The 40550-nt window shown below is 60.4% G+C and carries 40 protein-coding genes and 1 pseudogene; 24 read left to right on the top strand and 17 right to left on the bottom strand.

Features of this window, described 5'->3' with window-relative positions; translation table 11 throughout:
• A partial coding sequence (locus ABIE18_RS21685) for an IS30 family transposase (RefSeq protein WP_499724580.1) occupies positions 1-874 on the top strand: 874 nt, incomplete at its 5' end.
• A 347-nt stretch (positions 875-1221) separates the two neighbouring features.
• Here the strand turns inward: ABIE18_RS21685 and ABIE18_RS21680 are convergent.
• Positions 1222-1563: a GNAT family N-acetyltransferase gene (locus tag ABIE18_RS21680; RefSeq protein ID WP_499724579.1), complete on the bottom strand. Its 342-nt coding sequence runs from the start codon at positions 1561-1563 to the stop codon at positions 1222-1224.
• Between the two features lie 74 nt (positions 1564-1637).
• Here ABIE18_RS21680 and ABIE18_RS21675 point away from each other — a divergent pair.
• A pseudogene (locus ABIE18_RS21675) lies at positions 1638-1787 on the top strand (Gfo/Idh/MocA family protein); the annotation flags it as partial.
• Positions 1788-1791: 4 nt separating this feature from the next.
• Here the strand turns inward: ABIE18_RS21675 and mctP are convergent.
• Positions 1792-3462 carry a monocarboxylate uptake permease MctP gene (mctP, locus tag ABIE18_RS21670; protein ID WP_499724578.1) on the bottom strand — a complete coding sequence of 557 codons (1671 nt, stop codon included), beginning with the start codon at positions 3460-3462 and terminating at the stop codon, positions 1792-1794.
• Complete coding sequence (locus ABIE18_RS21665) at positions 3459-3806, bottom strand: DUF3311 domain-containing protein (RefSeq protein WP_499724577.1); 348 nt, start codon at positions 3804-3806, stop codon at positions 3459-3461. Before ABIE18_RS21665 ends, mctP begins: the two co-directional genes overlap by 4 nt.
• Before the next feature lie 203 nt (positions 3807-4009).
• Here ABIE18_RS21665 and ABIE18_RS21660 point away from each other — a divergent pair, with 203 nt between their 5' ends.
• The 3 genes from ABIE18_RS21660 to ABIE18_RS21650 are packed head-to-tail and all read left to right on the top strand — an operon-like array spanning position 4010 to position 6048.
• Positions 4010-4702 (top strand): MSMEG_4193 family putative phosphomutase, encoded by a 693-nt coding sequence (locus ABIE18_RS21660; RefSeq protein WP_499724576.1) that lies wholly within the window; start codon positions 4010-4012, stop codon positions 4700-4702.
• 24 nt (positions 4703-4726) lie between these two features.
• Entirely contained in the window at positions 4727-5281 is a 555-nt protein-coding gene (locus ABIE18_RS21655; RefSeq protein ID WP_499724575.1) for a DUF3090 domain-containing protein, read from the top strand.
• On the top strand, positions 5281-6048 hold the full coding sequence (locus ABIE18_RS21650) for an SCO1664 family protein (protein ID WP_499724574.1): 768 nt from the start codon (positions 5281-5283) through the stop codon (positions 6046-6048). Before ABIE18_RS21655 ends, ABIE18_RS21650 begins: the two co-directional genes overlap by 1 nt.
• Before the next feature lie 76 nt (positions 6049-6124).
• On the opposite strand, the gene ABIE18_RS21645 is transcribed toward ABIE18_RS21650, so the two are convergent.
• Positions 6125-6442, bottom strand: coding sequence for a DUF6457 domain-containing protein (locus ABIE18_RS21645; protein ID WP_499724573.1), 318 nt, complete (start codon positions 6440-6442; stop codon positions 6125-6127).
• A 251-nt stretch (positions 6443-6693) separates the two neighbouring features.
• Here ABIE18_RS21645 and ABIE18_RS21640 point away from each other — a divergent pair, with 251 nt between their 5' ends.
• The 4 genes from ABIE18_RS21640 (at position 6694) to ABIE18_RS21625 (ending at position 11689) form a co-directional block, all read left to right on the top strand.
• On the top strand, positions 6694-8283 hold the full coding sequence (locus tag ABIE18_RS21640; protein ID WP_499724572.1) for an ATP-dependent DNA ligase: 1590 nt from the start codon (positions 6694-6696) through the stop codon (positions 8281-8283).
• A gap of 301 nt (positions 8284-8584) precedes the next feature.
• Complete coding sequence (locus ABIE18_RS21635) at positions 8585-9841, top strand: ABC transporter substrate-binding protein (RefSeq protein ID WP_499724571.1); 1257 nt, start codon at positions 8585-8587, stop codon at positions 9839-9841.
• 58 nt (positions 9842-9899) lie between these two features.
• Positions 9900-10832: a carbohydrate ABC transporter permease gene (locus ABIE18_RS21630; RefSeq protein WP_499724570.1), complete on the top strand. Its 933-nt coding sequence runs from the start codon at positions 9900-9902 to the stop codon at positions 10830-10832.
• The gene (locus tag ABIE18_RS21625; protein WP_499724569.1) at positions 10829-11689 is read left to right on the top strand and encodes a carbohydrate ABC transporter permease; all 861 of its coding nucleotides are present in this window, start codon (positions 10829-10831) and stop codon (positions 11687-11689) included. Before ABIE18_RS21630 ends, ABIE18_RS21625 begins: the two co-directional genes overlap by 4 nt.
• Before the next feature lie 647 nt (positions 11690-12336).
• Here ABIE18_RS21625 and ABIE18_RS21620 read toward each other — a convergent pair.
• From ABIE18_RS21620 to ABIE18_RS21580, 9 genes are all read right to left on the bottom strand, one after another.
• On the bottom strand, positions 12337-12789 hold the full coding sequence (locus ABIE18_RS21620) for a VOC family protein (RefSeq protein ID WP_499724568.1): 453 nt from the start codon (positions 12787-12789) through the stop codon (positions 12337-12339).
• A gap of 147 nt (positions 12790-12936) precedes the next feature.
• On the bottom strand, positions 12937-13686 hold the full coding sequence (locus ABIE18_RS21615; protein ID WP_499724567.1) for an SDR family NAD(P)-dependent oxidoreductase: 750 nt from the start codon (positions 13684-13686) through the stop codon (positions 12937-12939).
• Positions 13683-14819 carry a Gfo/Idh/MocA family protein gene (locus tag ABIE18_RS21610; RefSeq protein ID WP_499724566.1) on the bottom strand — a complete coding sequence of 379 codons (1137 nt, stop codon included), beginning with the start codon at positions 14817-14819 and terminating at the stop codon, positions 13683-13685. The genes ABIE18_RS21615 and ABIE18_RS21610 overlap by 4 nt, the downstream gene beginning before the upstream one ends.
• Before the next feature lie 136 nt (positions 14820-14955).
• Positions 14956-16221, bottom strand: coding sequence for an MFS transporter (locus tag ABIE18_RS21605; RefSeq protein ID WP_499724565.1), 1266 nt, complete (start codon positions 16219-16221; stop codon positions 14956-14958).
• 190 nt (positions 16222-16411) lie between these two features.
• Positions 16412-17404, bottom strand: coding sequence for a Gfo/Idh/MocA family protein (locus tag ABIE18_RS21600; protein WP_499724564.1), 993 nt, complete (start codon positions 17402-17404; stop codon positions 16412-16414).
• Positions 17404-18303: a sugar phosphate isomerase/epimerase family protein gene (locus ABIE18_RS21595; RefSeq protein WP_499724563.1), complete on the bottom strand. Its 900-nt coding sequence runs from the start codon at positions 18301-18303 to the stop codon at positions 17404-17406. The genes ABIE18_RS21600 and ABIE18_RS21595 overlap by 1 nt, the downstream gene beginning before the upstream one ends.
• Before the next feature lie 3 nt (positions 18304-18306).
• Entirely contained in the window at positions 18307-18873 is a 567-nt protein-coding gene (locus tag ABIE18_RS21590; protein ID WP_499724562.1) for a VOC family protein, read from the bottom strand.
• Positions 18870-19865 (bottom strand): LacI family DNA-binding transcriptional regulator, encoded by a 996-nt coding sequence (locus ABIE18_RS21585; RefSeq protein ID WP_499724561.1) that lies wholly within the window; start codon positions 19863-19865, stop codon positions 18870-18872. Before ABIE18_RS21585 ends, ABIE18_RS21590 begins: the two co-directional genes overlap by 4 nt.
• Positions 19858-20760 carry a Gfo/Idh/MocA family protein gene (locus ABIE18_RS21580; protein ID WP_499724560.1) on the bottom strand — a complete coding sequence of 301 codons (903 nt, stop codon included), beginning with the start codon at positions 20758-20760 and terminating at the stop codon, positions 19858-19860. Before ABIE18_RS21580 ends, ABIE18_RS21585 begins: the two co-directional genes overlap by 8 nt.
• Before the next feature lie 224 nt (positions 20761-20984).
• Between ABIE18_RS21580 and ABIE18_RS21575 the strand changes: the two genes are divergently transcribed.
• The 5 genes from ABIE18_RS21575 (at position 20985) to ABIE18_RS21555 (ending at position 25889) form a co-directional block, all read left to right on the top strand.
• Entirely contained in the window at positions 20985-21632 is a 648-nt protein-coding gene (locus ABIE18_RS21575; RefSeq protein WP_499724559.1) for a bifunctional 4-hydroxy-2-oxoglutarate aldolase/2-dehydro-3-deoxy-phosphogluconate aldolase, read from the top strand.
• Entirely contained in the window at positions 21632-22174 is a 543-nt protein-coding gene (locus tag ABIE18_RS21570) for a P-loop nucleotide/nucleoside kinase family protein (RefSeq protein WP_499724558.1), read from the top strand. The genes ABIE18_RS21575 and ABIE18_RS21570 overlap by 1 nt, the downstream gene beginning before the upstream one ends.
• 368 nt (positions 22175-22542) lie before the next feature.
• Entirely contained in the window at positions 22543-23961 is a 1419-nt protein-coding gene (locus tag ABIE18_RS21565) for an MFS transporter (protein WP_499724557.1), read from the top strand.
• 174 nt (positions 23962-24135) lie between these two features.
• Positions 24136-24948: a sugar phosphate isomerase/epimerase family protein gene (locus ABIE18_RS21560; RefSeq protein WP_499724581.1), complete on the top strand. Its 813-nt coding sequence runs from the start codon at positions 24136-24138 to the stop codon at positions 24946-24948.
• A 149-nt stretch (positions 24949-25097) separates the two neighbouring features.
• Positions 25098-25889, top strand: a complete 792-nt coding sequence (locus ABIE18_RS21555; protein WP_499724556.1) for an SDR family NAD(P)-dependent oxidoreductase — start codon at positions 25098-25100, stop codon at positions 25887-25889.
• A 1079-nt stretch (positions 25890-26968) separates the two neighbouring features.
• On the opposite strand, the gene ABIE18_RS21550 is transcribed toward ABIE18_RS21555, so the two are convergent.
• On the bottom strand, positions 26969-28819 hold the full coding sequence (locus ABIE18_RS21550) for a helix-turn-helix domain-containing protein (RefSeq protein WP_499724555.1): 1851 nt from the start codon (positions 28817-28819) through the stop codon (positions 26969-26971).
• A gap of 151 nt (positions 28820-28970) precedes the next feature.
• Between ABIE18_RS21550 and ABIE18_RS21545 the strand changes: the two genes are divergently transcribed.
• The 9 genes from ABIE18_RS21545 to ABIE18_RS21505 are packed head-to-tail and all read left to right on the top strand — an operon-like array spanning position 28971 to position 38032.
• Positions 28971-30464, top strand: a complete 1494-nt coding sequence (locus ABIE18_RS21545; RefSeq protein ID WP_499724554.1) for an aldehyde dehydrogenase — start codon at positions 28971-28973, stop codon at positions 30462-30464.
• 31 nt (positions 30465-30495) lie between these two features.
• Positions 30496-31878, top strand: coding sequence for an MFS transporter (locus ABIE18_RS21540; protein ID WP_499724553.1), 1383 nt, complete (start codon positions 30496-30498; stop codon positions 31876-31878).
• Entirely contained in the window at positions 31875-33065 is a 1191-nt protein-coding gene (locus ABIE18_RS21535; protein ID WP_499724552.1) for an FAD binding domain-containing protein, read from the top strand. The genes ABIE18_RS21540 and ABIE18_RS21535 overlap by 4 nt, the downstream gene beginning before the upstream one ends.
• Before the next feature lie 26 nt (positions 33066-33091).
• Positions 33092-33532 (top strand): cupin domain-containing protein, encoded by a 441-nt coding sequence (locus ABIE18_RS21530; RefSeq protein ID WP_499724551.1) that lies wholly within the window; start codon positions 33092-33094, stop codon positions 33530-33532.
• Positions 33529-34506 carry an amidohydrolase family protein gene (locus ABIE18_RS21525; protein WP_499724550.1) on the top strand — a complete coding sequence of 326 codons (978 nt, stop codon included), beginning with the start codon at positions 33529-33531 and terminating at the stop codon, positions 34504-34506. The genes ABIE18_RS21530 and ABIE18_RS21525 overlap by 4 nt, the downstream gene beginning before the upstream one ends.
• Positions 34503-35621: an NADH:flavin oxidoreductase/NADH oxidase gene (locus ABIE18_RS21520; RefSeq protein WP_499724549.1), complete on the top strand. Its 1119-nt coding sequence runs from the start codon at positions 34503-34505 to the stop codon at positions 35619-35621. Before ABIE18_RS21525 ends, ABIE18_RS21520 begins: the two co-directional genes overlap by 4 nt.
• 52 nt (positions 35622-35673) lie before the next feature.
• Positions 35674-36369 (top strand): VOC family protein, encoded by a 696-nt coding sequence (locus tag ABIE18_RS21515; RefSeq protein ID WP_499724548.1) that lies wholly within the window; start codon positions 35674-35676, stop codon positions 36367-36369.
• Between the two features lie 32 nt (positions 36370-36401).
• Complete coding sequence (locus tag ABIE18_RS21510) at positions 36402-37709, top strand: MFS transporter (RefSeq protein ID WP_499724547.1); 1308 nt, start codon at positions 36402-36404, stop codon at positions 37707-37709.
• Between the two features lie 47 nt (positions 37710-37756).
• Positions 37757-38032, top strand: a complete 276-nt coding sequence (locus tag ABIE18_RS21505; protein WP_499724546.1) for a hypothetical protein — start codon at positions 37757-37759, stop codon at positions 38030-38032.
• Between the two features lie 637 nt (positions 38033-38669).
• Here ABIE18_RS21505 and ABIE18_RS21500 read toward each other — a convergent pair.
• A complete protein-coding gene (locus ABIE18_RS21500) occupies positions 38670-38870 on the bottom strand; it encodes a hypothetical protein (RefSeq protein WP_499724545.1) in 201 nt (66 codons plus the stop codon).
• Positions 38871-39237: 367 nt separating this feature from the next.
• Here ABIE18_RS21500 and ABIE18_RS21495 point away from each other — a divergent pair, with 367 nt between their 5' ends.
• Complete coding sequence (locus ABIE18_RS21495) at positions 39238-39387, top strand: hypothetical protein (protein ID WP_499724544.1); 150 nt, start codon at positions 39238-39240, stop codon at positions 39385-39387.
• Here ABIE18_RS21495 and ABIE18_RS21490 read toward each other — a convergent pair.
• Together ABIE18_RS21490 and ABIE18_RS21485 are read right to left on the bottom strand one after the other, a co-directional pair.
• Positions 39384-40286 carry a sugar phosphate isomerase/epimerase family protein gene (locus ABIE18_RS21490; protein ID WP_499724543.1) on the bottom strand — a complete coding sequence of 301 codons (903 nt, stop codon included), beginning with the start codon at positions 40284-40286 and terminating at the stop codon, positions 39384-39386. The genes ABIE18_RS21495 and ABIE18_RS21490 overlap by 4 nt on opposite strands.
• 45 nt (positions 40287-40331) lie before the next feature.
• A partial coding sequence (locus tag ABIE18_RS21485; RefSeq protein ID WP_499724542.1) for a sugar phosphate isomerase/epimerase family protein occupies positions 40332-40550 on the bottom strand: 219 nt, incomplete at its 5' end.

The raw sequence follows: 40550 nt of genomic DNA, 5'->3' as shown, positions 1-40550 counted from the left end.
TTCCCGGGAGTTGCGCCGCAACTCGGTGGCAGGATTGTCTTACCGGGCGACCTCAGCGCACGCACTGGCCTATGAGCGGGCCTCGCGGCCGAAACCGGCGAAACTGCACACGAACACCGTGCTGCGTGCGAAGGTGGAAGAGGACCTGACAAAGAAGTACTCACCCGAGCAGATCGCAGGACGACTCCGGGTTGAGTTCCCTGATGAGCCGGAGATGAGGGTGTCACCCGAGACGATCTACCAGTCCCTTTACGTGCAGTCCCGCGGGGCGCTGAAGCGTGATCTGACCGCGTGCCTGCGCACCGGGCGGGCTATCAGGCAGCCCTGCCGCAAGGCCGGCCAGCGCAAGAACCGGATCCCGGGAATGATCAACATTTCCGAGCGTCCTCCCGAGGTTCAGGACCGGGCCGTTCCGGGGCATTGGGAAGGGGATTTAATCATCGGGAAAGGGAATCAGTCCGCGATCGGGACGCTGGTCGAGCGGACCACTAATTACACGATGCTCGTGCACCTGCCGGACGGGTACAAGGCCGAGCAGATGCGGGATGCACTGGCCGCGAAGATCAAGACGCTCCCCGAGGCGCTGCGGCATTCCCTGACCTGGGATCAGGGCATCGAGATGCAGGACTGGAAAACCGTGAAGATCGACACCGGCATCGAAATCTACTTCTGCGACCCTCACTCGCCCTGGCAGCGCGGCATCAACGAAAACACCAACGGCCTGCTGCGCCAGTATTTCCCCAAGGGCACGGACCTGAGCATCCACAGCGCCGCAGACCTCGACTGGGTCGCCCAGGAACTCAACGACCGACCGCGCAAAAGACTAGAGTTCAGGAAACCGATCGAACTGATCGAAAACCTCCTGTTGCAATGACCGCCTGAATCCGCCGATCGTTAAACGGGACGCCGAGAATCACCGTGCTCAAACAAACAATTCCTACAGTGGAAATGGAGGCAAGATAACCGCCGCATGTGGCGGGTCAGCGAAGACGACCTTGCCAACTACCTCGAGCGCGCCTACAAAGAAGCCCAGGAACGCATCGCAGCCGAAACCCTCGAAGACGAGGACTAAAGCCATGGTCATCGGCCTTACCGTCGGTACCGGAAGGGTTGGACGGGCATGTACAGCGGTACGGGAGTCCGGCGGCTGCATGCCACGGCAGCCTCGTTTGTCAGGAATGCTTTAAGGGGCCCTGAGTCGGGGTTGGTCGGGCCGGCTGCTTAGAGCTCCCGGTAGTAGTACAGCATCGGGTCCACGCGGTTCGGTTCGGTGTTGGCGAATCCATGCGCTTCATAGAAACGACGCGCGTCGGTATCCTCGCCGTCGACGTTGATTTCCAAGAGAGCTCCGCTCCGGCTTCGTACCAGGTTGTAGGCAGCCTCCAACAGCGCGCTGCCCAGGCCCTGACCGCGTAGCCCCGGGCGGATCCGGATCCAGCCACTCCGCGAAGCGGTCTTGCCATCGTCACCAAGGCAACCGGGTCCGGCCGAATAACCACCATCGGCACCCTGCCAAATACCGAATTGGGCGCCGACATCATCCGCTGGCTTACGTCGGAACATACTGCAGTTTGGGAAGACTTACCGGAGGCAGTCACCGTTCACTCCGCAACGAATGCCGACCAGAGACGCCGGGGGGCAAGCCCGGCATGGTCCGGCATGTACTGGCCGCGTATCTGCAGGACTGGTTCAGCGATCCCGGATCGCCCACGACCTGGCCTCTGCGTAGGGAAACCGCCGGCTCCGGTGCGCTGGGAGACATCGCATCCCACGTCGTCGACCAGGTCTGTCTCACGCCACCGGCGGTGCATCTCCCGGCTCCACGAACCGATGCGTCCGCTCGATCTCGGTAATCTTCGGATCGGTTTCATCGGCGCCATAATCCGATGGCCGGGTCTTGTCCGCCCCTGCCGGCACCTTCAGCGCCCGCAGCACCAAGGTCAGGACAGCGGCGACGATGAGGTTGAGCGCGAAGGCCGTAACGGCGATATACACGGTGAAGTCGGTTCCCGGGATGGGGGCGACGGATCCACCAAAATGCGCGTGGGTCACCGGGTTGACGACGTTGTAGGCCGAGACGGTACCGAAGGCTATGCCTACCGCCCATCCGACAAGCAGCGCCCAGCGGTCAAACCATCGCGTGTATAGACCGGCGACGACGGCCGGGAACGTCTGGAGGATCCAGATGCCGCCCAGCAGCTGCAAGTTGATCGCCGTGGTCTGGTCCATGGCGACGACGAAGATGAGCGCGCCAACCTTGACCACCAGCGAGACGATCTTGGAGACGCTCGCCTCTGTCTTGGGGTCGACGTCGGGCCGGATGAAGTCCCGGTAGACGTTGCGCGTGAACAGGTTCGCCGCGGCAATGGACATGATGGCCGCCGGCACCAGGGCCCCGATGGCAATGGCCGCGAGGGCAACCCCGGCAAACCACGCAGGGAAGTGGTCCAGGAACAACTGCGGGACCACGAGTTGGGGATTGACCGATCCGTCGAGGTCGGTCGGCTTGGTGCCGGCTTTGATAGCCACGTAACCCAGCAGCGCGAGGAACCCGAGCATGAGCGAGTAAAGCGGAAGGATGGCTGCGTTGCGTCGGATCGTGTTGCGGCCTTTAGACGCGAGGACGCCAGTCACTGAGTGCGGGTACATGAAGAGCGCCAAGGCTGAGCCGAGCGCCAGCGTCCAATATGCGGAGTAGTTGGCCCCGCCGGGGATGAACACCCCGGCCGGCTTGCCCGTTGCCTGGTTCACTGTGCCCAGTTTGGTTTCCGCTGCACCGAAGATCGTGTCCCAGCCGCCGAACTTGATCGGAAAGTAGATGACCGCCACGATGACGGAGAGGTAGATGAGCAGGTCCTTGACGACGGCGATCATGGCCGGCGCCCGCAGACCTGAGGTGTAGGTGTAGGCGGCCAGCACGACGAATGCGAGGATGAGCGGCAGGTCCGTCAGCAGCACGTTCTCCGAGCTGCCGAGGCCGAGCACTGTGAGGACGGCCTTGATGCCCACAAGTTGGAGGGCGATGTAAGGCATCGTCGCCACAATGCCCGTAACGGCGACGGCGAGCGACAGCCACCGGCTCCCGTACCGACCGCCAACGAAATCCGCGGACGTGACGTAGCCGTGCCTGTGGGAGACGGACCACAGCCGGCTCATGATGATGAAGATGATCGGATAGAGGACGATCGTGTACGGCACGGCGAAGAAACCGGTCACCGCGCCCGTGGCCCACATCGCTGCAGGCACCGCCACGAAGGTATAGGCCGTGTAGAGGTCGCCGCCCAGCAGGAACCACGTGATCCACGTTCCGAAGCCGCGACCGCCCAGCCCCCATTCATCGAGGCTGTGGAGCCCCTGGTCCGGCTTGCGCCACCGAGCGGCCAGGAAGCCCATGACGGCGACAATGACGAACAGCACGATGACGATGATGAGGGCTATCCAATTGATCTCGCGTCCGTTCATGGCCGGTCCCCTCCGTTTCGGTTCCCTGCCCGCGCCGCTGTCCGCCGTCGTCGATCCTCCGTGCTGACTAGCCAGTACGCGATTCCGCTGAGCCCCGCGGAGATCGGCACCCAGAGCAATTGGTACCAGTAGAAGAAGGGCATACCGCCCAGGCGTGGAGCGTCGAACGAGTACAGCTGCGGCATGAGTGGGAGCACGATCGCGGTGGCCAACAGCAGGCCTGCCACCACGTAGGGTAGCGGCCTCGCAGGCCCTCGGGTTGGCGTCTCGCGGGTTGGCTGTCCGCCCGGCGGAACAGCGGGTAAGGGGCCCTGATCCGGACCCGCACCATTTTGATGGGACACCACGACCTCCTTGTCAACCATGCGCGGAGGGCGAATATGCCCTCCTCACCTCTTTTGTACCGCTGTGTGTCCCGCTGGGGGAAGGCTTCATCGGCCTATCCGAAGCCTGCTTATTCACCATCGGATTCTCTTCCTTACCGAACCCGGATGATGCGACCCGGTATGGTCCACACCACCAGCGAGACGGTGGCTAGGCTGGGTGGATGGCAACACTAATTCTCGTGCGGCATGGCCGCACCACAGCCAACGCCAGTGGACTGTTGGCGGGTAGGGCCGAGGGCATCAGCCTGGACCAACTGGGGTGCGACCAAGCGGCCCTGGCCGGTGACCGGCTCGCTGCTGTGCCCGTCGTCGGAGTGGTATCGAGCCCTCTTGAGCGTTGCCGGCAGACCGCCCGGCTCATCATCGATCGCCAGGCCGGCTCGCCGCAGGCAGTAGTCGATCCCGATCTCACTGAATGCGATTACGGTCAGTGGCAGGGCCGCAAGCTCGGTGATCTCGCCACCGAGGATTTGTGGCCCATGGTGCAGTCGCAACCGTCCGCCGTCGTCTTTCCCGGCGGTGAATCCATGGCCGCGATGCAGGCCCGGTCCGTGGCAGCGATTCGACGCCACGATGCTGCCTTCGAAGCCCGGAACGGGCCAGGGGCCGTGTGGGTGGCCGTGAGTCACGGTGACGTCATCAAGTCAATCCTTGCCGACGCGCTCGGCATGCACCTTGACCTGTTCCAGCGTATAAACGTCAGCCCCGGTTCCCTATCAGTCGTGCACTACAGCGCGAGTCGGCCCAGCGTACATGCGACCAATACCGAAGCGGGTGACCTGTCATGGCTGTCGAACGGCATCCGTTCGGGCGATGCACCGGTGGGCGGTGGTGCAGGACAGAAGACGACGTGAACGTCATGTGCCTAAACTACTGGCATGCCTACACGCGTTCACGAGTTTGCCTGGCCTGATCGGGTTGCCATTGGCACCATTGGCCTTCCCGGAGCGCGCACGTTCTACCTGCAAGTGCGGACCGGGGCGCAGATCGTGAGTATTGCCCTTGAGAAGCAACAGTCGGCCCTGCTCGCGGAGAAGATCGACGAACTGCTCGATCAGCTTCTCACCGTCGACGGCAACCCCTTCAGCGTTCCTACGGGTACACCCATTGAACTCGTCGACAATGATCCGATTGAACCCCCTGTGGAGCAGTTCCGCACCGGCGCCATGACCCTGGATTGGGACCCAACCACAGCCCAGATCGTCGTCGAGGCATACCCCCTCATCGACGTTGATGCTGATGACGAGGACGAACCGCTTGTTGAGGACGGCTCTAACGAAACCGAAATGATGCTGGTGCGAATGCCGGTCGGCACCGCCCGCGCGTTCGCGAAGCGCACCCGTGAGATTGTGGGGGCGGGACGGCCGATATGCCCCCGCTGCGGTTACCCCATGGATGCGGACGGGCACGACTGCACCTTGCCCGAGGTCTAATGCCGGTGCTGGACCTGATGACCGCCGAGCTGACGCTTTCAGGGCGCATCACGGCGGCCTCAAACGCCACATTCCTCGGCAGCATCGGCGACGTGCCGGTCGTCTATAAGCCAATAGCGGGCGAGAGCCCCCTATGGGACTTTCCCGACGGCACCCTCGCCCACCGGGAGGTGGCCGCGTACCTGGTCTCGCAGGTCCTCGGCTGGAACGTCGTGCCGCACACCTGGCTGCGTGACGGTCCTCTGGGCGAAGGGATGGTGCAGCTCTGGCAGGAGCAACAGCCCGCCCAAAGCGCGGTGGACCTGATTGCAGCGGACCACCTGCCAGAGTCAGGTTGGAAACACGTTCTCGAAGGACAAGATGAAAACGGTCGGATGGTGGCCCTCGTCCACGAGGACTCGCCGGCGCTGAGACGTATGGCGGTGTTCGACGTCGTGGTCAACAACGCTGACCGCAAAGGAAACCACATACTCGCCATGAGGGACGGACACCGGCACGGTGTGGACCACGGGCTCACCTTTCACAGCGAACCTAAACTGCGTACGGTGCTATGGGGATGGCTGGGAGAGGCCCTGACAGCGGAGGAACTCGACGGGATCGATCGCGTCACCGAAGGACTGAAGAGCGAGCTGGGCCGGAATCTGGCGGACCTGCTCACTTCCGAAGAAATCGCATCGCTCACCGCGCGCTGCGCTCGGCTCCGGCTGACGGGACGATTTCCGACCCCGGGCGGCGGAATGCCGGCGGTCCCCTGGCCGCTGTTCTAAAGTCGGCTACCGGCTTCGCGGGCTGAGTCGTGGCGTTCTCCCCTGTGCCAAGACTTACGGTCAGGGGTTCTCGGCCTTACGACTGGTTTGTGGGCTCCCAGCCCTTTCCTTCCGCCCGGTCAGAACAGAGCCTGAAGGCGATGTCTGCCGCCTTGTTAGTCGCCACAGTAGGTAAGACGTCCGATCCCCGGCTTCCTTTCCCGGCTTCAAGCCCGGCAGCGTAACCGACCATGAAAGCCGTCACCGGCGCTGCTGCATGGATCACGGAGTCTGCAGATTTCCTGGCCAGATCAAGGACAAGTTCCTGGTCAACCTCAAGATCCAGGATGTGCAGCGCCCTGGCCAGTTCCTGACTCCACTGGGACAGAACCTGTGCTTCGTCGTCGCTGGGCATGATTTCTCCTTGCCGAAAGTCTCGAGTAGTTCGGGGGTGGTGCCGTGGTTCGGTGTGGTGCCATGAGACTACAAGGCATTGCTCCACAAGTCAGTGGGTTGCCAGCAAATTTGCCGGGGTCGGGCGTTCGTCTGCTGGCTATCGTTGGCGCCTTAAGAAGTAGGTCCCACCAAGCCGCCGCGGCGGAGTTTACTCCGTCCGGACAGGGCTTAATCGCTGTTCATGGACGGCGGCCGTGACAGACTGGTGCTATGCTGCTCGATGAGCTCGTGAGGACCTCGGAAGCCGTCGCGGCCACCCGCTCCCGGGTCGCCAAGATCAACGAACTGGCAGGCCTGCTGCTCCGCCTCGACCCCGCGGACATCCCGACGGCGGTCGGCTTGCTCACGGCCAAGCCTCGCCAAGGCCGGGTCGGGATCGGCTGGAGCGGCATGAGGGCGGCCAAGGGCAAGCCCGCTGCTGAGCCGACTCTCACCATCGCCCACCTCGACGCTGCCTTGGACCGGCTGCAGGCAGCCGCCGGCGCTGGCTCGAGCGTAGAACGCGCCGCCATCCTTCGGACCCTGATGGCGGAAGGCACAGAACGAGAGCAGACCTTCATCGCCGGCGTGCTGCTCGGAGAACTTCGTACCGGTGCGCTCGAGGGCGTATTAACGGATGCCGTTGCCCGTGCCGCCAGCCGCCCGGTCGAGGCCGTACGCCGCGCAGCGATGCTCTCCGGCGATCTCGGCGGGACTGCCCTGCTGGCGATCACGGGCACCGCCGCCGAGCTTGACGCAGTCGGCCTCGTCGTCGGGCGTCCTGTCCAGCCCATGCTCGCCGCAACTGCGGCCAGTGCCAGCGAGGCCCTGGAGGCGACCGGGGAAGCGTCCGTGGAATACAAACTCGACGGCGCACGCATCCAGGTGCACCGTGCCGGCGACGACGTGCATATCTACACCCGCACCCTGGCCGAAGTGACCCATCGGTTGCCTGAGGTGGTGGAGGTGGTGCGCGGACTGCCCGTGCGCGATGTGATCCTCGACGGCGAGACGCTGGCACTCGACGAGGACGGCGGGCCCAGACCGTTCCAGGAGACCATGTCCCGGTTCGGGGCGAACGCGGCGCGCACCACACTGCTGCATCCGTGGTTTTTCGACGTGCTGCACGTAGACGGGCGCGACCTTCTCAACGAGCCGCTGGCCACACGAATCAGCGTGCTCGAGCGGATTGTCCCCGATCACCGCATCCCGGGGAAAATAACTGCGGATGCAGCTGTTGCCGAGAGCGTTTCGCGCGATGCGCTGGACGCCGGCCATGAGGGTGTGGTCGTGAAGGCGCTTGGCTCGTCCTACGCCGCCGGGCGGCGGGGTTCGAACTGGATCAAGGTAAAGCCGGTGCTCACCTACGACCTGGTGGTGCTCGCCTGCGAATGGGGGTCAGGAAGGCGCGCCGGACTGCTCTCGAACCTGCATCTCGGAGCCCTGGACCCTGTTGGGGAGTTCGCCGAACCCGGCGATTACGTGATGGTGGGCAAGACTTTCAAGGGCATCACCGACGCGCTGCTGAAGTGGCAGACTGAAAAGTTTCAGGAGTTGGAGGTGCGGCGTACTGCGGGCACCGTATGGATCGAGCCGGTCACCGTGGTCGAGATCGCCATCGACGGCGTCCAACACTCTCCCCGCTATCCGGGAGGAATCGCCCTTCGGTTCGCACGCGTCAAGCGCTACCGTGACGACAAGACCGCCGCCGAGGCCGACACGATCCAGACCTTGCGCGCTCTGCTCCGTACAACAGGGGGTAGAAAGGTATCGCCCGCGCCGGCGGAGCCGGATCTCCGGGCCCAGACTGAGGAGCCTTAATCTGGATGTTGGTTGAGTTCGACCAGTGTGGCGGTGGCCGTGCGGGCCGCCGATCGAGAGCCCAGCACTTCTAAAATCCGCATCAAAGGTTCCCTTGACAGAGCCCTCCATCAGCCCTAAGTTTATTGCAACCGATCTCAGCAACCGATCTCACTGCTAATTTCGTAAAAATGCAACCGATCTCAAAGGAGAGACTCGATGATCAACTGGCTCCTCCCGATCGTCGGTGGCCCACGTTTGGTAGGCATCGATTGAGCACGGCATGCTCCCGCATAAGCAACCCAGTTCACAGGAGAAATTCATGATCAAAAAGCGATGGGGCTTGGCGCTCGTCACAGCTGTCGTGGCCGGCCTCGCCCTCAGTGGCTGCTCCCCCTCGGCTTCGGAACCCAAAGGTCCCGTGACGCTCAATTACTGGGACTTCCTCGATCCCAGCCAGGCGAATCCGCGCTCGAAGGCACTCAAGGAAAACATTGCCAAGTTTGAGGCGGCAAACCCCGATATCAAGATCAACCTCTCTGTGGTTTCGCTTGGCGACATGTTGAACAGACTGCCGCAAGCCGCGGCAGCAGGTCAGGCTCCTGACGTCTTCAAGATGTTCACTCCCGTAGTGCCCCAGATGGCGTCTGCCGGCGTCTACGCACCGCTGCCTGAGGCTGCTTCCAAGGTGACTGACTGGCTGCGTCCGACCGACACTCTTGCCGGCCCTGACGGCAAGCCGGTTGCCGTGCCCTATGAATACCGAACCTGCGCCCTCTACTACAACCAAAAGATCCTTGACCAGATCGGCGCGACCGTTCCCACCACCTACGACCAGGTTGTCGACGTTGCCCGGAAAGCTGCTGCTGCAGGATTCACCGGCTTCGGGACCGGCTTCTCGGACACGGACAACTCGGCAATCATCAGCACCTTCTTCAACTGCTTCATGACACAGGTTGACCAGGAAATCTGGAACAAGGATGGGAAAGCGGATTTCGCAACAGCCGAAGGCAACGAGTTTGGCAACTTCCTTGCCAAGCTCAGGGACGCAAAGGCTTTGGGTAGCAACGTCGTTTCAGACACTTACGGCACAGTAGCTGACGGCATGGCGAGCGGCACGGTCGCCATGGCAGTTTTGGGCACTGAACGAGCAGTTTCCTTCGGCTCGCAGAACAAAGACCTTAAGTGGACGGCCTTGCCTAGAGCGAGTACTGGCGACACGACAGGTACCACCATTGGATGGACCTTGGGCATAGGCAATGGCAGCAAGAACACCGAGGCCGCCTGGAAATTTATCGAGTACATGACCGGGCCGGAAGCCGGTGCCCTCATGGCAACCGGCGGTGAGGTACCCACCCGGGCAGCCACGTACCAGCAACCGTTCTTCTCCACGCCTGAGGCAAAGACCGTCAATGACATCGCAGCCTACGTCAAGACCAACAGTGAGCCACGCACATATTCCAACACCTGGACCGCGCTTGCCACTGGTCTGTCCCAAGCCGGGCAGAAACTGACCCTCAACGGTACGTCAGGCAACGACTTTATCCGTTCCGCGCAGGACGCGGCCAACAAGAAGTAGCCGCCCGATATCAGGGGAGCCTGACCAAATCAGGCTCCCCTCGGAAGGAACACAGATAATGTCAACAAAAAGCCCAACCCGCACCTCACGCCAGACCGTGGCTTCCCCTTCAGGCGTCGATGCTATTCGCCGGGTCCGTAGGGATCGAATGGTATGGCTCTACGTCGTCCCCGTCAGCGCCGTCTTCCTCTTTGTTTTTGTGGGGCCGCTCATCTACACAGTGTGGACGGCCCTCCATGAGACGACTTATTACCAGATAGGCAAATTCTCGGGCCTGAATTCGTTTGTCCGACTGTTCTCAGACTCGGACCTGCCGAGCCGCATCTGGACAACCTTGGTGTTCTCGCTCGGTGCCTTGGTTATCGCTTTGCCGGCGGGGCTGCTTTCTGCAATCGTGCTCAACAACCTTCACCGCTTCAAGCGTTCCGTCCGGAGCCTCTTCCTCCTGCCCTGGCTGATGTCACAGGCCACTGCAGGAACAATCTGGCTCTGGTTCCTCAACCCCAACTACGGTCCAGCATCGGCGATCACCAAATCCCTCGGATTCGGTCCTACTGATGTGTTCTCATCACCTACCAGTGCGCTTGTTGCAGTAACTCTGATGACAGCCTGGTGGTCCTACCCGCAAGCCATGCTCCTCTTCCTGGGCGCCCTTCAAACGATTCCTGAAGAGCTCCGCGAAAGCCTCAAAGTCGACGGTGGCGGAGCCTGGCACGGATTTGTGAACATCACGCTCCCCTACTTGCGAAACACCATCGTCTCGGTCGTGGTAGTTCTTCTCATGCTCTATGTGCAGATGGTCACCATCATTTTGGTCACCACACGAGGAGGCCCAATCGGCTCTACAGAGACGTTGTCCATGCGCGTCTACAACCAGATGTTCGACAAGTTTGATCTCTCCGGAGCCTCAGCAACGGCAATCCTGCTTTTCGCCGTAAACATCGTTCTGACTCTCGTCGCCATTCGCTTTCGACGGAAGGAAAGCCTGTGAGCATCACAACCCCGCGCCGCCAGCGACGCTTGGGCAGTTTCGTTCGGGCACTCCCTGCTTGGGCATACATCATTCTCTCCGCCGCGGTCGTGCTTCCTCCAGTCGCATGGATTGTGTCCACGTCGCTGAAGACCGCTTCGGGCACCTTGGAATTCCCACCAAGGTGGATACCGGCCCCATTCTCCTCCGAGGGCTATGTCGGTCTCCTGACGTCGACCAACATGCGCTTTTTCGCAAACTCCCTGATCTACGCGGGCGGCTCTATCGTCCTTGCCCTGGCCATTTGCATCCCGGCAGCCTACGTGGCAACGCGGTACCGGAGCCGCCGCATGGAAACTCTGATGACCGGGATCCTGGTCCTGTCCATGGTCCCGGCGATCGTGGTTTTCATCGCGCTGTACTCCATGTTCGTCAAGACCGCCTTGATCAACACCTACCCAATGCTGATCATCGTCTACACGGCAATCATCTGTGGACAAACCATCCTGTTTCTGCGAAATTTCATCGAGAACATACCCGTCGAAATCGAGGAAGCAGCGGCAATCGACGGCTGCTCCCGTATGCAGATTTTGTGGCGCATCATCCTCCCACTCATCCGGCCCGGTATCGCTGCTGTGGCAATCTTCATCTTTGTCTTCGTTTGGAACGACTTCCTTGTGGGCACCGTCCTCGCCACCACCGAAGACATGAAGACCGTCCAGAACGGCATAGTGCGATACATAACCACCGGCTTCGGTAGCTTCTGGGGACTCTTCGCCGCATTCATCGTCGTTGCCTTCGTCCCTGTTCTCTCAATCTTCCTGGCATTCCAGCGCTGGTTTGTTGCCGGCATGACCTCCGGCGGTGTCAAGGGGTAGCTGAAGCAACCGTTCAGCCGCACTCTCCGACAACGCAGACAGAGCAGGCCCCGTGACCGCTTCCGACGGCTCACGGGGCCTGCCCTGTGGGCACCAGGGGCGTCCTACTCGCTGAGGGATGCCTCGAACTGGAGCGGAGGCCGCACTTCTGGGCTATGGGTTATCGCGCCGCTCTTGCTAGGCGCCTGACGGCCCGGCCAGTGCTGGGTTCCCATACCGCCGTCGGGCTCAAGCCAAAAACGTGGAGGATGTTGCCGATCTGGCTGATAACGAAATTTTCACGTCCATTTGTGCCCTACGCCCGGCGGGCAAGACCATTGGGCAACGGTGGTCGACTCGCCACCGCCCGGGGCAACGTGACCGCCGGTATGAAAGAAACGTCTAACAGACGCTCGCCACATTTTGCCGCAGACGGCCAGGCAGCGTCCGATCACTCGATTTTGTTAGAGCTGACCGGATCGAGTGTTGGAACACTGAATGCAGTGTGGGTGGGCAGGATGCAACCTGCCCACCCACAGCCCATCGAGAAGACTCAACCTGAACTCGTAGTTGACTGCCTTCGCAACTCAAGCCGGAGGCGCCCTGTACTCAGTGCCGAAACGAACCCTGCGGCATGGGCTGACCGAGTGCGTCGTTCAGCGAGCGACTTACGAGTCCTCGCTCGAGCGCCAGTCTGGCGACTGAATCAGCTCCACGCGATTTCCGTCAGGGTCGAGGAGGTAAACCAGCCACCCGCCTGCAATGGGGCCTGAGGTCGGGGCAACGGGTTCGGATACTGCGCTGTAACCAAGCGCCGTCATCCTGGCATAAACCTGTCGCACGTCAATATCTGTAAAGGCAAGGTGAGCCGTGCCCGGCTGGGCCCCTGATGGATTGACGGCGGGCAGTAGCGGCTCGGCATGGGCGAGTTCCAGCCGAAAGGATCCGTCACTGGTAGCGAGAAGCATGGCTCTGACCTTAACGTCGGGGCGGCCGTAGAGTTCGCCGATGTATGGTCCCGACGTCCACGCATCCAAACGCGTTAGTCCGAGGCCTTCCACATAAAAACGCTCGCTGCGCTCCATATCCGTAACGTGCAGGGCAGTGTGATGATGTCGCATTACGTGTCTCCTTGGTAGATAAAGGACTCGTCTCTGATTGCTGAATTGCCTTTCAGCATGAGAGCAGCATTGAAGCGTTAATGCTGGGGTTGAGTGAGGCAAGGGCACAGCGGCACGAGCGGCCAATGAGAAGCCCTGTCGGGTGCTTCAGGTTCCTATTCCCAAATGTGCTCCGCCTGCCACATCGAGAGACACTCCCGTGATGTAGCGGTTGTCGGGATCAGAAAGGAACAGGATGGCCCGAGCAACTTCATCGGGTTCGGCAAACCGACGCATCGGCAGCTGCGCTGCCCTCTTCGCTCGGTTGGCTGCTGCGTCCGGGCCGGAGTCCCGAGCAAATTGCGCCCACATGGGTGTGTTCACCGGTCCTGGTGCGATCGCGTTCACGGAGATGCCGTTGGGTCCGAGCAGTTCGGCAAAGGACCACATGATGTGGAGGACGGCGAGCTTGCTCGCGTTGTAGGGCAGGTAGTTGAGGCGTGCTTCTTTGGCCGCGACTGAGGACAGGACCACGATGGCGCCGGCGGTGCCGGTCGCAAGCATGGATTTTGCGGTCTCCCGGACCATGGTGAAGGTCGCGGTGGCGTTGATCCTCAGGATGGAGTCGAACTCTTCGGTGGTTGTTTCCATGATGTCAGGGGTGGGGCCAAGCACTCCGGCTGCGTGCACGAGGACATCGACGCGGCCGTATTTGGCTTCGATGTCCTGTATGACCGTTGCGCATTGTTTTTCCGAGGTGATGTCGAGGGGGTAAAACGCCTCCAGGGACTGGTCCTCTTTGGGGGAACGGTCGGCGCCGATGACCATAGCTCCAGCGGCTGTGAGTGCGCTGACTGCAGCGTCACCGATTCCTCCGCTTGATCCGGTTACCAGAACCACCTGGTCTTTGAGGCTCATCGATTCTCTCCGCTCTGGGCGCAGCTTGACTGCAGTGCTCCTGTGGTCGGAGCGTGAGGTGCTTGCTTCATGTTCATTTCCTTACTCGATATTGCTCGGTTCGGCCGGTCCCCATTGGTTCGCGTTCTGTTGATTTCGCGTTCTGTTGATGCTGCGTGATAACCCTCCCTGGCATCGGGGGCTGCCCCTGCCCGGATTGCATCGGCGATCTCTGTGGCGCGGAGTGCCTGGGCGAATGAAACGGCAGGCGTTTCACCCGCACAGAACCTCAGTGCCGCTTCTGCCTGGCGGAGGAAGAGGTCGGAAGGCTCAAGGTTTTTCTCGTGTTGTCCGCCGTCACGGTCCCACACGTGAAGGGAATCGTTTGACCACAACATCCGGCCGCCATTGGCAAGGACATCGATAGTCAGGCTCCAATCGCCCTGGTTGAGACCTTCGGGTTCTTGCCAAGGGGACCAGTAACTCTGCAGGGTGAACACCACTCCAGAGGGGAATTCGAGGGTGGAGACCACGTGTTCTGACACCGGAGATCCGTAAAGGCTGTTGCTGGCCCTGGTGGCCAGGACCTTCGGGTCACCCTTGACCCACGACGAAACCAGTTCTATAGCGTGAATGCCGTTCACTACCGCAACGCCGCCCTCCTTGGGATCGGCACGCCATGAGTCAACGTTCTGCTTATGGGCAACCGAACGAACAGTAATGGCAATAACGTCGTTATCGCTGACCCACTGCGATACGAATGGAACGCCTGGATGCTGGTGGAGTGTGTAACCCACCATGAGCCGTTCATTCACTCCGGAAGCGGCGGCCATGATGGCAGCACCTTCTGCATCTGCCGCCACCGGTTTCTCCGACAGCACCCGGAATCCCCTGTTCAACAGATCCGCACAGACGGCCGGTTGCAAAGTTGTTGGCAACGCCACGACGACCAGGTCAAGGTGATCAGGCAGCTCCAGGGCGCTGGGCACCAACTGCGCACCCAGCTCCTGTGCCAGCGCGAACCCCCGCTCGTCCTGCTCCACAAGGTGGGTGACATTTGCACCGGCTTTGGCGAATGCCCGGGCATGCCGGGATCCAGCCCAGCCGGCAGCTCCCACCACAGCGACGCACGGTGCCTGTGCCGCCGTCGTCATGATGCGGGTCCTGCGAAGGTCAAGCCTAGGGTGACAGCGTAAGTCATGAAATCTCTCCCTTGAGTTCATTCAAAATGTCGATGAGAGCGGTTGCATTAATGGGCGGCACCCAACATTTGGTGCCGCAGTAAGGGTGTCAAGGGCCTTTATTTTCGATTCTGGGGCGGGGAGTCTCCGCTGTCAGCGTCAACTTCCGTTCTGCATCGTTCTGCCGTTGCCTTTTGCCTGGTTTTTGATCCTTCGGACCCGGCGGGTGATCTTCAAGCATGCGTGGCTTGTTGACCATGATTGCCCCTGCCACAAGCACCACGAGCCAGGCACCGAGCATGCCAAATGAGGGCAGCCAGCCGTCCCCTGGACCGTGCAGGAGCGCGAAAAGGAAAGGGCCGACGCTTGCGAAGGCGTAGCCGGTCCCCTGGGCGAACGCGGATAAACTTCCCGAGCCGGATTGCGTTCGTGTTCGCTTGTTGATCATGGTGAACGCAAAGGAATAAGCGCCTTGGCCCAGGCCCGCAATGACGACCCAGACAGCTGCAGAGGCTGGTGGGGCGAAGATTATGCCTGCATAACCGACGGCAAATGCGAGGACAAAGAGGATTGCCACAGGTAGCGGGCGTGGCATTCTTACAACAATCACGGGCACAACCAGGGCGACCGGCAAGGCGAGGATTGAATAGAGTGCCAGCATGGATCCAGCAGCTTCCTGTCCCATCCCTCTGTCGACAAGAACAGCAGGAAGCCAAGCGAGCGCCGCAAAAGTATTGCTGGAGCAACCAGCAAAGATCAATGCAGTGCCCCAGCCGATTGATGATCTCCAAGTTTTGACCGGGTTCGCAGGGGGCGACGCCCTATCGTTGGCTGGTGAGGTCCGGGAGTGGGCAACGGTCCGGTTGGCCACTAGAAGAATCAGCCAAGGGATCGCAGCAAACGCACTGAGGGCAGCCCAGATACCTATGGAGAACCGCCAGCCATAAAGAGTCCCCAAGGGGATGGCAAATTGGGCGGCCACAGCCGTGCTGACACCCAGGAGCGTGACATGGAGCGCTGCGAGAATCCCGATTCTGTCGGGAAAGTACTTCATCAACAGAGGCGGAGCCACGACATTGACCAAGCCAATCCCGAGCATGGCGAAGCAGGTGAACACCAAGAACGCCAACACGTTCCATCCCACCGCGCGGCCGACCTGACCAAATGTTGTCAGCAGGATGGCAATCAGTAGCAGGTGTTCGAGCTGGATACGCCGCAGGAGCGGCAGCGCAAAGAAACCCATCACTGCGAAGGCGGCGGTCGGCAGCATCCCAAGGATCCCTGTGGTTACCGCGTCGAAGGGAAGGTCGGCGCCTATTTGTCCAAGGAGCGGGGACACTGCCGACACCGCTTCTCTGGCGCTGAAGGCAACCATCAGGATGCCTGCAAACGCAGCGAGTCGCCCCCGAAACGGCCGTCTCTCCGCACGCGTGTCTTGTGGTGCACCCTTACGCAGGCGAGGCAGAGCTATGTTGCACCTCCCTATATCCGATCGGTTTGCTCAGGCCACCGGTTCCAAAGAGGCCGCATCAGATGCCTGTGCAACTTTGGTAGAGGTGGAAGGTTCAGCTTGCGTTGACTGCGTGGCTAGCCCACTCGCGGCCGGTCTGCTCCTTTGTCGGTAACCCCGCGGCTGCGAGAATCTGGTCCAGCAGACGTTGGGTGTGAACGGCTTCGCGGCCCGAGGTAAGCGGCTGTGCCCTGTCAGCGACCCGATCAAGGAAGTGGTGAACGGCGGCAGAGAACCCGAGGGTGTCTGTCGCGGTTGCCCAGCCGTACGCTTCGGCGCTCAGCTCCCGCGACGTCGTGACGCCGTTGACAGTCGTCGAGACCGTCTCAGGTGCCCTGACTTCGACGGTCTTTCCGTCGCCGTAGGCGTCCAGCTTTTCATTCCAAGCGCCCGCCGTCCGGGCTGCCATCAGGAGGCCCGTGTTGCCTGTGCTGAAGCGGATGGTTGCTGCGACGCCGTCTTCTTCCCAGGGATCCTCACCTGCGGCGTGGGCCGCCACATGTTCCGGTTCGCCTCCGCAGTACCAGCGCAGGAGATCGACCATGTGGATGGCGTTCTCGAACGTCGCGCGGTATTCGGACCCTGGGCGGTTCTTTTGGGCAACGCAGAAGGTGGCACCCTTGTCGCCAAAAGCTTCCCGGCCGGCCGTGTAAACGGGCGCATAACGGCGGTTAAAGTCAACCATCAGTATCCGTCCCCGCTCGTCGGCTAGATCGGCCAGACGTTCTGCCTCCTCGGTCGCTGGGGCCAGAGGCTTCTCGCAGAACACGTCCACGTCACGGCTGAGGCAAAGCTGGACGGCGTGGGCGTGCTCGGAACGTGGGGTCAGCACGAAGACGGCATCCAGTTCCTGGCCGGCCAGCATGTCCTCCACCGATTTGTAGGCGGCGTTGAAGCCCCAGCGTCGGACCAGGCTGCTCGGATCTTCGCGCCGGGAAACCAGGGCAGCCAACTCAACGTCGTCGCGTTGGACGAGGGTAGGCAGTTGGGCGATGGTGGCGATGTTGCCTGCGCCGATAACTCCAACGCGGAGACGGGTGGTGTTCATCAGGCATTCCTCACTTCAGCCAGATCAGAGAGCATTGAGCGCAGGACGGAGACAGATTCCCGGAATCCATCTTCGGGCGCGGGGAGGTCTTGCGGGTGCCAACGGTACTCGAGCTCGATGCTCAGTACGTCGTCGTAGCCGTGCTGAAGCAGCGCGGCCAGGATCTGGGACCACGGAATAACGCCGCTTCCGACGACGCGGGAACGGACTGCCCGCTCTGAGGCGTTGACTCTGGCCGTTTCCGTGGCACGAAAGGCCGCGTTGGGGTCCGTGAAGACAAGGTCTTTCACATGGACGTGACCGATCAGGTCGCCTTGAACAGCGAAGGCTTCTTCGTAGTTTTCGTCGTGCGTGAAGGTCAGGTTCGCCTGGTCGTAGAGCACGCGGACAGACGGCAGCGCAATTTCCCGGACCAGGGCCGCTGTGTCCGCTGCGGTCTGGGTCATGGTGCCGAAGTGGTTTTCGACGCAAAGACGGACACCGGCCTGCTGGGCTTCGGGTGCAAGGGTCTCCAAGGCCTTTCGCAACTGTCCCCACCGCGCGGCGTGATCGGTGTCTCCGGGGTGCCAGGAACCAGCGTAGACACGGACCCGGTCAGCGCCGAGCAGTTGTGCGGTTTCTATGGCGCCACGGAATTCATCGACTGCTGCGCGCCATTCGGTGTCGTCCAGTGAGTTGATGGCGGTGGTGTAGGGCGTCAGACCGACGATTGGTACGCCTTCGCCTTCGGCCGCTTTCAGCGCCTCCATCGCCGAGCGCCGGTCCCCCAAGGGCAAACCGGACTTGTAGTCATCCTGGTAGATGACCTCGGCGGCATCGAGCCCTGCGGCCCGGAAGAGACTTAGTGCTTGGGGAACCGTGTGGTTCGGGGTACCTAGTGTGTGACCCGCTAGCCGCATTGTTCATGTCCTTTCTGAAGTGTTTGGAGCTGCCGTCCAGTCCGCGGGACCGACCAGCCGGGGCGGGGCTGCGACGCGGGATCGGTCCACGATTTCCATCAGCAGTCCCCAGGGGGTGACGAAGTAGGTCCAGCGGTTGCCAGCTACGCGCGGGCTGTCGCCGGCGACTTCCTTGCGCTCACCGAGCACCCGCACCCCAGGTGTTTCCTGCAGTACAGCGATGGCCTCGTCGACGTCGTCCACGACGAAGCACAGGTGGTGCCCGCCCGCATCGCAATGCCTCGGTGGCGTCTCCCGCCGCTCAGCACTGCTCCATTCGAAAAGCTCGATGTTGAGGTTCGGTGGCAGGCGGAGCATGGCAAGCGTGAGCCTGGCGTCTGATGGGACTTCGAAGTTTGTAGGCATGAATTCTTCGTCGGGCCCGCGTTCGGAGCGGTATAGCTCTTCGGCTCCGAGGACCTCGACGAAGAACCGGATGCCTTCTTCAAGGTTTGGAACCGTCAGGCCGACGTGGTCCGTGTGTTGGACCCCCGGCAGGCGTCGGAACGCCGGCTCCCCTCCCCCGCTCATTTTCGGAGCTCCGAGGTGGAGCCACGGACCAGGAGCTCGGGTTCCAGGACAATATGGTCCACGGAACCGTCACCATTCTGCTTCTCCGCCAGTTCGATCGCGATATGTCCCATGTCAGCGATCGGCTGCCGCACTGTTGTGAGGGGAGGGTTGAAGCGGGCACCGAGAGCGAGCCCATCGAACCCGATGACCGACACATCGTCCGGTACCCGCAGGCCACTCCGGCCGAGCGCCGAGATCACTGCAAAGGCCACCATGTCATTGGCCGCAATGATCGCTGTGGGCGGATTGTCCATTTCCAGGAAATGCTCTGCCCCGCGGGTGCCCGCATCAAGATCTGAGCCGCTGTCCAGTACAACTGGCAGGCTGCCGCTTTGTGCGGTGAGTTCCAGATAGGCGTCCATCCGGTCCTGGGCGGTATGTGTCCCGGCGATACCGGATACGTAGCCGATTGAGGTGTGCCCCAGGGAATGCAGATGATCCAGCGCCAGCATGATCCCTTTGCGGCTGTCGACGGTGACTGTAGGAACGGACTCGTCACCTTCCACGCGGTCAATCACCACCACCTTGTGGCCGAAGGCAAAACGCTTCAGCGCCTCGGTATCCACCTTCGTGGAGGGCGCCACAATCCCGAACGGCGCATACATCGCCTGCATGGCCGTGAAGTATCCATCGGATTTGGCCGGGTCACCGTTGGTGACGCATAGCATGAGCTGATAGCCACGCTCGTCAGCTGCCTGTGTCATCGTCTTGGCAAGTTCCGCGAAGAACGGGTTCGTAATGTCAGGGACGATCAGAGGGATGATGGTGCTGGTCTTTCGACGGAGCGCCTGTGCCAGCGGACTCATGGTGTAGCCGAGTCCCTCGGCAACCCGGAGGATGTGCTCGCGCGTTTCACTCTTCACCGCTTCAGGGCGTGAGAACGCCCGGGAGACCGTTGACCGGTGGACACCGGCAGCTTTTGCAACGACGTCGATACTCAAGTCAGACATGTTCGTTTCCTCCGTGCTGGTCGTCATAGGCCAGCCAAATGGGGCGCATGACATCTTCGAGCTGGGCCAGCGTGGGCAGGCCCCGGAATCCATCTTCCAGCGTCCGGGCGACGTTCCGCACAAACGGATCGTAGAGCGGGTCGCTGTCCACATTGATTTCGTCGGTCTCCGTAGTTCCGTCCAGTGCGGTAAAAGTTGCTGTGCCATCGGAATTAACGGAGGCGAATCCGGCCTCACCCACTGAGGTAAAGCTGCAATACCGCTTCAACGGGGACCCAGGGAATGCGTAGCCAACTTCCACAATGGCTTCCCGCCCCTCCGGCGTCGTGATGATGAGACTGGCATGATCCTCAACGGCTTGGCGGTGAAGCGTTGAAGAGAGGCGCGAATCCACCTGCGCTGCCGGCTCATCGCAACCTCGGAGAAACAGATCAACGAAATGTGGACCAAGGTTCGCCAGGCAGCCTCCCCCGGCTTTGACCGGATCGAGCATCCAAGGATTGGCATTGTCAAGATACCGCGACGGTGGACCAGCAATGAATGAGGCCCTCTGATAGCTGGGGCGGCCTGCCTTTGCAAGCCATTTCTCTGTGGGTCCACCGCGCTGAACCAGGGGCACAGTGGCTGGTACACCGGCTGATTCGGCGGCTTGGCGGACCCTGGAAAGCTCGTCAAGGGAAGTGCCCAAGGGCTTTTCCACGACGAACGGAATTCCCCGCTCAATCAAGGCCATGCACTTTTCTGCCATACCCTCGTGGGGACCAAAGACATATGCGAGGCCGACGTCGGGAAGATCAACCAGCTTCCGCCAATCGACTTCAGCCGTTGCGTCCCAGCGAGCGGCCAGTTCCTTTACCTGCACACGGGATACATCCTCGTCGCCTACTCCAATCACTTCGTGTTCTTCAGCGATAGCTTGCGCGCAGAGTGGAACATGCCAGTGGGAAGCGCCAAGAACAATTGTTCGTACATGAGTCAACCGCAATACCCCCTTGTATGAGATCGGTTGCTGAGATCGGTTGCAATAACACTATGGATGGTGGGAGAGTTTGTCAACGAAACATCAATAGAGCCGGGCCGCTCGATAGAAAAGATGCCCCCGGCCAGAGAGAGGCCGCCATGAACAAGAAACTTCGCACCCTGCAAACAATCCACGAATCCGGAGCCGTCCTGATCGTCCGACTGGATAACGCCGAAGTCGCCGAAAAGGTCGCGGAGGCCGCCATCGAGGGAGGCTTCCGGGCCCTGGAGATCACCCTTTCGATTCCCGGTGCCGTCGACGTGATCCGCAGGCTGGCCGCCAAGCACGGACCCAGCGGCGTCGCGGTCGGCGCAGGGACTGTGCTCGATGAGCACGCCGCTTACGAGTGCATTCGCGCCGGCGCCGAGTTCCTGGTCAGCCCCCAGCTGAACCCCGCGATGATCCGCACAGCAAACCGGTATCAGGTACCAACGATCAGCGGAGCCTACACACCGACGGAATTCGTTGAGTCCGCCGAGGCAGGCGCTGACATCCTCAAGCTCTTCCCCACCGAGGCCGGCGGGGTGGCCTATGCGAAAGCAGTGCTGGCACCACTGGCACATCTGCCCATCATGCCTGCAGGCGGTGTAACTCTGGAAAATGTGCACGAATGGTTCGCCGCAGGCGTGGCAGGTGTCGGTGTGGGCAGCTACGTGACAAAAGCATGGCAGCCGGACGGCGACTTTACCCGCGTCACCGAAGCAGCCCGTTCTTTCCTCGCTGCCGTAGCAGAGGCCCGCCGATAATGTCCCCGGAAGTCTTCATCGTCATTGGACCGGCTGGCTCAGGAAAAACGACCATTGCCCAACAAACGGCTGAGAAGCATCAAGCGGCGTACCTTGACAAGGACCGCGTGAGCGGCCGCTTTGTCGAGTTCGCACTGACGGCCACGGGCCATGACCCAACCGACCGCGAGTCCAATGACTACTATCGCGACAACCTGCTGCCCCTTGAGTACGAAACCCTCATGGATGTGGCAGGAGTCAACCTGCGCCTCGGCCGGTCCGTGGTCCTCGACGCCCCTTTTGGGGCCTATTTCAGTGACCCCGACTACTTGACCCGCGCGGCAGAAAGCTTCCAATGGCCGCCGTCCACGATCACCGTAGTCCGGGTCCGCGTGCCTAAAGACGTTCTGCGTACTCGGCTTATCCACCGCGGACTGGAACGAGACCAGTGGAAACTTGCCCACTGGGATGACTACTGGTCCCTCTATGGCCGACTGGAGTGCACTTGGTCTGGAGTGCAATACCTGGACTTCAACAACGAGGCACCTCTTCACACATCGTGAACCGACGCGACCTCGTTACAACCTGAGATTGATCAGCACCTGCAGCACTGGGGCCTTGTTTTGCCCACGCCCCAAGTCCCAGCCTGAAATTCCGCCACGCGACCGCGTTTAGACGTTGACAAGGTTTACATCTCATCCGTATCGTTGCTTGCAACCGATCTCAGCAACCGATCTCATTCATAGTTTGGGAGGCTGAATAAGCTCCTTTCAACTTGAAGTCAGGCACAGCCCGAAGCGCTGAACCGACCGCCGGTCCTGGCAGGCGGTTGTCCCATGAGCGGACTTATGGCCGGGCGTAACCGGCACGCCGACGTGTCCGGGACTTCTCAAATACCCCTCTGCAACAATCGTGAAATATGGAGAGTTCAATGAAGACCTCAAAAGAAGCTGACGGCGGACTGGCCGCTTCAGAGCTTCCCGAAGTGACGAAGCACCCCCGCCGCACCCTCAACATGGTGGCAGGTACAATCGGACATTTCGTTGAATGGTACGACTGGTACATTTACGGGCTACTGGCTGCGGTGTTCTCGTCACAGATATTTCCCAGCGATTCTCAGTTTGCCTCGCTCATTGCAGCACTACTCACCTACGCGGTCGGGTTTATTGTACGTCCGCTCAGTGGCATAATCGTCTCGCCGCTGGCCGACCGCTTCGGCCGGCGCGTCATTCTCACCATGTCCATTTCCGGGATGGCCCTCGGCTCGCTCATCATCGGCCTTACGCCGTCATTTGCGACCATCGGCTACGCGGCGCCGGTTCTCTTTTTGTTTGCCCGCATCCTTCAAGGCATCTCGGCCGGCAGTGAAGGGCAGAGCGCCATCGCCTTCATGGTTGAACACGCTCCGGCGCACCGGAGAGGGCTGTTTGGTTCCTTCACGAACATGGCGAGCGGCCTCGCGACCCTTGCAGCAACCGGCGCAGCAGCGATGGTGACGTCCTCCTTTACTCCGGCAGACCTCGCCGCCTGGGGCTGGCGCATCCCCTTCGTCGTAGGCGGTATCCTCGGGATCGTCGGCCTCATCATGCGCGCCCGCGCTGAAGAAACACCCGAATTTGAGGCGGGCGCCCTCGTGGATCAAAAAACTGCCGCTGCCCGCCTCATGGACCTGCTTCGCGAACACCCAAAGGCGCTGCTGCAGGCAGCAGCACTCTCGGCCCCGGCCGTGGCCTACTACACGTGGGCGACGTTCCTCCCCACCTACGCCAAGCTGACTTCTGGCCGGGATCTGCCCTCCACACTGGCCGGCAGCGTTATCGGGCTAGCACTACTGGTGGTCATCGTTCCCGTCTGCGGTGCGCTCTCAGATCGGCTCGGGCGCCGCAAAATCTTCCCGATTATCGGCGCCATCGGCATGATTGTGCTCTTCTACCCCTTGCTTCTGCTCCTGAACCAGCCGGGTTTCGGTGTGTACGTGCTGGTATCCGCGTCCGGGTGGGTGGTTCTTGGTATCTGGCAGTCGGTTTATCCAACCATTCAAGCGGAGCTGTTCCCAGCATCCGTCCGAGTATCGGGCATCGGCTTCGCGCACCAGATTGTGATTGCTGTCTTTGGCGGAACCGCTCCGTTGATCGCAGCTGCATTCGTTGGCGCTGGACAGCCAATGCTTGTCGCTGTTTATATGATCGTCGTCGTCGCCCTGAGCCTCGTGGTCTACTTCACTCTGCCGGAGACCGGAAACCGCGGTGACCGTGTCACCGTCGCACTTGCTGACCCTGAGGTACTCGAGGGCGAACATTTGGCGGCAAGCACCCCGCGGGCTGCCAACGAGGTCAAGAGTTCCCGCTAGCCATGCTCTCCCTTGAGAGGCGGCCATACGACGCTAAAGGCGGGGATCACCCGTCCGAGCCATCGGGCCGCCTCGCTACTGGCAACGACGCCCTGCATGGGATCGGAATTTACAGTTGCTGATGGACGCTTTCTACATTGACGCCGAATTGAGAGGACCCTCCGAGTGAACCAAATGATTATTAACACTTTTTCCTACCTATGGTCATCCACGGCAATAGATGCGATTGCGGAGTTGGTCGGAAACGGGTATAAAACCTTTGAGGTTCCAGTTAGCTCTCCACATTGTTGGCCGGATGAAATCTCCAAAGCCGAGCGCTCCGAAATTTACAGCCGCCTCAATGAATACGGCGCCACAATCAGGTCGCTTAATGCCGGTGGATACGACATCAATCTCGCCAGCCCTGCAGCAAATATGCGCCAAAAGAGCGTCGAGCACATCAAGTCAGTGATGGAGCTTGCCGAAGGTTGGGGCGTCTCGGAAGTCGTGATATCGCCCGGGACGCGCCGTCCTATGATTTCACCCTCTCTTGAGAAGACCCACGGGTGGTTGCACGAGAGCCTGGAGAGCCTCATTCCGCTGGCCAAACAGGCCGGCACGCGACTCCTCTTCGAAAACACCCCCTATTGTTTCACCCCTACCATCGAGGATCTGGCTGGCGTCGTCAGCACGATCAACGATGACTCGGTCAAGATCGTTTATGACGTCGCCAACGCAGCGTACATAGGTGAGGACCCAGTAAAGAGCCTGCTCTCCCATCACAAATCCATTGGATTGGTGCATATTTCCGATACAGGCACGGAAACCTGGGGTCACGATCCGATCGGAACGGGAGTGATCGACTGGAACGGGCTGGGCAAGGCCGTCAAGGAAACGTGCGGGGTGAGCAACGTTGTTCTTGAGATTATTCGCGAAGAGAACCCTCTGCAGGAATTCAAGACGGCGATGCAGGACCTCAAGGATCAAGGCTGGGAACTCGGGAGCTGACCCGACGCCTGAGATCATGGCGCTTCTGCCGATGATCTACGAGAGAAAATAGTCAATAGGTCACATTGCTCATCGTTCCGCAACGCCAATAGACGTTGGAGGGCACGTAGAAGCTTTGCGATGTGGCCGCTAATAAAGGAGTGAATCCAATGAGAGCTTTGGTTAGTGGCGGAAGCAGCGGTATAGGGGCAGCCGCCTGCCTGAGGATCGCAGAGGCGGCACTTGCCCGTGGCGAACACCCCAGGATAGCTGTAGCGGGCCACGAACTGAACGGCAACCAAGAGCAAGTCGTTCGCTCAATCGAATTAATGGGCGGCACCGCTATTTCTTTGGCGGGAGACCTCGGTGATCCAGAGGTGCCCGGCAAATTGGTAGACGCCGCGGTGGCTGAGTTCGGGGGGCTGGACGCACTGGTTGCGAATGCGGGGATTGCCAATCCTGGCCCGATCTGCGATGTGTCCATCGAGGACTGGGACGACATGTTCTCCGTAAACCTTCGCGGCGCGTGGCTCCTTGCCAAAGCCAGCCACCCGCACTTGCAGCAGAGTCGCGGTTCCGCCTGCTTCACCTCGTCAATGTCAGGTCAGATCCCACACGCTGGATCAGGCGCCTACAGCCCCAGCAAGGCTGCGTTAACTATGCTTGCCCAAACACTCGCTCTGGAATGGGCACCTGAAGGAATCCGCGTCAACGTAGTCTCTCCCGGCATGACTCACACCCGGATGACCGAAAAGATGTATGCCGACCCCCATATCAAGAAGGCCAGGGAAAACATTATTCCCCTGGCTAGAATTGGAGATCCACTGGACATTGCGAATGTGATTGAGTTCCTCATAAGCCCGCTGGCGGGCTACGTCACCGGACAAGACATCTGTGTCGACGGCGGCTTCTCAAAGTCCATTCTGAGCCATATTCCAGGACGACCAAGCTCCAAGTCCTGAAGGCCGAGTTGCACGAGCACACCGTAACATGAGGCCGGCCCCGCCACCGTCACGCTCACCACAGGCTACGCCAGCACGGCGAGTGCCCGGTTCGAAATGCTGGAAAGCAACGTCGAGTTGGCGGGGTCCGATTCGCCGCCGCCGGTGTCAGGCCAAGAAGTGGAACCAGCGACAAACTTCGGCTCCCTCGCTACCAGCACCTCGGGAAAGATCCACACAGAATCCGCGGCCAAACCACTCGTCCCCAAATAACGGCATTAGAGGAGGCGCCGTGTTCATGGCAATAAACATCTTGGATGGCACGGAATGGACCGCCACAGAGTTCGCAGTTCTACTTCCCCAGGAACAAAAATTGGCACGGCAGGAACTGGCATGTCTCTCTTGTGGCGGCCCCGCCGTATTTCGAGCAGGACCGAAGCGCAGGCCGTCTTTCGCCGCTCACCATCAGCAGGACTGCCTGTTGATTGCGCCAGCGTGGAGTGCTTTCAAATACCTGGCGGGCCAGGGATGCGCTCCAGGCCTGAAAGCCGAACATCAATAGAATGAACCCCACGATCGCCAATGTCGTCAGATACTGGTCCAGCTGCGCACGTCCGCCGGGCACTCGGGTTGGTCCACGCCCCGGCCCGACGGCGAACTGCCTCCCAAGCGAGGGATACGCCAAACTCATTCCAAGACGGGACGGAAACGCAAACGCCGACCAAGATCAGTCGCGAGCCACGGCTACATACTATGATGCGAGTCGTGTTCCTGCACTGGACCGAATGGCTTTCGGACCCCACTCGTACCTCCCCAAGTGACCACTTGTCTGGACGGCCAGGTCGGCGATTTCTCAGGGAGATCATTATCTCCACCCAAACAGGCCTATGTTCGAGACGACCTGCTGCGCGGAGAGAATCGCAAACTTCGCTAACGGGCTTGCAATCTGGAGGCCCGCCGTCCGGGATTCGCGCTTCCATTAGGTCGTCGACCGCCTTAACAGGGGCAAGACGGACTTGAAATCATAGGCATCGTAATGGGTGCCGTCGCGGGTTGGGCGGGACAGCTCAGCGGCGGGCTCTCCCTTGAAGTGGGGTTGATTACCTAGTGGGGCGCGGCGCAGCGGTGGTAGTGGTGTCGGCAACGTCACCAATGGCCAATGCTGCCGCGAGGTCCATTGCATGGTCCGGTCGTGAGAGGTCCTTGTGGGTCAGGGTTTGTATGCGACGAAGCCGTTGCGCGACGGTGTTGGGGTGAACCTGTAGAAGGCGCGCTGTGTCAATGCCAATTTGGCCCGCGGAGAAGTAGGTTCTCAGGGTCTTGAGGAGCTCAGTTCCACGGGACTCATCGTGGCTACGGACGGGACCAAGGGATTGTTCCGCGTACCGGAGTAGCTGGCCGGAGTCATCCAGTTGCAACAGCAGACCTACAAGGCCAAGATCGTCGAAAGTAACTGACACGTCAGTCCGCCCAGCCAGAGCGAGCATGTTCAAGGCCCCGGCAGTGGACCGGTAAGCCTTGGGGTACATGCTGAGGCCCCTGATAGGACCACGCGATACGGCGGTCGCACTGGCGCGAGGCCGGCGTGAAGCGGCCATTTTGCGGATTTTCTCGGTTGTCGTTGTTTCCGTCGCAGAATTCTGCAAGGACATGGGCAGCAGCACGACGATCCTGTCGTGGTGGATGGCACAGAGGGGGCGCGGCTTCAAAGTTGAGGCCCAGGCGTTAAGCCTGCGGAGTCCCTGCTGCAGGCACGCGTTAATGTCGTCTTGCGCCACCTCGGACAAAGAAACGCCGACCATCGTATGGTCAACGTTCAAGTCGTGACCCAATCGTTCAGCGCGGGCATGGATAGTATCCAACGCGGAAGGCTCTCCGCTGAGAAGGTCATTCAGGACCTCTCCCTGAAGTCTCCATTGCGCTTCTTCAGCGGTTCGCACCCTAAGGAGTTCAAGAGAAGTAACCACCGTGGCGTGTTCAACGGCGCGCCGCTCGATGGGTGTCAAAGGTCCCGAGTCGGTCACCGTCCAAATACGGGCAACTTCGCTTTCGTTGAGCAGTACCGGAAATACCTCGAAGGAGGGTGAGCGCTCATCCCTCATGCCGGACCTGGTTCCGTCGTCCGGGAATCCGGCGTCGAGATCGGATCGTCCGATCACTGCTCCCTGCAGGTCTTCGATCAATACCGGACGGGATATCAGAATCGAGAGCGCGGCGGCTATGCCTGGAACGCCACCGCCCCTCAATGCAATGTCGGTCAGTTTCTGGTGGATCTCCTCGGACTTTTCCAACAAGTCCCGCTGCTCATGAAGCTCTCGGTTGAGCAGTACCAGTTCTTCTATCCGACTGGCTTCGACGGATCGCAGGCGGGAAGTAGTAAGCGCTATGGCCGCATGGTCGGCAAGCACGGCGAGCAGCGAGATCTCTTGCTGACCAAAATCGTGGGTGCCCCTGCGGTAGCAGTTCAATGTGCCAATAACCCCCTGACTTGACTCCATCAGGGGCACGGAAATCATCGATCGATACCCCTGCTCCCGCGCAACCCCACCCCACGGCGCAAATTGTGGCTCCGCTTGGATGTCTGCAATCGCTACGGGCAAACCCGTTCGAAATGCCTTGCTGGAAGGGGCCTCCTGTTCCACGCCCTGGTCCAAAAGAACCGGGTGATCCGCATTGACCTGTTCTATGTACTCCCTGGACAGGCCACTGGAACCCTCAATAGTGAGCCTTCGACTGGAAGAGTCAGGCAAGAGCACTCCACAGAACTCGTAACCCATAAGCCCAGCAGCGGTTTCAGCTATGAGATTTAGCACCCGATGAAGCGGCTGAGCTGTCACAACCGTCTGAGTGATTGCCCGAACACTCTCCGACCAACGGGGAACTTCGAACGAACGTTGACCTTTCTCCTGCTGGGTATCAGCGCTTGATTGCTCCAGATGGGTGTGGCTCATGTCCTGATTCTATCCCTATGTGTCTGTTCCAACACAGAACGCCAAAAACTATGTTTGCGAATACATATTCTCGATGTGATTTGAATCCCATACTGATAGAGATCCCTATCGAGAACGTCAATGCCGACGTAGGACAAGAAACGAGGCAACCATGATCGAGCACCTTATGTTTATCGACGGGAAGGATGTTCCTGCCGAGAGCAGAGCATCCCTGACCATCTCAAATCCGGCGACGGGACTTCCGATAGCCACTGTGCCGGACGGTGTACGTGTCGACGTCGACAAAGCCGTCGCTGCCGCGCGGGTGGCTTTTGAATCGGGGCCATGGCCTCGCATGAGCCGGACCGACCGGGCCAAGGTCCTGCTGAAGGCAGCAGATGCTCTGGAAGCGGCCAGCGAGTCATTGTTCACGCTCGAAACACAGAACAATGGCCGTCCCATTACTGAGACGCGCGCCCAGTTGTCGCGTGTTCCGGAGTGGTTCCGCTATAACGCAGCCCTTCTCGCCGCGCAACGGGACGCTGTGTTGCCCAGCGATGGTCCGTATTTGACCTACCAAAAGCGCACTCCACTCGGGGTCTGTGGAATTATCACGCCTTTCAACCACCCGGCACTGATCCTCGCTCGAAGCCTTTCCGCTGCTTTGGCCACCGGTAACACAGTCGTGGTGAAGCCGTCGGAGCTGACTCCGCTGACAACCCTTGCCATTGCCAGGATCGTCACGGAGGCAGGCGTTCCGGACGGCGTAATCAACGTTGTCACCGGCGGCCGCGAAGCCGGGATCGGTTTGAGCGAACACGCTTACGTCGCGAAAGTGACACTGACCGGCGGGACCGAGGCCGGACGTTCCGCAGCGGTCGCTACAGCGTCACGGTTTGCACGTATGACCGCCGAACTTGGCGGCAAGACTCCGGTTATAGTCTTCGGCGATTACGATCCGGTGGCTGCTGCCGAGGGCGCCGCCTTCGCTGCCTTCGTTGCCTCCGGGCAATCGTGCGTGGCAGGTGCGCGTTTTCTCGTGCAGCGGGAACGGTATGACGAGTTCGTTGCTGCCTTGGTCGCCAGGGCGAACGCCATCAAGATTGGTGACCCGGCACGGCCGGAGACTCAAATCGGACCGATGATCAGCGACACACAGCGCCGTAAGGTCTTGGATTACATTTCCATCGGTCAAGAAGAAGGCGCACGTCTGGCTGCCGGCGGCAACGTTCCTGAACTGCCGGATGACCTCCGTAACGGGTACTTCCTGCAGCCTACGGTTTTCGCCGATGCGAAGAACAACATGCGCGTAGCCCAAGAAGAGATCTTCGGTCCCGTCGCCGTGGTCGTTCCCTTCGACACGGAAGCAGAAGCCATAGAGATGGCCAACGACAACCGGTTCGGCCTCGGCGCAGCCGTCTGGACCCACAACCTCGCCCGCGGTCACCGGGTGGCGGCAGCCATTGAGTCAGGCATGGTCTGGGTCAATGACCACCATCGACTTGAACCGTCGTTGCCGTGGGGCGGCATCAAGGAATCCGGTGCCGGAAAGGATGCAGGAGCAGAATCCTTCGACGATTTCACTTGGATCAAGACCATCGTCGTACGTACAGCCGACACCGACGTCGACTGGTACGGGTCAGACACCCCCGGGCGTTTGAACTGAGTCACCCGGCATCCTCAGAAGGGAATACAAAGTGATACAGAACAAACAAACTTCGGTGACGCTTGGCTGGCGACAGCAAATCACCCGGGTTCAGTGGTTGGTACTTTTCGGCACCACCATGGGATGGGCCCTCGATGGCTTCGCCGGCAGCCTCTACGCGCTAGTCCTGGGACCGGCCATGACGGACCTTTTGCCGCACTCCGGCATTGTCGTCAATTCAGCGCAAATTGGCGTTTACGGAGGACTGACCGTTGCTCTCTTCCTCGCGGGGTGGGCTACCGGCGGAATCCTGTTCGGTGTGTTGGCAGATTACTTCGGCCGCGTCCGCGTCCTGTCTATCGGCATCCTCACCTATGCAGTCTTCACCGCGGCTGCCGCCTTCGCAGATACATGGTGGCAGCTTGGCATACTCCGTTTCATAGCCGGCCTCGGGTCCGGCGTTGAGGCTCCAGTCGGGGCCGCACTGGTCGCAGAAGTATGGCGCAACAGATACCGTGCCAGGGCCTGCGGCGTCATGATGTCAGGATACGCAGCCGGTTTCTTCATGGCAGCGCTTGCTTACGGCCTGCTCAGTGAACACGGCTGGCGCTTCATGCTGGTCCTTGCTGTTGTTCCCGCGTTTCTGGTGTGGTTTCTGCGACGCTACGTCCCGGAACCGGAAGAGATCAAAGATGTCATCGCCAGGCGTAAGGAACGCAAGGACAAAGCCATGCGCCGACCTGAGGACCAATTTGTTCTCCGCAGGCTGCTGTCGTCACCACATCTGCGGTCGACACTTATCTGTACAGCACTGGCTACTGGGGCCCTTCTCGCCTTTTGGAGCGTTTCTACCTGGTATCCCCAAATCATCCGCGACATGACCGTCGCTGAATCACTGCCAACGCAAGAGGCAAACCACCGCGTTGCCATCTCGTCCATGCTGTTCAACGCCGGCGGAATACTCGGGTACGCGTCTTGGGGCTTCATCGCCGATGCCATAGGACGCAAGAAGGCCTTCCTGGTCAGCTTCCTCATTTCCGGGGCCAGCGTTGCTTATCTATTCCCCTTCGAACACTCCTACACCACGTACCTCATCGTCATTCCCATCGTAGGCTTCGGCCTGTTCGGCGCCCTTTCCGGAAACTTCGTCTACGGACCCGAAATGTTCTCACCGAGCATGCGGGCAAGTGGCATTGCCCTGGCCAACAGCATCGGCCGTTACATCACCGCGGCGGGCCCGCTCGTCGCGGGGGTCATCGCAACCTCATGGTTTGGCGGCAACCTCGGAGTAGCAACGGCAGTGTTGGCCTCCACAGGAATCATCGCCCTCATTGGCCTTTACTTCGCCCCCGAAACCCGCGACGCGGAACTACCCACGGATGCCCAAGCGGGCACCTCCGAAAACCAAACCATATTGAAAGGAATTTCGTCATGAGCGCCTACGAAGGATCGCGCGCACTTGTCATCGGAGGATCGATCGGCGGATTAACAGCTGCCTTGCTGCTCCGCGACCTCGGATTCGAGGTCGACGTCTACGAACGGACACCGACAGACCTGGACGGACGTGGAGGCGGCATCGTTCTTCAACCGGACACCTTGCGATGGTTCCAGGAACGCAGTACCCAGCGGCCCGAGGACGTCAGCACGACAACGAGCTGGGTTCAATATCTCGATGGCGAAAACCGCATCATTGACAGGGAAGCCCGGTCCTGGTCTCACACATCGTGGGGCACCTTCTACCGTGCCTTGCTCTCCGATTTCGGACGGGACCACTACCACCTGGGCGAGTTCGCCTGCGGCTTTGATCAGAACGAGGACTCAGTCACCGTACGGTTCGTCAGTGGCCGGGAAGAAAAGGCCGCACTTGTTGTCATCGCCGACGGCATCACCTCCGCTAACCGGGCTCGAATCGATCCGGATGTCACCCTTGAATACTCCGGCTACATCGGATGGCGCGGAACCGTCGACGAGGCGGATCTCTCGGCAGAAACGGCAAACCTGCTCAATGACGCCGTCACGTACAACGTCGTTCCCCATTCCCAAATCACCATGTATCCCATTCCCAGTGAGAGGGGACTTGGGAGAGGGCAGCGGCTAATGAATTACGTCTGGTACCGCAACGTTCCAGAAGGTCCCGAACTCGATGAAATGCTCCTTAGCAAGCAGGGATTCCCGGGCAAAGTCTCCGTGCATCCCAATCACGTCCAGGACCGCTATGTGAACGAAATGAGGGAGACCGCCTCCCGGATGTTGGCACCTGCCGCCGCTGAACTGGTCACCTCCACAGAATCGCCCTTCATCCAAGTTGTCTGGGATTCCCGGGCATCGAAGATGGCCAGCGGCCGTGTCGCACTCATTGGCGACGCCGCGTGCGCCGCCCGTCCACACGCGGCCGCCGGCACAGCCAAGGCTGCAGCCGACGCATGGGCCCTCAGCGATGCTTTGACGGCCGCGGCAGGCAATATTGCCGAAGCGCTGGAGAAATGGGAGCCGAGCCAGCTCGAACTGAGCAGCAACCTGCTGACCCGTGTGAAAGCCATGGGCGAACGGTCGCAGTTCACGAACACCTGGACCCCTGGCGACCAGGACCTTCGATTCGGCCTTTACGGACCCGGACGTTAAGCACACCCCACAAGAAAGGCTTCACCATGACTACCAACAGCTTTCTGAGCGATCTTCCCCTGGCCGGAACCCTTGTAGGAGAGAATTTCGAAGGATGGTCCGAGGAACTCCACCGGGAGTTCGAAACCCGCGCCTTCGACGGTCAGGTCGGTTCCAAACTGCTGAGCCAGAACGACCGCGTCAGGGTCTGGGAAATCCGTCTCGCCCCGGGTGATCGCTGGCACGCACACCGTCATGTTCTCGATTACTTTTGGACCGCCGTCAACCCTGGCAACAGTCGACAGCACACCCACGACGGCACCACCCGTGATGTCTCCTATTCTGCAGGAGAGACACGGCACTTCCATTTCGGTGCCGGAGAATATCTGCTTCATGACATTGAGAACATAGGCCAGACCGACCTTGTCTTTACCACCATTGAGCACCTTGACTCCGAAAACGAACCGTTGCCGCTGGATGCGGAATGAGCGCCGATTTGATCGACGTTCACGCCCACTGGTTGCCGACGGAGTTGTTCGGGCTTCCCTCTGGCTCTCCTTATGGTGCCATGCGGGACAAGGATGGAGAGTTGTTCCTCGGCGACCTGCCCTTGTCGATCCGGACAGAGGCCATGAGCGATGTAAACGCCATTATCTCGGACATGGACGCGCACGAGATCTCGCTGAGGGCCCTGTCGCCACCACCGTTCGCTTTCGCAGTAAGCTCATCGTCCGAGGACTACATCCATGAGTACAACGCGAGCCTATCCAAAGTGGTCACCGAGTCCACCGGGCGTCTTGCCGGTCTTGGACTGACCCGGCTCGATGATGCGACGGCCGCAGCACGACAGGTCGCCGATATTGCCAACGCCGGTGTTCTGGCAGGGGTAGCCATCCCCCCGATACTGCGGGGAGATTCCCTGGACGTTGGCGTGCTTCGGGCTGTGCTGCAGTCGGCGGCTCAGCATGGGCTGGCAGTGCTTGTTCACCCTATGCAGCTGCCACGTCCTGAATGGTCCTCCTACTACCTCGCGAACCTCATCGGGAATCCCGTGGAGACGGCCACCGCGGTGGCGTCCGGGATCCTCGGAGGCGTCTTGGAACAGTTGCCTGATCTACGGATTTGCTTCGTCCACGGCGGCGGCTGTGCTCCCGCCATTCTGGGACGATGGTCCCACGCGTGGCAGGCCCGGGCGGATGTCCGGGCAGGTAGTTCCATCGATCCGCGGGACCTGTTCCGCTCCGCCTACTTCGACACCGTCACCCACGACCGGAACACACTCGACCTGCTGGCATCGCATGCCGGCGAAGACCGGATCCTCTGCGGAACGGACTACCCGTTCGACATGGCAGAACAAGACCTGCCCGCATTCGTGGACAGAAGCGGTCTGGACCGAGCCACGCTGCAGCGAAGCGGTCAGACCTTCCTGGGCTTAAGAGTACAAGCGACGGAGCCGAGATGACTGAGCTGTTCGACCCCATCACTCTTCGCGGGCTGACAATAGCCAACCGCATTTGGATGTCTCCGATGATGCAGTTCTCTTCCAACCCATCAGGGCCCGAAACGGGAGCAGCAACCGATTGGCATTTCCAGCACTTCGCCGCCCGCGCACTGGGCGGCGTGGGTCTGGCCATGGTCGAAGCAACATCCATCAACCCGGAGGGGAGAAGCAGCGAATACGATTTGGGTCTCTGGAACAGCCGGCAGGCAAGCTCCCACCGCAGAATCATCGATTTCCTCCACGACCACGGGACTGCTGTTGGCATCCAGCTTGTCCATGCCGGCCGGAAGGCATCGACCGGTCGTCCCTGGGCCAGCGGCAGCCATGCAGAGAACCGATGGGACTCCGTGGGACCCAGCACTGAGCCGTTCGGCGCCCTCCCTGCACCGAAGGAACTGACGCGTCCCGCAATAAAGGCTTTGGTGGACGACTTCGCACGGAGCGCTGACCTTGCCCATAAGACCGGCTTTGATGTGCTGGAACTGCACGGTGCCCACGGTTACCTGATACACCAGTTCCTTTCGCCGGCATCCAACTTCCGCACCGACGAATATGGTGGATCCCTCGCTAACCGGATGAGGTTCGCGGTGGAAGTCGTCGACGCCGTAAGGCAGCAATGGCCCGCCGAGAAGCCACTGTTCTTCCGGGTGTCCGCGACCGATTGGCTGGCCGGGGACACCGACGATGAACGCGTTGGTTGGACTAAGGACGAAGCGGTCCTGCTCGCGAAGACCCTCAAAGAGCATGGAGTCGACCTGTTTGATGTCTCCACGGGAGGCATAGTGCCCGACGCGCGGATTCCTGTACGGCCAAGCTACCAAGTGGAATTCGCAGAACAGATCCGCAGGGAAGCGTCCATTCCGACAGCAGCCGTAGGGCTCATTACTGAACCTGACCAAGCCTCCCGGATCATTGGATCGGGCCAGGCCGACGCCGTGTTCCTGGCCCGGGAGCTGCTTCGCAGCCCCAATTGGGCTCGTGAGGCGGCCGCGCAGTTGGGCAACCCGATGGCGTATCCCCACCCCTACGCACGGGCATCCAGGAAATCCGTCTATGCCGCTTCGTCGCGGTCCTGATCGGGACCGCCGGAAAACAACCTTGCAAAACCTCAAACCTAAGGAGCCGTAAGTGATCACACTCGATCACATTGCTGTCTGGTCAAACAACCTCTACCGCACAACCGTGGAACTCAGCCGCGAAACAGGCATCGGCTCCTCCGATGGCGGTTACTTCCCTGGCCTGGGGTTAGGCCAAAAGATCGTCTCGCTGGGAAACCACGTCTACATCGAAGTAGAGAGCATCGTTGACCACCAAATGATCACCGACCGCGCACCCATGGCCCTGGAACTGGAACGCCAAACAGCGTCCGGTGACTGCTTCGCCGGCGTGTGCCTGCGCAGCGACTCCATGGACGAAATCCACGAATTCGCCAAAGGGCACGGAATGTCGCCCATGGAAGGTATTTCCGGTGGCAAAGTCCCCATGGTCCCCTCGGCGGACAAACCACCAATTCCGCACACTCCAGATTTTTGGAACTCCTGGCGGCTGGGAAAGCCGAACATCTACTACGTCCCTGACCTGAGCAGTCATTCGAGCCTGGCACCCATCCAGGAAGGAACCGGCGACGTCAAGGGTGGCGGCGTCACATCCATCGAACTCGGTGGAAGCGAAGCCGACCTTCAGAAGTGGCTGGGCGATGTTGCCAGCACGAAGGAGCTCGGTGTCGACATTTCATACAACGGCGGACCCGACGGACTGTACACGGTCACTTTCGACTCGTCAGTCGGCCCCCAAACCATTCGGCTCAACCCCATCACCCTCTAGGCCCCCGCCTCAGAGCAATAGCAGGAGACAAAATGTCAATAACCATCGCAGACGTCGAAGGGCAACAAAAAGCCCGGAGGGTGCGTCGTGCTGCTATCTCCGGATTCTTTGGCAGTGCACTGGAATACTACGACTTCATCATTTACGGCACCGCCGCAGCCCTTGTCTTCGGAAAGGTGTTTTTCTCCGACATGACCGGCGGAGCGGGGGCCCTGTTATCCATCGCGACCTTCGGCGTCGCTTACGTCGCCCGCCCGTTCGGTGCAATATTCTGGGGCCACATCGGTGACCGCCTGGGCCGCCGACTTGCTCTGATGCTCTCCATCGGCCTGATGGGGTGCGCCACCTTCTTCATCGGCATCCTGCCCTCCTACGAAACTATAGGTTTAACTGCACCAATTCTCCTGGTCTTTCTCCGGCTCCTGCAGGGCATCTCAGCAGGCGGCGAGGTACCAGGATCCAGCAGCCTGACCTTGGAACACGCCCCCGACAGCAAACGAGCGTTCTACACGGCCTTCTCCATGAGCGGCATGCAGCTAGGCATGTCGTTGGGAACGCTGGTCTTCCTGCCCCTTGCCGCGATGCCGCAGGCACAATTGATTTCCTGGGGATGGCGCATCCCGTTCCTCCTCAGTGGCGTCCTGACCATCATCGCCTACCTCATGAGGCGGAACCTTGAAGAACCCGAAGTCTTCAAGGACGTACGCGACGAAGGCAAAACGGACTCCCTGCCAATCGTCACCCTCTTGCGTTACCACTGGAAAGCTACACTCCGCGTAATCATTTGCAGTTGCATCAACGTCGTGGGCACCATTTTCAACGTGTTCACCTTGGCATACGTAACGCAGAACCAGGGAGTGTCCAGCGTCATCATGCTGGTAGCTGTTTCTGTCGGCAACATCGGTGCCGCGGTCATGGCACCAGTAGTGGGCATATGGGCGGATCGTTTCGGAAGACGGCCGGTCTACATTATCGGTGCCTTGGGTGCTAGTTCCACACTGTTCGTCCTCTTCAACGCTATCGACTCGGGCAATGTCGTCCTTCTGCTGGTCGCAGCTGTCCTGGGAATCAGTGTCTTCTACAGCATGGCTATCGGCGTCGGTGCCGCCTACTACGCCGAGCAGTTCCCTTCCAAAGTGCGGTACACGGGGATGGCCGTGGGTCTCATGCTCGGACTGGTGGCGGCGGGTTTTGCCCCGACCATCGCCCAGGCCTTGGGAGCCGGGCCAAGCTCCTGGCAGCCCGCAGTTTGGTTGTGCTTGGCTGTGGGCATCCTTGGCGCTATCGCAGCATCCGCAGGTCCGGAAACCAGCCACAAGACGACTCGGGAGCTCGGATAGCAGCCTCGCCCATACCAGCGCTTGCGTGCCGACGACGGACCAAAACAATGGCCATTTTCAAAGAATCAGAATCATCGCTGGCGGTTGACGCAGACGATCCGCATACCCTGAACGGGGAACTGCGCCGCGCCATCGAAATCGCCGAGCTCGAAGCGCAGCTGATGGGAGGCGCCGGTGTATCGATCACCCAACATGACTACTGGTCCTTCACCGTGACCCCAACATTCGAGGTCCCCTTCGGTCAAAGAACTGAACAGAGGCGATGGCTAACCCAAGCTCAAGGGGACGGAACCGGCAGGTCTGCTACCTCCGGACATGACTGACGGCTTGCCCTCAAAGCCCACCCTGCGGTAATGACATCCCCGCACCGGAACCTCCCGCAACTGGCAACGCGGGAGGCCTGCAAACGCTGGGAACTCGCGAAAACATGCGGAATCCCGGCCAGTACGGGCCAGTTCGAGGCGAAAACTGTGGACATTGTCCACACTTCATTTTTGCTCGATCGAACACCGAAAAATGGGCACTTGACGCGTCCCTGCGCACTCATAGCCCACGCCAGGAAATCGGCGCTGCCGCCTCCGCAGTATTCCTGCTGGACGGTACCTCTTGGTCCGTGTGAAGTCTCCGGTAGGATGAGGCCCCGACGTCCAAGGCGTGACTCCCGCCGGTCGGTAGAACAACTCACAACGCGACGGCACTCACCCGCCAGAACGATGAATAGCTCGACACAGTAGCTGCACCTCCTTCATCTATTACATGGCGGAGACGACACCGAGCATCATGACAAGACCTCCCGGCCCGGCCGACGACAGAACGTCCCTTATCGGCGCTAGCGGGTCACGAAGACTCAGTCTTCTGGCTCTGCGCCGGGTCCGCCCATTCGAGCGCGGCCACAACGCGGGTAGAGGGGCTACATAATAACGACCGGGCTGACCGTTGCACCCGAGCCGCCCACAATCTTCATAGGAGCCGCGGTGTAGAGGTAAGTCCATTGCCCGTCAGAGGAGCAATCGTCGGCAAGTTATCCAAGGCGATGATTTCCGTAAATTCGATGCCGAGGTTAATCATGAGTGCATTGTGCAGCGCAAGGTCAACTCCGCTGACCGGGTCGCGGGTGACCTCGTTGCCGATGCTATCAGTGACCAGGTTAGGTATTTCCATATCTCGGAACCACTCCATTAGCTGCGGGGAGTAAGTCAGCCCAGGTTCTAAGAAGTCGCGGTAGAACTCCGTTTCCTCAGTTTTGTAATAGGAGCCGATCCAGCCTGTGCGAATATGCAGTAATCGCTGGCTGTCTCCTATGGCTGGTCTCGGCCGTTGCCGAATACGTTCCCAACCAACCCAAACTAAGAACTTTGAGGCATCGCCAGTTCGGCTTTGAGGTTGAGCAGGTCTTGGGCCGGCGTCTTCATTATCGTGTCTAGGCACCTGATATGCATGAAGCAACATCGATGTTGGTCAATGATCGAGGGCGGCCCGCCTATCCGAGGCATGCAACCGCGTTCATCGTTGTCCCGGGGCAAGCGACATGGAGAACCCCCATCCAAATATCATTCTCGGCATCGAGGACTGGCAGAAGAAGGGCTACAGCCTTTCCGACGACGCCCCGCAGCTGATAGAGCGTAGCCGCGAATTCATGAACAAACTCCACCCCGGGATTCAAGAACTCGACGGCTAGGGCAAGGCGCCTTGGGTGTTTGCCTTGAGCCATTCTGCTGACATATTGATGCTTTCTTCCGGTGTTGACGTGGTGCCGCGGTCTACTTCGATGACGATCCATCCGTTGAAGTCCTCGGGGAGGGTGGAGAGGATCGGAGCGTAGTCCAGGTCGCCTGTGCCAAGTTCCTTCCATATTCCTTCTTGGACGGTCTGGCGGTAGCTCCATCGTTCTTCGCGGCTCGTGCGGGCGATTTCGGCGTTCAGGTCTTTGATGTGGACCCCTGCAATCCGGCCAGCGTATTCGGCCATGATCTGGGCCGGGTCCGCTCCGGTCCAGGCCAGGTGCCCGATGTCGGGGCCGAAGCCCAATACCTTGTCGTCGATGCTGTCCAGGACATAGCGGGTTTCCACTGCTGTCTCGATCCATGTGCCGACATGTGGGTGGAGAGCGGCAACGCCGCCGGCAGCGGTGATGATTTCTGCTGCTTCCCTCAGGTAGTCCCGGACTCGGGCGAGATGTTCCGGGGTGGAGCCATAGCCGCGGGCAGGGTGCTGTACTCGCAAAGCATCCCGTTCCATGCCCATCGACAGGAAGAGAAGCGGGGTGCCCAGTGCCACGTTGTTCTCGGCCAAGTCCCCTGCCTGGCGCAGCTGCTCATGGCGCACTTCCGGCGTGTCGGACCATTTGAGGTTCACGTAACCGGGTCCTGGTTGGAGTCCGGCAGCTGCGAGGGCAGCCCCGTACGCTTCGGTTGTCTGGTCGGCCGGCACATCGCTTTGGACCGCGGTGAATCCAACAGAGGCAATGTACTGGAGCCGTTCTGCCAACGGGGGGTTCAAGGTGGGGTCGAGCCAGCCGTCGTCGGTGGCCATGTACTGCAGGGGGTTCAGGGCAAATCGTGCCTTGTCGAGGTTCATAACGGTCCTTTGCAATAAATAGATGGGGTGATGCTTTTGTGAGGGCTACTTGCTACTGAACGCTGCGTCGAAGCTGGTTTGCGAGGCGGGGAAGTCGTACTTTTTCAGGGCGGCGAGGGCTTCGGGGGCGCCGTGCAGGCGGTCCATGCCGGCGTCTTCCCATTCGATGCTGATGGGGCCGTTGTAGCCGATCGCGGCCAGGGCGCGGAAGGACGATTCCCAGGGCACGTCCCCGCGTCCGGCGGAGACGAAGTCCCAGCCACG

The sequence above is a fragment of the Arthrobacter sp. 2762 genome, assembly GCF_040548745.1.
In the GTDB taxonomy this organism is placed as follows: domain Bacteria; phylum Actinomycetota; class Actinomycetes; order Actinomycetales; family Micrococcaceae; genus Arthrobacter.
This window is presented reverse-complemented; position numbering and strand designations above follow the sequence as displayed.

Coding starts and splice junctions, on each gene's coding strand:
- ABIE18_RS21680 (WP_499724579.1), bottom strand. CDS start 1,563: ATGTTCCGACGTAAGCCAGCGGATGATGTCGGCGCCCAATTCGGTATT.
- mctP (WP_499724578.1), bottom strand. CDS start 3,462: ATGAACGGACGCGAGATCAATTGGATAGCCCTCATCATCGTCATCGTG.
- ABIE18_RS21660 (WP_499724576.1), top strand. CDS start 4,010: ATGGCAACACTAATTCTCGTGCGGCATGGCCGCACCACAGCCAACGCC.
- ABIE18_RS21655 (WP_499724575.1), top strand. CDS start 4,727: ATGCCTACACGCGTTCACGAGTTTGCCTGGCCTGATCGGGTTGCCATT.
- ABIE18_RS21650 (WP_499724574.1), top strand. CDS start 5,281: ATGCCGGTGCTGGACCTGATGACCGCCGAGCTGACGCTTTCAGGGCGC.
- ABIE18_RS21645 (WP_499724573.1), bottom strand. CDS start 6,442: ATGCCCAGCGACGACGAAGCACAGGTTCTGTCCCAGTGGAGTCAGGAA.
- ABIE18_RS21640 (WP_499724572.1), top strand. CDS start 6,694: ATGCTGCTCGATGAGCTCGTGAGGACCTCGGAAGCCGTCGCGGCCACC.
- ABIE18_RS21635 (WP_499724571.1), top strand. CDS start 8,585: ATGATCAAAAAGCGATGGGGCTTGGCGCTCGTCACAGCTGTCGTGGCC.
- ABIE18_RS21630 (WP_499724570.1), top strand. CDS start 9,900: ATGTCAACAAAAAGCCCAACCCGCACCTCACGCCAGACCGTGGCTTCC.
- ABIE18_RS21620 (WP_499724568.1), bottom strand. CDS start 12,789: ATGCGACATCATCACACTGCCCTGCACGTTACGGATATGGAGCGCAGC.
- ABIE18_RS21615 (WP_499724567.1), bottom strand. CDS start 13,686: ATGAGCCTCAAAGACCAGGTGGTTCTGGTAACCGGATCAAGCGGAGGA.
- ABIE18_RS21610 (WP_499724566.1), bottom strand. CDS start 14,819: ATGACGACGGCGGCACAGGCACCGTGCGTCGCTGTGGTGGGAGCTGCC.
- ABIE18_RS21605 (WP_499724565.1), bottom strand. CDS start 16,221: ATGGTTGCCTTCAGCGCCAGAGAAGCGGTGTCGGCAGTGTCCCCGCTC.
- ABIE18_RS21600 (WP_499724564.1), bottom strand. CDS start 17,404: ATGAACACCACCCGTCTCCGCGTTGGAGTTATCGGCGCAGGCAACATC.
- ABIE18_RS21595 (WP_499724563.1), bottom strand. CDS start 18,303: ATGCGGCTAGCGGGTCACACACTAGGTACCCCGAACCACACGGTTCCC.
- ABIE18_RS21590 (WP_499724562.1), bottom strand. CDS start 18,873: ATGAGCGGGGGAGGGGAGCCGGCGTTCCGACGCCTGCCGGGGGTCCAA.
- ABIE18_RS21585 (WP_499724561.1), bottom strand. CDS start 19,865: ATGTCTGACTTGAGTATCGACGTCGTTGCAAAAGCTGCCGGTGTCCAC.
- ABIE18_RS21575 (WP_499724559.1), top strand. CDS start 20,985: ATGAACAAGAAACTTCGCACCCTGCAAACAATCCACGAATCCGGAGCC.
- ABIE18_RS21570 (WP_499724558.1), top strand. CDS start 21,632: ATGTCCCCGGAAGTCTTCATCGTCATTGGACCGGCTGGCTCAGGAAAA.
- ABIE18_RS21565 (WP_499724557.1), top strand. CDS start 22,543: ATGAAGACCTCAAAAGAAGCTGACGGCGGACTGGCCGCTTCAGAGCTT.
- ABIE18_RS21560 (WP_499724581.1), top strand. CDS start 24,136: ATGATTATTAACACTTTTTCCTACCTATGGTCATCCACGGCAATAGAT.
- ABIE18_RS21555 (WP_499724556.1), top strand. CDS start 25,098: ATGAGAGCTTTGGTTAGTGGCGGAAGCAGCGGTATAGGGGCAGCCGCC.
- ABIE18_RS21550 (WP_499724555.1), bottom strand. CDS start 28,819: ATGAGCCACACCCATCTGGAGCAATCAAGCGCTGATACCCAGCAGGAG.
- ABIE18_RS21545 (WP_499724554.1), top strand. CDS start 28,971: ATGATCGAGCACCTTATGTTTATCGACGGGAAGGATGTTCCTGCCGAG.
- ABIE18_RS21535 (WP_499724552.1), top strand. CDS start 31,875: ATGAGCGCCTACGAAGGATCGCGCGCACTTGTCATCGGAGGATCGATC.
- ABIE18_RS21530 (WP_499724551.1), top strand. CDS start 33,092: ATGACTACCAACAGCTTTCTGAGCGATCTTCCCCTGGCCGGAACCCTT.
- ABIE18_RS21525 (WP_499724550.1), top strand. CDS start 33,529: ATGAGCGCCGATTTGATCGACGTTCACGCCCACTGGTTGCCGACGGAG.
- ABIE18_RS21520 (WP_499724549.1), top strand. CDS start 34,503: ATGACTGAGCTGTTCGACCCCATCACTCTTCGCGGGCTGACAATAGCC.
- ABIE18_RS21510 (WP_499724547.1), top strand. CDS start 36,402: ATGTCAATAACCATCGCAGACGTCGAAGGGCAACAAAAAGCCCGGAGG.
- ABIE18_RS21505 (WP_499724546.1), top strand. CDS start 37,757: ATGGCCATTTTCAAAGAATCAGAATCATCGCTGGCGGTTGACGCAGAC.
- ABIE18_RS21500 (WP_499724545.1), bottom strand. CDS start 38,870: ATGGAAATACCTAACCTGGTCACTGATAGCATCGGCAACGAGGTCACC.
- ABIE18_RS21495 (WP_499724544.1), top strand. CDS start 39,238: ATGGAGAACCCCCATCCAAATATCATTCTCGGCATCGAGGACTGGCAG.
- ABIE18_RS21490 (WP_499724543.1), bottom strand. CDS start 40,286: ATGAACCTCGACAAGGCACGATTTGCCCTGAACCCCCTGCAGTACATG.